The following is a 57671-nucleotide window of genomic DNA, read 5'->3' on the forward strand; positions in this document are numbered from 1 at the left end:
CGCTCTATCCGAATGTTGCTAAATATTGCATCTGCCATTTACCTCCAACAGCTCCCCGCTCCATTTTGTGTCCTAATCGTAGCCCTAATTTAGGGAAGGTGCCCGGAGGGCGGAAGGGTTAATTCCACCAATAAGAAAATAAAATTCAGCCTGCGAGGAAAAACCAGCGAATAGAAAAGCCTGAATCAGAGAAGAAGTTTAGCTGCAAAAAGGGATAAAACTAAATATTTCTCTATACTTGCAATCTAAGCACCACTTCAACCACCATGCTAAAAGACTACAGAGCCAAAATATTCACCACGTTAGTTTTAACCCTAATATTCCTTGCTCCCGCGTTTAGCCAGGGCAAAGCCGAAAAGCAGGATTGGAAGCCTTTGTTTAACGGGAAAGACTTATCGGGATGGGATATAAAAATTGCCGGTCATAAGCTGAACGACAACTATAAAAACACGTTTCGCTACGAGGATGGAATGGTGCGGGTAAGCTACGACGAATACCAGAATTTCGATAATAAATACGGGCACATGTATTACAAAGAGCCCTACTCCCACTACATTTTACGCTTCGAATACCGCTTTACCGGTAACCAAACACCCGGCGGTGCTTCCTGGAACGTCCGGAATAGTGGCATAATGTTTCATTCGCAATCAGCGCAGAGCCTGACTTTTGAGCAGGAGTTTCCGGTATCGCTGGAAATACAATTCTTAGGAGGCTTGGGCAGTGGCGAGCGTCATACGGGTAATTTGTGTACGCCCGGTACCATCGTGCACATGAACGGCAAACTAAATCCCAGCCATTGCACCGACTCGAACTCTAAAACCTACCACGGCGACCGCTGGGTAAAGGGTGCCATTATTGTTTTAGGCGACTCTATTATAAAGCATGTTATAGAAGGCGACACGGTGCTTACTTACCAAAAATCACAAATTGGAGAAGTAGCGTGGGCCCAGGGTAAACAAGATGCTTACACCAAAGAATGGCTCAGTAAAAACGGCATGGCCTTAAAAGAAGGCTACATTGCCCTGCAGGCCGAAAGCCACCCGATTGATTTTCGGAATGTTGAAATACTCAACCTGAAAGGCTGCACCGACCCGAAAGCAAAAGGCTACAAATCTTATTACGTGGTATCGGATAATAAACCTTGCGAATACGGTTTTTGGGAGAAGTTGAAACGCGCGTTTAATTGAGGAGCCGGTTAAAACCTGCCCTTTAACTACTTACCTCATATGGCGCAAGTTTAGCGAAGCGTAACTTGTGTCTATTGATGAAAGGAAGTTTTCAACTTCCGTACGTCGAAGGCTTCTTTTCATTTTTACACACTAGTCAGAAATTGGTGCGAGCTAAAGCGGGCAAAATGGAGCCAGTAAATTATTTATGCTTGTGCCTGCGGCTCCAGGAATAAATCTAGCGTAATTTGGTCAGCGAGTAATTTGCCTTTATCGGTCAGGTACAATACTTCGTCCTGAATCCGGATATATTCTTTCTGCAATAACTCGTCTAAATATTCTTTTTGTTGCACGCGTAAATCCACACCAAACTGGCGGAGGCGGTTCAGGTCGCAACCCCAGATAGTGCGCAGGCTGGTGAGCAAATATTCGTTGGCCTGATCCACTACGGTTAGCTCTTCACGTTCAAAGGCCAGTTGGTTTTGCGTTAGCGCCGTCAGGTATTTAGCATTATTGGCGACATTGTATTGCCGGGAATGGCTGTTAAAAGAATGTGCGCTGGGTCCTAAGCCCAAATAATGCACGCCCCGCCAATAGTTACTGTTGTGTTTCGACTCAAAGCCGGGTAAGCAAAAATTAGATATTTCGTACTGCGTAAAACCATGCGCCTGCATCTGGGCTACCAATATTTCGAATTGCTCAGCTACAAATTCGTCTTCGCTGGGTTTAAAACTGCCTTTTTTGGTCCAGCGACCCAAAGCGGTTTTTTCCTCAATGGTAAGGGCATAGCACGATACATGCTGCACCTGCAGCGAGAATAATTTTGTTAAATCTGCCAGCCACAACTCGTGCGAAGGCGCCGGAATGCCATAAATTAAATCGGTAGTAATATTAGTAAAGCCGGCGTCCTGCGCATAAAGCACCGAATAATATGCTTCCTGGGCGTTGTGGGCTCGGTTCATGCGTCGCAAATGTTCCTCGTGAAACGACTGAATACCAATGCTGAGGCGGTTTACCGGTGAAGCTGCCAGCTCCTGCAGTTTAGCTTTCGTCAAGTCATCCGGATTGGCTTCCAGGGTAATTTCGGCATCCGGAGCAATATTAAAGCAGCGGTGCAGCGTACTAAATATTTGTAGTAACTCTTCTGAGCTAAGCAAAGAAGGTGTGCCGCCGCCAAAGTAAATTGTATTAATGGTTTGGTTGCCTAAATATTGCTGTTGCAAAGCAATTTCCTGGCAAATAGCCGTTACCACACTGCTTTTATGCCGCAGCGAAGTACTAAAGTGAAAATCGCAGTAATGACAGGCCTGCTTACAAAAAGGAATATGAATATAAATACCGGCCACCGTTATGCTTCTGCGCTGTTATGAAAAAGATTAGTAATATTTGTAGTAACTTCGTTCCGGGCAATAACCCGGTAAACGGTACAAAGTTAGAAACAAATACTAACCCGGATTCTGTTCATCTTTTTAAATATTAATTCTGATAAAGAATATTGCTGTAGGTATAAAAACAGCTTAACTGTACCACACTTACTTATAGTAATTGTATTGAACTATCAAATTTATTAAAAACTCCCCTCCTGTTTTAGGAGGGGCAGTAAACCAAGAGGTAAGGAATATTTATAAAATGCTTTGGGGTAGAGTTGTTTGGGGGTGCTTACTTTTACTGAGCCTAACGATACAGGTCTCGGGCCAAGCGCCCTCCAAACCAATACCCGCCCGGCCAGTACACCTGGTACTAAAAACCACCGCAACCGACCAAAACGTACTACAAAAATATAATTACAAAAAATCTGTCTCTGATTCGCTGGGAGTCCTCCAGGAATTAAAAGCCTTAACTTTACAGCTTCAAAACGATGCTTACCTAACTGCCTCGGCCGACAGCTTTTATTTTCGGCACGATACCCTGTATGTGCAATATTTTGTGGGCGAACGCTACCGATGGGCGCGGCTGCGCAACGGTAATCTCGGCGATGATTTGCTCCTGCGCGCCGGCTACAAAGAAAAATTATACCAAAACGTACCTTTTCTGCCGAAAGAATGGGCCCGGTTGCAGGAAGATGTACTCACCCTGGCCGAAACCAGCGGCTATCCGTTTGCCCGCATTTATTTAGATTCGGTGCAGATCCAAAACAACGAGATAGATGCCACAGTGGTGTTGGATAAAGGCCGGTTAATGGTTTTCGATACGCTGCAACTGGAAGGCAACACCCGCACTACCAAACGCTTTCTGTCTAAATATTTACAATTGTACCCGGGGCAGGCTTACAATCAGCAAAAAGTAGCGCGCGTGCAGCAGTTGTTACGACAATTACCCTATATAGAAATAATCCGGCCGGCCCAGGTGCACTTCTCCGAAAACAAGGCTACCCTGGTTCTGTTCCTGAACGACAAAAAAGCAAACCAACTGGATGGTATTGTTGGTTTTCTGCCCGACCCGAATAGCCAAAGCCGTAAATTTTTAATTAACGGCGAGATTACCCTTAACATCCGGAATATGCGGGGCAGCGGCAAACAATTAGGCTTGCAGTGGCGCAAAGTAGAGCGGGCCTCGCAGTTGCTGGACGCCAATTACGTGCACCCGAATATTCTGGGTTCGCCGTTTGAACTAAGTGGCCGCTTTAACCTGCACAAACAAGATTCCACTTTTATTACTTTGCGCCCCAGGCTAGAGCTTTCGTATTATACCCTGCACGGCAGCCGGGTTAGTTTTTTTACCCAAATGCGTAGTTCAAGGTTGTTGCTTTCGCCGGCCGGGGTGCGCAACTTAAAAGATACCCTGCAACTGGCCGATGTAAAATACAATGCCTACGGCATCAGCTACCAGCGCAACACCCTCGACGATATTTATTTTCCGCGCCAGGGCTACCAAACCGATGTGCAATTAGCCGTGGGTAATAAAAATATATTGCGTAACAATGCTTTCGAACAAAGTTATTACGATACCATTTCACTCCGCACTACGCAACTTACCGGCGCCTGGCGCGGCGAATATTACCACCAACTTACCAAAAACAGCGTGATCCTAACCCGGCTTCAGGGCGAAACGTTGTTTAACAAGCGCCTCTATTTAAACGATTTATTCCGGCTGGGTGGCCTCACCTCTATCCGGGGCTTCACCGATTTTTCTTTCTACGCCTCTACTTACGCCGTGGGCACCCTGGAATACCGCTTCTATACTGCCCCCGACTCGTATTTACTACTTTTCTACGACCAAGGCTATTACCGCCGCGATATACCCCAAAACAAAACCCAGCAATATCCTTTTGGTCTGGGCGGTGGCATTAGTTTTAGCACGGGTGCCGGTATTTTTCAATTTGTTTACTCGGTGGGCCGTTCCCGGGAATTAAAGCAGCCCATCAGCCTGAACTTTTCTAAAATTCATTTTGGTATTGTAAGCCGGTTTTAACCAACCTGTAAGCCGCAACCAAGCTAATTCAAAAATAAATCCACTAATCCTAAAGCACTTAGCTTTTATCCCAGAATATTTCGCAGGCAGTTTTTGTTTATTCCGAATACTTTCCTACTTTTGTATTACCAAACAGTGCGGGATGGAGCAGTTGGTAGCTCGTTGGGCTCATAACCCAAAGGTCACAGGTTCGAGTCCTGTTCCCGCTACCAAATAAAAGCCTTGTAAGTGAAAACTTGCAAGGCTTTTTTCGTTTTAGGGATTATCCAAAATGCTGGTATTTATAAAATATTAAAATTTCTGAACACAAATTAGAGAAGTACTGAATATTTGAAATACGCTTTGCTAGTTTTAAGATTAAGGCAATAAATATTAAACACAGTTTCCAATCACCTTCCCTTCGGGTAAATCCGTCATTTTTGCCGAAATTTACACCATGAAACAGGTTTTAGTTCTGCTGTTACTTTTAGGCAGTTTTGTTAGCCAGGCCCAGGCACTGCGGAAACGGACGGTAAAGTTGATGGGCAGCCGGTTCGATATAACCATTGTGGCGGCAGATTCTTTAGCGGCAGAAAAAAATATTGATGCGGTTATTGCCGAAGTTACCCGGATTGAAAACTTAATCTCAGATTGGCGGGATTATACCCAGATTTCGCAGGTAAATAAAAACGCCGGTATTGCGCCGGTTAAAGTAGACCCGGAAGTTTTTGCTTTAACCGAACGGGCGCTTCGTTTCTCTAAAATTACCAAAGGTGCTTTTGATATTAGTTTTGCCGCCATGGACCGCATCTGGAAGTTTGATGGTTCCATGACCCAAATGCCCAGTCCGGAAGTTATTAAACAATCGATTGCCAAAGTAGGCTATAAAAATATTGTATTAGACCGGGAGCATTCTACTATTTTCTTAAAAAAGAGAGGCATGAAGATTGGCTTTGGGGCCTTAGGCGAAGGGTATGCGGCTGACCGGTGCCGCGAGATGATGCTGGCTAAAGGAATAAAAGCGGGTATTGTAAACGGCTCCGGCGATATGAGTACCTGGGGCAAGCAACCTAACGGCAGCGACTGGGCCATTGGCATCACCAACCCCATGCAACGCGATACAATATTTGCCGTCATTCCCTTGCGGCAAGGCGCTGTAGTAACCTCAGGCAGTTACGAAAAATATGTGGAGTTTAACGGCAAGCGCTATGCCCATATTATAAACCCGGCTACCGGCTACCCCGCTACCGGCTTAACCAGCGTAACCGTATTTGGCCCTAGCGCCGAAACCGCCAATGGCTTTAGTACTTCTATGATGGTATTGGGCAAAAAGAAAGGGCTGAAATTATTGAAAAAATATCCCGAATACAGCGCTATCCTAATTACCGACAATGGGGAAGTTCTTTCTTCGCCTAATTTAAATATTGCGGATTATAAGCTGAAGTAAAATATCCTGAAGATAGCACCTACCCTTGGTCCGTCCTCTGACAGACCAACAATATTTAGCCTATTCTTCTGACCTGTGCCCTCACAGGCCAAGAACATGGGGTACAGGCCAGGGAAATAACTTCATTTGCTATCGCGAGCGTCCTCGCTCGTGACGACTATTATCCGGCCTCTGGCCGCCGTAAACAGTTATTTAAACTTCTATCAACGAGATACTATACAGGCCAGAGGCCTGAGTCATAAAAAAATCACGGGCGTGGACGCTCGCGATAGCATTTTAGAATATTATAATAACAAATATTCTTATCACAGTCCAACAAGTTTCATCCTGAATAATAGTAGTAACCGGATAGCAAATTAAAATATTGAAATTCTTCCCCACCCTTGGTCTGTCCCCTGACAGACCAATTTCAAGAAATAAATAATAAAATTTACCCAGCGATATTCAAGCTATTCTTCTGGCCTGTGAGGCACAGGCCAGAAGAATGTCTAGTGTCTGATATCTAACTACTAAAGTCTGGTTTCTCCCTAATAACAATCCGTTAGTAATTGGCTCCGCGACTGGTAGTAACTAATATTTTGGTTTAGCTTAGTCTGGCAGATATTTTCCAGGATGGCGGTAACATCTTTTTGCATAGCCAAGGAGCCACAAATCATGATTACACCGCCGGTAGCTAATAAATTTGCCACCAGATCGGCATCCCGGCTAATTAAATCGCTCACATATTGCTTCTCGCCTTCTCTTGATAAAGCAAGGTGCAGTTGGGTTAGCCTTTGGGCCGTTTTATTCTCCTCTAAAAAAGGTTTATATAAATTACAAGATTCCCTGTCGCGGAAGCCGCCGTATAAATGAATGGGGGTTTGCTGGCTGTTCTGACAAATCATGCCCAGGAATGGCCCAATACCGGTGCCGTTGGCAATCATAAGTACGCCAGTTGCTTTCTTCGGGAAGTGGAAGTGGTCGTTTTTAATAATACGGGCCGGAATGGTATCGCCGGGTTTTAAGCGGTGCAGAAAGCCGGAGCCTAAGCCATCCGGTAAAAGCCGGACACTTACCTGTAATTCCTGCTGCACCAGGCCAATGGAATAAAGCCGTTCCCGGTGGTCGTTGGCCGGATAGATCGCCAATAAATCGCCGGAGGTAAATTTAATTTTTCTTTTTGGCTGGAAACGGATTAAAAAGGTGCCTTCGGTATTTTCGCAACAGGTATTAGCGGCCACCGTAAGCGTTTCGAAGCGCTTGGTTTGGGTTTTCCTGAGTTCGGGTAAAACGGCCAGCGCAATACCAGCTTGCTGCGACCAGGCTTCGGCCCATAAACTAAATTCTTCCGGCGACCGGTCGTTCACGGTATGCATATCCAGCAACGGCGTAGCCCAGGCCTGATGCGAAAGCATTTGGTTTACCTCAAAGGCAAACTTGCAAAAATCGGCGTACTTATGCGAGCCAAAACCAATGACCGAATACCGGACTGGTTGCGCCTGGGGCGTAGTTTGCAGGAGTTTTACAAAACGTTTGGCATTGGTGGGCGGGTCGCCGAGGCCGTAAGTAGCCGTTAATATTATAAGATGTTCGGCCTGCGGATAAAGGGTATAATTATTTAATTCCGTTAAAAAAGGTTTCTGGCCGTGCTTGATTAATTGCTGCTGAATGGCGCGCGCAAAACGGAACGTATTGCCGTTTTCGGAACCAACCAAAATAATAAACCGGCTTTCGTCTAAAGTATATTTATTTTTTATACTTTTTGCCCGACGTCTAAAGGATATTTTAAATCCGGAATAAATAAAAAACAAAATATTGCCCGACGCTACGGCTAAAATAATCGCCCAAATAATATTGGTTCGGCCGGTGTGTAAATCAAGGCTTAATTCCGTTAGCAGTTGGGCGGTAGGGTATTTTGCTTCGCTTAAAATTTCGCCGGTTAATTGGTTTACGGCTACTTCGCGGTCTTTTAGTTTAAGTGTATAATAATCTTCGGGGTCATCGGAAAAAGGGAATTCTACGCTTTGTACTTCGCTGAGGAGTGTGTTTTTAAAAATAGCAAAACTAGCCGGTTCTTGCCTGGGTTCTTCTTTAATGGCATCAAAATCAACTTCGGTGGCTACTTTTTCGGGGGGAATTATCTCAAACCGAACCAAGGAAAGATAGGTGCCGGTGCCGGCAATTAGGATAATGGGAATTAACGATAATCGGCCTAACACTACGTGGTAATATTGGGCAGCATTTTCTTTTACAATGCGAGTAAAAAAACGCTTTATACCGCGTTGCCGCTGAATTATGAGCATGGTGCCCGAAACTGCAATCAGCAATAATAAAAAGGCGGTGAGGCCAATAATAAAACGGCCGGTTTCGTGAATAAAAAGCGAGCGGTGCAAATCGGTTACCCACAAAAAAAATTCGCTTTGCTTTTCGGGTGTGCCCAATATTTTACCGGTTTGGGGGTCGATGTAGGCTTCCAGGTTTTCGCCTTTGTTATCGCTGCCTTTTATAATAACAAACTGGTGGTGGTTTACCGTGAGCTCGCTAATGCCGGGGTATTTGCTGCGGAGCAGGGGCAGCGTTTGCGCCAATGAAGCCTGCTCAAACCCTGCGGTATGGTAAGGTTGTATTTTTTGCGCAACCGGTTCAAAGGCCAGGATAACCCCGGTAACGGATGCTAACAGCAATAAAAGAAAAGAAGATACAGCCAGGGCTAAATGGCTGTATCTCCAGATGGAAATCGTCATAAATTAAACTAAACTAGTTAGCGCTGAAACGGACGTAACGGATAAAGCCGGTACCATCGTTTTTGGCCGAAAGGCTGGCGGTAGTAAGCGGAATTTCCAGGTCTTTCACGTAATATTCTTTGTCTTCTACTGCCGTTTCGAAACGTAATTTATAATTGGCGTTAATTTTAGCGTTTTCAATTTCAAAAACGGTAACGCTGCGGTCGCCGCCGGCCACCGAGGCCCCGGTAATGGCGCTAATATTAGCCGGCTTTTTTGAATAAAACTTATGCCATTCTTTTATAGTCTTGTACCACTTTTTATCGGGCCCCATTACGTAAAGGGTTTTCTCGTATTCGCCTTTCGGATTTATCAGCGATACCACAATATAGGCTTCTTCGCCTACGTAATTAGACATTTGCAGCAAGCACTTGTACTTAGTAGTTTGGGCCGAAGCGTTGAACGTAAACAGACTAAAAACCAAACCTACTAAGCACAACTTATAAATAAACTTCATTTTATTACTTTAAAAAATCGAGGGAAACATTCTTTTTGGTTAGCAGCTCATTTTCTTTGGCCAAAGAGTAAGCCGTTTCGTCGAAGCCGGTTGTCAGATCTTTTTTCGCCCCGACCGATAATAAATATTTTAAAACGGCATCGTCTTTCGATAACATAGCTGCCTTGTGCAAGGCCGTTACACCTTCTTTATTTTTAGCATTTACGTCAATATTCAGGGGCTCTAAACGCTTTAATAAACCTACATTATTTTTGGTAACAGCCACGTGGTACAAGGTGCTGCCATCTTTCTGCGGAGCGGCCAGGTTTAAACCTTTTTCCTGCAATAATTTTATTTTTGCGCCAAATTCATCGGGTTGGGCATTGCCCGCCCCGCCGGCTATAGAAGCGGTTGGTCCGCCCGGACCGCGGCCGGCTTGCGGGTTGTAAGCCTGCACCAAATAATAAGCCACGTTGTTGCCATCTTTGTCTTTAATATTTACATCGGCCCCGTTTTTCAACAATAACGAAACTACTTCCGGCGTGCTGGTTTTTACGGCAGCGGTCAGCGCCGATTCGCCTTTGGTGTTTACCGCGTTAATATTTTTTACTTTCGGCAACAATAACTCCAGTAAAGCGGCATCTTTACCCGCAGCGGCATACATAAAAGCATTGTTGCCTTCGGTATTGGCTTTGTTTACATCTACGCCTTTAGCCAGGAAATATTTTACCGTTTCGGATTGGTTAGGCCGGCGGGCCAGCGCGTGCAAGACATTTTCCCCGTTTTTGTCGGCAACCGTTGGTTTTAACTTCAGCTCGTCTGCCAAGTACTGAAACACATCGAGGGTATTGGCGCCACGGCGACTGCCCTGGGCCGCAAACAACAAAGCATTATCGTTATATTTTACGCCTTTTTGTATTAGCGCTTTTAGCTGCGCCACTGTAGCCGATTTAGCCGCATAATTAAAAGCCGTGTTGCCTTTGCTATCAACATCTTTCAGGGATAAACCTTTCGAAATAAAATAATTAGTAAGCTTTAAGTCTTTGTCGTTCGCAATGGCTAACAGCAACAGATTAGCGCCATCGGCATATTTTTTCTTAATATCCAGGCCCGCTTTAATAAAGGCATCGTAAATGGCGGTATTGGCCTGGCCGGCGTTGGCGGCAAACACCACCGGCGTGCTGCCGTGCGAATCTTCCAGGGTTATATCCGAACCTTTTGCCAATAAATATTGCACCAATTCCAGGTTGCCCCGGCTGGCGGCCCAATGCAGGTAAATGCGCCCGTCGTGGGTTAATTTTTTTACGCTGTTACCCGGCTGCTCTATTAAATATTTAATTGTGGCATTAGGCGCATCGTTGTTAATAGCCAAAACGGCCGCGTCAAAAGTAGCGGGGTTAAACTGGGTAGGGCTGTTACCTTTGGCTATTTCGGTTTTAACTGTTGCTACATCCGGCGTGGTTTTCCAGAAATCCGGCGTTAACAGCGTATTGCTTTGTTGCGCCTTCACCATAAAAGCTGCCAGCAGCATGGGTATTAAGAGTATTTTTTTCATAACCGTGTAGTTATATCTATTATAAGTTGCTGTTTATTATTTTCAATTTCCGTTGTTATTACCCTTGGTAAGGCACCTGGCTAATTATTTTATACTAATTTTAATTGGTTCGTGCCCTTACGCTTACATTATTGTAGTCCTGTTGCCCTTGTGTAGTCCTATTCAACTGGTCGAAACATATAGTAATTACTTTACAATGCTGTTATAGATTCTTCGACCAGTTCAATAGAACCAAAACTTACCATTAGCGCAATTCCTATTTAGTAGTAATATCAAAGAGCCTGCTGCCAGGCAACTTCTTTTATTTAGACTAATTTTAAATAACATGCAAATATAGTAGGCCAACCAATACCACAATAGCCTCACCGAAAAATTTTACGCCTCCTAAAAAATATTTTTTGAATAAATAGGCCTGCCGGTGGTAACAGAAATTTACTCGGTAAGTATTGCTGCATAAACGATACAGTTATTTATGGGCGAATCCGGTACTTTATAGTAGCTATTTACCGCTAACCCAGGTAATATTATCCGGAGAAGCTTGTTATAGCTACCCAATTAAAAGGCTTGTAATAAAAAACTTGTCAGGCTTTTAAGTTTTAGGGCAACCAACCCGGTACAAAAGCAGTAGATAGGCAATTGTATCTTAATTATTGCCGAATGCCTTTCCGCCAATTTTTCCCGATTTATTTACTGCTTGCCACTGGTAAAGCATTTATTGCCCCGCCTACCTTAACTGCAGCTGCTTCTTCCCGGTTTAATGGGGCACCGGCCAGCCTTTATTAAAGTACTTAGTTAAAACAACACCAAAACAAATTGTAGGCTTACCAGTTTAAAGGGGAAAAATTGTGGACAAAATAGAATTAAGAAAGGCTAACGGCGATATTTTTCTGGTAGCCGAACGCCTGCCCGATAACGCATACATCCTGGCCCACTGGGTTGGTCTGCAAACCCTGGAAACTGTTAGGCAAGGCGGCACTTTTTACATCGAAATGCTGAAAAAGCAACCTTGCGCCAAACTCCTGAACAGCCACGAAGAATTAATTGGTCCCTGGAATATTGCCAACGACTGGATTGTGCAGGAATGGACGCCCAAAGTACAAGCTCTGGGATTACACTACATGGCCCAGGTGCTGGCCCCCGGCGTGTACGGCCAAATGTCATTTCACCAGTTGCACCAGCGCATCAGCGATAAATGGGAAATCAAGATGTTTGAAAATGAGGTTTCCGCCCGCGAGTGGCTGCTTTCCCTGCCAAAGTCTGCCTAATAAATTCGATGAAATTATTGTCACTTTAAGTGAATACAGCGTCTATCTTTTGAAAGATTTCATCTTTCAAGGCGGCGGTGCTAACTAAATATACAAGCCTAAGTTGCCTCCCGGCCGGTGGGCCCCGTTTGGCCACTCGGGCTGTCTAAGCCTGTTTTCCTCCTCCGTCGGAATGCTGCGCACCACAACCTTAGAAGGCCCTCGCTGTCCAAACTGCTGTCAAGTGCCTGTAGCTACTACCTTTCCGCCAGAAACGAAGATGGTTGCTGAGCATATTTTTTATATAAATTGAAACAGCTACTGCGAAGTCCCCCTTTGGAGGGGGCAGGGGGAGGATTACACGGGTAGCATAACCAGCTTGCTATGGGAAATACTTACAGAATAGCGCTTTAAGAACCCATATAAAACCATCAACATAATAAGCCCCCTACCCCTCCGAAGAGGGACTTTCCTGGTTACCCTAATAAGGTAGCAACTTAAGTTTCTAGTGGACGCAGCCGGAGGTTAAACGCACGCGCGTAAACCGGCAAAGAAATCTGGTTTCGAAGCGGATGGTATTGCTTTATACTAATAATTCCTCCCGGCCGCTGACCGTAATTATTAAAAAACATACGTTTTATTTATAGCAGCCAGCGATTAGGCGCAAGGGGCATAGGCAAACCCACGACAAGCACCAGGCCGACACCGCAAGAGGTAAGTTTTAGAAGTTGCCGGCTAAAATTATTAATGAACAGTAGGTCAAAGCTGATATTTCACCCCACCCGCCAATACCAGGAATCCGAAATATTTTTAAATTAACAACCAGCAGCCCTGCCCGGTTACCCGCTATTGTAAATTAAAGTACCCGTACTAAAATATCCCATGCCCCACCCCAACCCGCATTCTATCATATTTCCGGCCGAGCACCTGCGCCAGTTTACCACCCGGGTGTTCGAGCATTTTAAAGTACCGCCAGCCGAGGCAGCCCTGGCTGCCGATGTGCTGGCCTACAGCGACGAACACGGCATCGACTCCCACGGCATTGCCCGTTTAAAAACCTACGCCGATTTGTTAAAGGCCGGCCGGATAAACCCGCAGCCGGAAATTAAAATAATCCGCGGCAAGGGCAGCGTGGCCACCGTAGACGGCGATAACGGCCTGGGCCTGGTGGTGGGCCCCCAATGCATGGAACTGGCGATGCAAAAAGCCCAGGAATTTGGTTCGGGCTGGGTGAGCGTACAAAATACCAACCACTACGGCGCGGCGGGTTACTACCCCATTATGGCCCTGCAAAAAGATTTAATTGGCCTTTCCATGACCAATACCACCAAAGGCGTAGCGCCTTTTAACGGGGCCGAAAAAATGCTGGGCACCACCCCCCTAGCCATTGCTTTCCCGGCCCTAACCGAGCCACCGGTGGTGATTGATTTTGCTTCCAGCGCGGTGGCCTACGGCAAAGTAGAAATTGCCCGGCGCAAAGGCGAAAAAGTACCCCTGGGCTGGTGCCTCGATAAAGAAGGTTACCCTACCCACGAGCCGGCCGACATGATGGAAGGCGGCGCCCTGTTGCCCCTGGGCAGCGACGTCAACGGCAGCGGCCACAAAGGTTATTGCCTGGCGGCCATGGTCGATATTTTAACGGCGGTGCTGAGTGGGGCCAACTGGGGGCCTTTTGCCGTACCTTTTGCTATCCACGTCGCGCCATCGGGCCAGCAGGTGGGCAAAGGCATTGGCCACTTTTTTGGCGCCCTCGATATTGAAGGCTTCCGCGATAAAACCGAGTTTAAGCAAAGCCTGGACGATTGGATACACACCATGCGCAGCACCAAACCCTTACCCAACAGCCCCGGCGTTATCATCCCCGGCGACCCCGAACGCCAGGCTTACGCAGAGCGGATGAAACAAGGCATTCCGTTGCATCCGGAAGTAGTAGCCTCGCTGGAAGTTATCTCGGATTATACTGGGGTAGCCTTAGCAAAACCGGTTTAAGAACCTAATACCCTTGGACACTTATTAGTGGTAGTAACTACCAAAAGCTTTCTTTCTAAAGCTTGGCTCAAAATTATGCTTTTGTTTGTATATAGCATACTGCGCTCTCAAGCGGTATTCAAATATTCCTACTAGTACCTACTTTTAGGTATTTTTAGGATTTATCCTTTTCCTGACATATAATTTTACTATATTGAGACCTTCGGATATTTAAATGTTAGATGACGCCTACCCAACCGCATTCCATTAAACAAAGCATGAGCAAAGCTTACCGCCTGATAATACCCACATGCACCGGCATGGAGGCGTTTAAAAATAACCTAATCCATTTACTCGCGGGTATCGACGAGAAGGAAAGCGAAGAGAACATGAAAATTCAGCTCATGGATTTTCTCAAAATACCTTTTACCACTCCGATTACTTGGTAGCTACCAAGGGCAAAATCGATTTAGTCATCCACACGGGTAAAGAAGCCAAAACCTCGGAGGACGTCTTGTTTGAAGTAAAGCGGTCCACGGGCAAAGCGAATATGGCAAGCAAGGCCACCCTGATATTATTTTTAATTTATACCACCATAAAGACATTCCTTCATGATTAAAACTTTACTAGAGCAGAAATACGGTCAATTTATTACAAACGAATTTTTAACTGATAAAAACGAGGTTATAAAGGAGAACTGGAATAAAGATGGAGTTGAAGAACAGAAAAATGTAGTTCAGACTTTGAAAAGCCTTAAGGATTTAAATGGTAATAATTTAGTCCCAGATAATTTTTGGAGCCAACCGGTAGAATGGGGCTTTGACTTCTCCAGTTGGGTAGGTAACTACGACAATAAGGAGTTTTTTATTATTGGCGTGGAGCCTCATATTTATAAAAACTACCAGTTAGTTTACGATTTTGGCAACCTTAAAGATAAAACGTTACATGAATCGGCGAATGAACATTATGCGGATAAAAATGATATATGGCATTACCTAACGAACATATTTGTAGATAAACCTACCCCCGATAGTATCACCGAATTTCTAAATAAGTGCTACATCACCGACCTCTGCCATGTAGTGCCCAAAGGCTGCGGTCAGGTAAACACTATTTGTGAGAAGCTTTCAATTCAACCAGGCGAGTGGCATAAATTCAGGACGGCGGTGGCTAAACGGTTTCTGTTGGAAGAAATAAAAGCAGTTAATCCAAAGGTGGTGATTCTACATGGTAATGCTTCCCGCGAATTCTTTCAATATGAGCTTGGGGTAACCTATACGCAGGTATACCCAATCGACAATTCAAAATATACTATAAAAGTAGGCGTGTTAGAAAACTATAAAATTGTTTCCATTCCACATTTAAAAGGTGATATGAAAAACAAATTGTGGAAATGCAAAAAATACCCTGAACGGCCGCTGAGTGCTAAAAAGATTTTAAACCAAATTGTAAACCAGGCTTAAAATAAAACTATGCTTCTTACGCCGGATAAAAAAACTGTTAAATCTGATACGGATATTAGAAGTTGGGTAGATAATGCCTTCCAAAAGTTGAGCAAGGCCACCAGCATTGTAGAGGTTGAATTAATACCAGATACCTTAAAAATACTACCTCAAAACAAGTTAAGTACAGAGAGCTACCCCGAAATTAAATATAGCCTAACTTTGGAAGAAATTCAGGATTTAAAAAGATCGGGCTTATTAGAAGAGAATAACACCTTTTCAACTGATCTGTCGGCTGCTGACTTAGACCCGGTTGCTAAATTATTGTATGCTATTGCCTGGAAGAACGGCGATTTACAAAAGGTTAAACATATTGTAGCAGGAGTTCTGAATTGCAAAGATGCAGATACCCACGACCGGGAAGAAGGCATTGTATTTTACCAGTTTGGCCGCTATTTAACTAAAACCCCTGGTGAACCTATCATAGACCAGCATGTATTGCGCGCCTTTGGTATCTCTCAGACAGATGACTTATCAGAGATTAAAAGGCTTAGAAAGCTTTCTGTTTTCACAAAAAAAGAAAACAAACTTATTAAAGCTTATAAAGATTGGTTACAGGCAGGCAAAGGCTTGCAGGAGAGTTTACGGCAAGAAGAAGGCTATACCTACCACCTGGATAAGCTGTTATTTGCAATTGGCAAAACTATAAAACTAAATAAACCATGACTAGAGCAGAATTAAACACATTAGTTGCCGGTGCTTATAACTTTCAGGAAGGGTTACAGCCAATATTTGATGGTGTAATTTGCGAGGAAGAATACGCTAAAAGTAAGTACAAAATATTATGGATATTGAAAGAGCCTTATGATCATTATGGTGAAGGAAAAGGAGGTTGGGATGGCTGCGCAGATATATTGCAGAATCTTGAAGGGTACTTCACAATTCCAACTTTGCGAAAAATGGCTATAACCTCTTATGGCATTCTAAATAATATGGATTATGCCGAAGTCAGAAATCAACCTGATGTACCACAGATTCTTAAATCAATCGCTTCCATAAATGTAAGTAAATATCCGGCCAATACTACCAGCCCTAACCGTTGGAAATACTTGGAGGAGACGTATAAGAAAACACAAAATGTGCTTGCGGAACAAATTGAGTATTGTAACCCTGATATAATTATTTGTGGCAGTGTAGCTTACTTGTTTTTAAAAGATTTTGGATTAGAGCAAAACGACGCATTGGCTATGCCATTTATGGGGAGGTCCTATTTTAAAACAGATAACAGGATAATTTTTGATGCCAAGCACCCAGCCGCCATTATGAATCAGGAGGAATATTGTAACGAGATAATAAGCCTCACCCGCAACTGGTTAAGTGAAATGGGCAAGTAAACTTGAAACAGGAATGGATATACTTTACAAACCCAAACCAGAAGAAAAATTAAAAGCAGACTTTTTAAGAAGAAGGCAAAAAGGTCTGTCTAGTTTTGTAGACTTAGAGGAATTCAAAAATTGGTATAAGGTTAAAGAGAAGGTTTGCCATTATTGCGGACTAAAAGAAGAAGAATGCCAGAAAATTATAATGACGGGAATTCTAACATCTAATAGATTTCCTAAAGATGGCGTTCTAGGTAGAGGCCGAAGCCGAGGTATGTGGTTAGAAGTTGATCGGCTTCTACCAAAAGAAAATTATTCACTTGAGAATTGTGTTCTTGCTTGTTACTTCTGCAACAACGACAAAAGTGATGTTTTTCACGGACTTGATTATAAAGAGTTTCAGAATAACCGTGTTGGTTTTCTCCGCCAATTATTAACACCAAAAGATTAGCCACTCTAATCCTCTATGTGCTTGTTGCTGAACTAAGCATTTATCCTCCCGGTCTGTTCCCTAAAAAATCGAAATATTTCCGGTACAAATAAGGTTTGCTTTAGCTAAGATTGCTCTGTATGTGCCCTCACAGATAGAGGAACGTAATAATAAGTCGATGTAGAACTGGTAAAGTAAATTACAAATATTTACAATGTGTTTTAAAGAATGGATATTAGTAAATACGCTTTAGAATGAGTGAAAAAGATATAAGATATTACTGGAATCTGAAAGGGTTTAAACCAAATCCAAAACAAGAAAAAGCTATTTTGCATGTAAAGGGCCCCTTGTTTCTTACAGCAGGACCAGGTTCAGGAAAGACAAGAGTAATTCTATGGAGAACCGTTAATCTAATTGTTTTCCACCAAGTAGATCCAAAAAAGATTTTTCTCGCAACATTTACCGATAAAGCTGCTCATCAGCTTAAAGAGGGCCTAAGGAGCTTGCTCGGCTTAATTACAAATGAAACGGGACAACCTTATGATATTTCAAGGATGGCAATCGGTACTGTTCATTCCATTTGTCAGGATATTTTGGTTGACAGAAATCGGGTATTCTCTCCAGATGGTGTACGAAGTAAGGCACCTGTTTTATTAGATTCTTTAGGTCAATACTTCAAAATTTATAGACGATCATTTTGGCGGGAGCTTTTGAATGCAGGCGGTTATCTTTATTCTGATAATATAGAGGATGATGAAGAAGCTGCACAAAGGGAAATTAATATGTATTTCAGCGGGAGTGATTTTTATTCCAGACATGAGGCAGCAACAAACATCATTTCAATTTTTAATCGCTTTTCAGAGGAGAATTTAAACCCAAGTGCACACCAACCAGATGATGAAATATTAAGACGGATCTTAAAAATGTATGCTTTCTACTGTAATAGCCACATAGGTGAAAAGATTGACACGGTAGATTTTTCTTTGCTACAACAAAGGGCATTTAATAAAATTAAAAGTTTCAACGGCTCGAAAGACGCCTATGACTACATTATTATTGATGAATACCAGGATACCAACTCCATTCAAGAACAAATCTACTTTGAAATAGCTAGGAAGTGTAAGAACATTTGTGTGGTAGGTGATGACGACCAAGCGCTTTACCGTTTTCGTGGTGCTACAGTAGAAAATTTGGTAGAATTTGAGGAGCGTAGCAAAAAGTATCTGAATGAAATTCCTACAAGAATTGATTTAGATACTAATTACCGGTCTAAGAAGAAGATTGTAAATTTTTATACGGATTTTATTGAGCAAACTAATTGGGCAAAAAGGGACGGAAAAGGTTCTTATAGAGTAGCAGACAAAGATATTCAACCTTTTAATCAGGAGGACTTTTCTGCCATTGTAACTACCATAAAAATTGAAAAAATTAATGTTTTTGAAAAAGTAGCACAATTCGTCTTCGACTTAAAAGCGAATGGCAAAATTGAGGATTATAACCAGGTCGCATTTCTCTTCCCTTCTCTTAGTTATAGAGGCCTGAAAAATGGAGCGGTGGCAGAATTCGAAACGGCTTTAAATAATAAAGGTATTCAAATATTTGCACCTAGGGCAGGACGGTTTTTAGAAATACCTGAAGCAATTGAAATTTTTGGCCTCTTATTTCATATTCTCGAAAGACCAAGCCACCAAGGGCCTGCTAGCGGTGGTTTAAAAGATTATCGCCAATGGCAACTGAATGCTATGTATAGGGCAGAGCAGTTGATGGCACATGATAGTTTATTAAAGGAATATGTAAGCGATAGACAAGAGGAAATCAAAATGGTTAAAGCGGATTATGAAGCTTTGATGAAAGTAATTGACAAAAAGAAATGGAAGCTTGAGAATGCCCTTAATCTTGATATGATTAGGGATTTAGCAAGTGCCAGTGGATTATCGCAAACCGCAAAAGCAACGCTTCAGAAAAGAGCTTTCTTAGAATTGTTAAAAAAGAAGCAACAGGCGAAACAACCAGTTTCACTGAATTATGTTGTAAACAGAGTAACATCTGTGGACTGGAGTATTTTGGATTTGTTTTATCAATTGTGTGGATTTAAGCACTTCCAAAAGATGTATGAACTGGCGGAGGAAGGAATTGACGAAGGACCAGTTTGTAATTTAGGTTTAATTACGCAATACCTCGCTCGCTTCATGGAGGAATATACGCCCATCATCACGGCATCTTTCCTCTCAGATAAAAAATTTGCTAATACCTTCGTTGGCTCCTATCTCTATGCTATTTACCGTTTGGGAGAATCTGAATACGAAGATGCCGATGACCCTTTCCCAAAAGGGCGGGTACCTTTCTTAACGATTCACCAGTCGAAAGGGCTTGAATTTCCTTATGTAGTGCTCGGGAATTTAAATAAAATCGATCGACCTGCGGATAAAAAAGAAATCATTATCAGAGAATTGCTGCAAAAAGAAGGAGAGCCACTCGACCGTATTTCTCACTTCGACAATATGCGGATGTTCTACGTGGCACTATCAAGGGCGCAGCAGATGACAATTCTACCACAATGGAAGGGACAACAAAGAAGTCAGGCTTTTAAAAATATGTTCGCACAAAATGTGTATCCCGTCATAGAATCCCTAAATGTTGCTGAATTGCCACCCTCCAAGCTGGACAATGATGACTTGGGGAAAAGCTACTCCTATACTGCCGATTATTTAAGTTATCAGCAATGTCCGAGAAAGTACATGACTTTCAATAAATACGGGTTCATCCCGTCACGTTCGCAAACCATGTTCTTCGGAAGTTTAGTACACCAAACCATTGAAGATCTGCACCATTTACTCATCTCGGAAAAGAAGAAAAAACAAGAAGCCTGATGCAAGATTACGAAATAATCGAAAAAATACGGGAATACTTCGAAGACAACTATGAGCTGATGCGTTTAGAGGGTGGTCATGCTATCACTGAAGATATTAAACAACTCGCCCTTACGCAGGTACTCTACTACTTCACAAAATTAAAAGATGTTGCCACAAAAGTTACAGATACAGAAGTAAAACTCACCCTTCCGGACCAAAAAACACCAAAGGGAAGGAATTTCACCATAGAGGGAGTCGTGGATATCGTGCGGGATGATGATGAAACGTGGATGTACGATATAAAAACACACGATACTGCCTACATCGAATCTAACAAGGCATTGTATGAAAGGCAACTGAATGTTTATGCGCATATCTGGCAAAACCTGCGCGGACAGGCCCTGGATAAAACGGCCATCATTTCAACAGCTTACCCCGAAAGCTTAAAACAAGCCCATCTACTCAACGATCAGTTCCGGATTCAATACGAGCTTTCGAAGTGGAATCCACTTATCGAGCTGGATTTCGACCAAGAGAAAGTAAAAGAGGTGGTGGACCATTTTGCAGAAATTGTAGATTGCATCGAGGAAAAGATGTTTAAACCGGCCCCTGTAGAAGTACTCAGGTCGACCATGGAAGGAACAAATGCATTGTTCGGCACAAGGGTTTGCCGAAATTGTGATGTTCGATATTCCTGTTCATCCTACCGTGACTATGCCACCAGTAAAGGAAAAGGCGAACGAGGAAGCTTCAGAAAGTACTTTGATGACTTCGGTTCTGATGCCGATAAAGAAGAATGGGTAAATGCAAATTTAGCAGCAAAAAATCCTGATGATATTAACCCCGCTGAAATACAGTAAAAAGAAATTTATAATACATGGCTCACGAAAGAATTAAACCGGAATTCCTCTTTGACGAAGAAAAGATCAAACAGCTCAAGCAAATTGCACCAGAGTGCTTTGAAGATGGCAAAATCAATTTTGAAACCTTACGCCAGAATTTAGGTGACTGGTTAGATGATGAAGTTAGTGATATAGAACATTTCGGACTCATTTGGCCAGGTAAGAAAGATGCCCGTAGATTAGCATCACTGCCTCCCGAAGGAACTTTGGAACCTGTTTATGGTGAAGGTCTTAAAGCAGATGGAACACCAGATATGGATGGAGTTAATGATTCTAAAAATATCTTCATCGAAGGGGAAAACCTAGAAGTACTCAAAATCCTTCAGAAAAGCTATGCCAATAAGATCAAGATGATCTATATCGATCCGCCTTACAATACTGGTAACGACTTTGTATATGATGATGATTTTACTGAGCCTCTACAAGAATATTTGAGAAGAACAGGTCAGATTGACGAAGAAGGAAAGCCACTTACAACAAACAAAAAATCCGATGGGCGATTTCACTCTAAGTGGCTTAGCATGATGTATCCACGGATACGATTAGCGAGAAATCTGTTGAAAGAGGATGGGGTAATTTTCGTAAGTATTGATGATAATGAGCTAGCAAACCTGAAACTTATAATGAATGAGGTTTTTGGGGAAGAAAATTTTTTAGGGGTTTTTGTTATTAATTCTTCACCAAGTGCCATCGACTATGGTCATATGGGAAAAATGCATGAATATGCACTTTTCTATGGTAAAAATGCAGAGGAAACAGTGACTTACCAGTTGCCGGAAGAAGAAAAAATATTCAAATATTCAGATGAAATTGGTCCTTTTAATATATATCCACTCTATAATGGTAATGTAGTATTTAATCCAAAAACGCGACCCAATCTTCATTATCCATTCTACTTGAACCCAAGTAAAGAACTTGATAATGGATTTTTTGAAATTGACACTGAAAAACATGATAAATGGATTGAAGTTTGGCCAGTTATCTCTGAAAAAGATGGTATATCACGAGTTTGGCGCTGGGGAAAACCAAAATCGAAAGAAAATTTAAATAAAGAAATCGTCGGGTATGTTACAAATTCAGGTGAGTATAGGATAGTACAAAAGTATCGGCACTCTGGCAAAGTGATAAGATCTCTACAATTAGATACTGATATTTCAAGTAGAAGAGGAACAAGTGATCTTGAAAAGATATTTGGTTCAAAGGTTTTTACTTTTCCAAAAGCAATTGAACTTTTAAAAAGGTTCGTACAAGTGGGGAGTGGAGAGAACGATATAGTATTAGACTTCTTCGCCGGATCTGGGTCTTTGGCACAAGCAGTATTAGAATTAAACTTAGGAAATAATGTTCAGAGAAGTTTTATATGTGTTCAAATGCATGAGAAGTGTGATAAATCTAGCATAGCTGAAAATAAAAACTATGATCGAATATCTCAAATTACAAGAGACAGGATATGTAAAGTAATAAACAAAATAAAATCTAATTCAGGTGTAAAAGTATTTGAATACAAAGGTTCCAATTATAAAAAGTGGTATAATTTTAAAGGTGAAAATATTTCGCAGCTCGAAAATACCTTGAATTTATTTAATAATTCTCCGCTGAGAGATGATTGGAACAAAAATAGATTAGTGACAGAATTGATGTTGATAGAAGGTTTTCCGCTAGATGCAGCTCAATCCATAAAAAAGATTGGTTCAAATGAAATCGTAAAAGTGGTGAGTGAGATGGTACCCAATTCCTTGCTGATCTGTTTGGATGAGAAAATTGAAGAGGGCTTAATAGCTGAATTAGAATTGGATCGCGCTACTACCTTCATCTGTTTAGATAGTGCCATCAGCAACCAGAATAAATTGCGATTGAGTGATAGAGGGCTCATCAAAACAATCTAAGAAAGAAGGAAGATGACCAAACTGAAGATACACTTTGAGAGTGATCAGGAGCACCAAATAAGAGCCATCGATAGTGCTATCAAGCTCTTCAACGGCTATACCAAGCGGATAATCCCATTTCAGCTCGGTGACGACACCATAGCCAATATAGACCAATATGAAATGTTGGATGAAGAATGGCTGTTTGATAATCTGTTGGAAGTGCAAAAGGAGAATAGATTGGTGCAGGATATGTTCCTCAATTTCGATGATGGATTTGAATTGATGGGAGTTGATTCGTGGCGTTACCCCTACTATACCTGCGAAATGGAAACGGGTACAGGTAAAACCTATGTGTACCTGCGCACTATCCACGAATTGCGCAAGAATTACGGCTGGGGTAAATTCATCATTATCGTTCCGAGTGTGGCCATTTATGAAGGTGTGGTTAAAACCTTCAGCATCACCAAAGACCATTTCGCATCTTTATACGACAACGAAACGATCAATCTTACACAATATTCTGGACAGAAGATTAGCAAGTTGAGAGGCTTCGCATCGTCATCAGCCGTTGAAGTGCTGGTGATGACGATAGACTCCTTCAATAAAGAAACAAACGTCATTTACAAACCAACCGAAAAATTACAGGGTGAAAAATTGCCCTATCAGTACATACAGGAAACGAGACCAATCATCTTGCTCGATGAGTCCCAGAACTATGGGAGCCCAAAATCGCTGCAAGCACTCAGGACCTTGCATCCGCTCTTCGCTATTAAATACTCAGCAACACCAAAAGAGAATGGAAGAACAGCCGAAGAGAACCGTGAATTGATGAATCGATTCTACAATCTAACACCAGTAGATGCCTTTAAGCAGAACCTGGTGAAGAAGATTGAGGTCTTGGGCGTAACTGAGCAGAATAACTACAACAACAATCAAATCTCCTTGATGTTGAAAGAAGGAAGAGCCGGATATGGCTTAGGCGTGGAAGCAAGATTGAACGTGGTGAAGAACGGTGAAATGCGAACTGAGACCATTAACTTGAAGAAAGGGGACAATCTTTTTGACAAAACAGGTAATGAGAATTTTCGGGGGCTTGAGATTGAAGAAATCAATAAGAAAGACGGGGTAGTCGTCTTCACTAACGGAACAGAGCACAAATTTGCTGAAGGCGGAGCCGTAACTCTTTCGAAAGAAGAAATATTCAGGGTACAGATCGAGGAAACGATTAAAACCCACATGCAAAAACAAAAGCAGGTGTTGGGCAAAGGGGTAAAAGTACTCTCGCTCTTCTTCATCGATAAAGTGGCAAACTACGTTGAGAATGATGGCATCATCAGGAAAATTTTCGATGAGGCTTTTGAAAGGCTGAAGGTCCGCTATCCATTTTATGCAGGATATTCGGCAAGTGACGTACGAGAAGGCTATTTTGCAAAAAAGACAACTAAGGGTAAACCTGATCAATTTGTTGATACCGCTATCGAAAATAAGTCAAATGCGGATAAGGAACTTGAGCAAGCTGCCTATAACCTGATAATGAAGGATAAGGAGAAGTTGTTAAGTTTTGATGAAAAGACTTGCTTCATTTTCGCACATTCTGCACTGAAGGAAGGTTGGGACAATCCGAATGTTTTTCAAATTTGCACCCTCAACAATGCGACTTCGGAACGGAGAAAACGCCAGGAAATTGGGCGAGGGTTGCGTATTTCCGTTGATCAGGATGGAAAACGAGTTACAGATGAAGGTGTAAACGTGTTGACCGTAATTGCTAACGAAAGTTATGAGAGCTATTGCGAACAACTTCAGAGCGATTACCTCGAAAACGGTGATACTCCACCACCAAGACCCTCCAATGCATCAAAAGCTGCTGCTATAAGAAATGATAAAATCTACAATTCACAAGGATTCAAAGATTTTTGGAAGAAATTATGCAAGAAGACAACCTATGAAATTAATGTTGACTCTGAAGAGTTGGTTAAAACCTGCATTGCAAAACTGAGTATTCAGAAGTTTCCGGAGCCGAATATTGTAGTGGTGAAAGGAAAATTCGTGATGACCCAGTTTGAAATTAAACTAATAGGGGTAGTTAACGAAACAGTTAAGCTAGAAATCAGGAAAACAGATTCTAACGGCAACGAAGACTTGTTTAAACGTAATTTCAGGAGAGGAGATGATCTCGCTAAGATTGCCAAAGACGATAGATTAAAAGGTTTCAAGGTTGTAGGCATAACTGAAGAAGAGGAATATTCAGAAATTACTTTTTCAGATAAAGGTATCTTAAGAGTTGGGGAGACAATAAAGTTTACAAGTGAAAAGGGCCAGAAGGGCGATCCACAATACCGGCAGGAGGCTCAATCGACATATCCAGTTTTTAATTTCATTAAAAGAGCAGAAGAAGCAACGCATCTGAAGAAGAATACACTTGTTGAAATCTTTAAAGGGCTTCCTGAAGAAGTGAAAAGTAGGATTTTTAAAAACCCCGAAGGTTTTACCTCTGTATTCATCGAAACTATTAAGAACACCTTAGCCGATCATATTGCAGACAAAATAGAATATACTTTGACAGAAGAAGGATTAATGAGTTATTCTGCGGAAGATTTTTTTCCCGAAAGCAGGAAATACCCTCAGAAAGAATTAATAGAAGGTTCAGATTGGTCCTTATACGACAAGGTTCAAATTGACTCAGATATTGAGCGCAGGTTTGTGGAATACAAACTCAATGATGATGATCAAATTGTTTGCTTCTTCAAATTTCCAAATCAGTTTAAAATTTCTCTTCCAAAAATAATTGGAAATTACAATCCAGATTGGGGCATTATCAGGTGGGATGAAAACAAGAAGTTTAAGCTTGAGTTAGTCCGTGAAACGAAAGGGAATGTTAACCCTAATTTATTACAGTTCCCCAATGAAAAACGGAAAATTGATTGTGCAACCAAACACTTCAGTTTAACAGAAGTGGATTATAAACAGATTACAGGTGAAGAAGCTAATTGGTGGTAGAGTTAACTGAGATATTCAAATCTTTGAAACGTTCCTGAACCAATTTTAAATCCAGGAGGATAGAAATTTAAAGAATACGTTAATCCGCAAGGTAAAAGAGAAAGATGGCAGTCATTTATCCCAATTATGATGTTATAAGAAATTTGAAAGTTCTTCCAACTGAAGGAGAACTTAAAATGATTGATTTTCTCCTCGAGAACCTTGATGATGAATATGAAATTTATTTCCAGCCATTCTTAAATGGTGACTGCCCAGATATTATTCTAATGAAAGAGGGCGGTGGAGTATTGATTATTGAAGTAAAGGATTGGAAGCTTGGCAGTTATCACCTTGATTACAGAAAAAGATGGTTTGTTTCTCATAATAATGTACTTATCAAATCACCAATTTCGCAAGTTCTTAAATACAAGGAGAATATGTATGACTTACATATTCAAAACTTGTTAGAATTTAAACTAAGAGATTATAGATATTGGTACGTGGTAAATTGTTCTGTTTTCTTTTATAAGGAAAATAAAAATACCATAAAAGAATTTTTATTAAAGCCTTTTGAAGAGAAGAGACAATCTTTGGTTAGTAAGAATGCTTCTAAGGAGTCATTTGATCAATTAAGAAAGTCAGAGGATGGTTATTTAACTTTCTTAAATAAAAATATTGAGTTAATTGGTAAGGATAATCTTAATTCTAAAGATTTAAAGGAACTTTTGGAAAGAAGATGGATAAGTAAGAAATCCTCCTATTTCACTCATGATCTTTACGAGAGTTTTAAAAGGTATTTAAAACCATCATTTCATTCACTTGATGATGGGAGAAATTTCAAATACACAAAAAAGCAATTAGACCTTTCAACTAGTAAGCCAGGCGAACAGAAAATAAAAGGTATAGTTGGTTCTGGAAAAACTTTAGTCCTTGCAAAAAGGGCTGTGAATGCTCATTTAAGAACTAGTGAAAAGGTATTAATCCTTACCTATAACATTTCCTTAAAGAATTATATTCATGACAAAGTAAGTAATGTTAGAGAAGACTTTTATTGGAAGAATTTTCATATTGTAAATTATCATGATTTCTTTAATTCAGTAATGAATAACTTAGGAATTGAGTTTGATATTCCAGAGGATTTTGATGATTGGGATAAATGGCAGAAAGAGCAGTTCTTCCATAATAAATATTATGGTAATTTTGACCTTTTCAAGGAGTTTCAAGAAAATATAGAAAAATATTCTGCAATTCTGATCGATGAAGTACAAGATTATAATACTATATGGCTCAGGATTATAAAGAAATATTTCTTGATTGATAATGGTGAATTTGTTGTTTTCGGAGATAGTAAGCAAGATATTTATGACCGGGTATCTTTAGTAAACAACAAAAAAGAATTAATCATACCAGAAAGCCCAGGAAGATGGTCTGAATTAAACCAATCATTTCGCTTAACACCTACGATAACTGCTTTTGCTTCTTCTTTCCAAAAGACATTCTTAGCTGACAAACACTCACCAGATGAATTTGAAAATGTTGACTTTCAATCTGCCTTATTTGATAAAGTTTATTATAAATATTTTAGTACTTTAAATTTTGGAGAGATAACTCAATTCATTAAATTATTTTCAACACAATTAGGGAGCCATCCAAATGATGTTTGTGTTCTTTCACTATCAATAGAAGTTATTAGAGAGATAGATTATTGTTTTAGAAAAATTACAAAGGAAAAGACATATATAATGTCAGAAACTAAAGAGTTTTATGATCATTTGAAAGAGGCCAACGGTCTAACTGTTAAGTTTAATAAAGAAATTGAAAAAATAAGGAAAAATAAAAAGCTTCATTTTTGGATGAACTCTGGATTAACCAAATTTTCAACAGTTCATAGTTATAAAGGTTGGGAAATTAAAACTCTATTCTTAATCGTTCATAAGGACACACGTGAAGCAACATACAAAGAATTAATTTATACAGGTTTTACTAGGTGTATGAATAATTTGATAATAATTGATATAGACGACCATGAACTTTCAAAATTTATGGATGGTTTGGAGTATGTTCAACTAATATAAGCAACTCTAACAAACAATGAATAACTCTCCATTAAACGAGTAATATCGATAGGTGTTATCACTAAAAAGGCGCAGAAGAAGCTTTTCAATTTTTCATGGTGGCGCTTCTTACTTGTAGGGGTTCCAGAAGGGGCGCTACACCGTTTACTAGGATACTTTCAGATGCCAGTTGTTTGGCCCACGACCGCACAATGCTGGTGGCAATCACTAATACCGCGGGTCCTTCTGAAAAGGCAGCTTGGCGAGTTTCTCTACCTCCATGCTCGGAAAGCCGAATTCTTCTACAATTTTGCCGTACAGCAAATACACCCCGTTGCCTTTAAAGGGCCAGTGTTTTAACGATTGCGGGAAATGCACCGTATCGAAAAAATCGCCGGCTACATCCAGGAAAGTACCAAACTGCATGATTTCGCCTTTAACCGTGCGCACGTATTTGGTAGTTACCAGTATGCCCATCATCCGTACTTTCTGGCCCAGGTACTGCAGCATTTCTTTTGTTTTTACATCGCCGCGGGCGTTAGTCAGGAGTAAATCGAAGTAAGAACTTGTAACCGGGAAGCCCAGCAGTTCCATTTCGTCGTAGGCATCTTCTACGGCGGTGTGGCACAGGGTGGGCAGGGTAAATTGTTTGGCGGGTTCCCGGAACAAAGCCGGTGCCCCGTGGGTATTTACTTTGTGGCCCAGCAAAAAATGCGCTTCCCAGAGCAGCGTTTTTTTGTCGTGGCCGGTAAAGCGCAGCGCCTGTACCCTTATTAAAATTAAGAGCGGTTCTAAGGTGAGCTGGGTGCGTTGGATAAAATTTTCGAGGCTGGTGTACAGGCCGTTTTGTTCGCGCTCCGTTACAATAATATGGGCCAGCTTTTGCTCCAGGTTTTGCAGGTGAATAAAGCCCAGGTAAATATCCTGGCCGTAAATAGTGGTGGTCAGATAGCTGTGGTTGAGGCAGGGCAAATGAATAGCGGCACCCGCTTTTTGCGCCTGCTGCACGTAAATCCAGGTTTTGTAAAAGCCGCCAAAGTTGTTGATTACGGCTACCATAAACTCCAGCGGATAGTACGTTTTAAGGTACAAACTTTGGTAACTTTCTACGGCAAAAGAGGCCGAGTGCGCTTTGGAGAAAGAGTAACCCCCAAATGATTCTACCTGCCGCCAAACTTCTTTCGTGAGGGTTTCGGGGTAACCTTTGGCCCGGCAATTCTCGAAAAATTTATCTACCAGCTTCTGAAATTCTTTCTTCGAGCGGTACTTGCCGCTCATGGCCCGGCGCAGCACGTCGGCATCCGATAAATCCAGGCCGGCAAAGTGGTGGCACACTTTAATTACGTCTTCCTGGTACACCATTACGCCGTAGGTTTCTTTTAGCTGCTCTTCCATAACCGGGTGCAGGTATTCTATTTTATCGGGCTGGTGAAACCGCTGAATGTACGCCCGCATCATACCCGATTGCGCCACCCCCGGCCGGATAATAGAACTGGCTGCCACCAGGCTCAAATAATTATCGCAATGCAACTTTTTGAGCAAACCCCGCATGGCCGGGCTCTCGATGTAAAAACAGCCAATGGTGTCGCCGGATTTGAGTTGTTCTTTTACTTTTTCGTCTTTTTTAAACCGCTCTACCTCGTGGGCATCTACTTTTATTTTCTGGCTATGCCATACCAGGTGCACTGTTTCTTTTATGTGCCCAATGCCGCGCTGGCTCAGGATATCCAGCTTCTCGAAACCAATATTTTCGGCGGTATACATGTCCCATTGGCTCGTGGGGAAACCTTTGGGCGGCATATCCAGGGCGGTATAGTTCGTAATGGGTTCCTCCGAAATTAATACCCCGCCGGCGTGAATGGAACGCACATTCGGGAAATCGGTCAGCATCTGGCTGTAGTGTAATATTTGCTTTGTGAGGTGGTCGGAGTGGCTGGCGGTATGCGGGTTGGTGACCAGCGCATCCAGCTCGGTTTTGGGCAGGCCGTACACTTTGCCCAGTTCGCGCAAAATAGAGTTTTGCTGAAAAGTGCTCATGGCGCCCAGCAGGGCGGTATAATTTCTGCCGTAGCGTTTAAAAATATAATCCAGCACCTCGTCGCGCTCGTCCCAGCTAAAGTCAATGTCAAAATCGGGCGGACTGGTGCGTTTGGGGTTCAGAAACCGCTCGAAATACAAGTCCAGCTCAATCGGGTCAACGTCGGTTAAACCCAGGCAATAGGCCACCACGCTGTTGGCCCCGCTGCCCCGGCCCACGTGGTAAAAATTGCGTTTGCGCGCGTAACTGATTACGTCCTCGGTAATGAGAAAATACGACGCAAAACCTAATTTATCGATTATGGCTAATTCTTTTTCTACCCGTTGCTGGGCTACTTTATTCGGCAGGCCGTAGCGTTTTTGTAAGCCGTCGCGGGCTAATTTTTCGAGTAATAATTTATCGTCGTAAGCGGTATTGGTAAAGTTTATTTTGTTTTTGCGGGTGGTAAAATCAAAAGTAAAAGCGGCCCGCGCTACTAATTTTTCGCTGTTGCGGATGAGTTCGGGAAACCGGGCGTATTGCGCCAGCAGTTGCGCCGCGGGTATAAAACAAGTGCTTTCGGTGAGGCCGTGTTCGGGGGTTAGCTGGCTGAGCAAAATATTATTATCGATGGCGCGCAAATGCCGGTGCAGCGCGTAGCCTTCTTCGTTTTTGCAGGTAAACAATGGGTGCATCAAAAGCTTTTCGCCCTGCTGCCGCAAATCCGAAAATACTAATTTATTCAGGTCGGAGGGGGCGACGCCAATAAATTCGTTTTCGCGCAGCTTTAAAATATGGCCGGCGGCAAACGGGTAGATAATTAGCGCGTGGGCAAAAGCCGGTGGCACATCGGGTAAAGGTTTATGGGTTAGTAAATATTCGCTTAAAAAAGCGTTCAGCTCCTGGAAGCCTTTTTGGTTTTGGGCCAGGCCAGTATACAGCAACTGGTTATCGCGCCGGAATTCTATGCCCACCAAGGGCTGAATCTGTTGCTCTAAACACGCTTTGATAAAAGGAAACACCCCGGAGGTATTGTTAATATCGGTTAAGGCTAGGGCTTGGTAACCCTGCGCCATTGCTTCCGCCGCCAAATCTTCTACCGAGAGCGTCCCGAACCGCAAACTATAGTACGAGTGTCCAAAGGCCAGCATATTTTTTAAGCTAAGCCCGACTTTAAACCCACGGCCCTTTTCACGGCATCTTCGCCGTAACGGTGCCGGATTTTATCCATGGCCTGGTAGAGGTTGGCCATTTCGGTGGTGTCTTCAAACAAATCTATCTGCTGAAAACCTTGCACCAGGTTACTCAGGCGTACGCCCAGCATCCGGATGAGCATGCGGCGGTTGTATAATTTCCCGAACAGCTCTTTTGCTTTCCGGATTAAAATATGGTCGGCGGCATTGTACGGAATAGAGAGTTGCTGGGTATGCGTATCGAAGTTGGCATAGCGGATTTTTACCGTAATGCAGCCCGTGAGTTTGCCTTGTTTGCGCAGCTCAAACGCTAAGCCTTCGGTCATGGACACAAGCAGGTTGTTGAGCCTGATAATATCAGTCGTATCGGTGTGAAAGGTTTGCTCGGTGCTGATGGATTTCTGCTCGGAATACGGAATCACGGGCGTGCTATCGATGCCATTAGCTTTTTCCCAGATGTGCACGCCTTCTTTGCCCAGTACCTTTTGCATCATTTCCACCGGAATCATGGTTAAGACCTCGATGGTCGGGATGCCCATGTTGCGCAACAGCTGGTAATTTTTCTGCCCCACGCCCGGTATTTTCCGGATAGACAAAGGCGCTAAAAATGGCTTTACTTCGGCCTGACACACCTGTATTTCGCCGTTCGGTTTGGCTTGCCCCGTCGCAATTTTAGAAACCGTTTTGTTTACCGATAAGCCAAACGACACGGGCAAGCCGGTCTCCCGGATAATGTTTTGGCGTAATTCTTTGGTCCATTGCCAGGTGCCAAAGAATTTATCCATCCCGCTCACATCCAGGTAATGCTCATCAATCGAAGCTTTTTCGTAAACCGGCGCGTGGGCCGCAATTACCGCCGTTACGTCCCGCGAATATTTACTGTAAGCCTCCATGTCGCCGCGCAGTACCAAGGCTTCGCTGCAAAGCTGGCGGGCCATACGCATGGGCATGCCGGCGTGTACGCCGTAGAAGCGGGTTTCGTAACTGCAACTGGCTACTACCCCCCTATCGGAGCTGCCCCCAATAATAATGGGTTTACCCTGGAGCTGGGAATTACGCAGGCGCTCTACCGAAACAAAAAACGTGTCTAAATCCAGATGAGCAATGGTACGGTTTTCTGTAAGCAGCATAATTATCCGTTTTAGCTAATTATTTTAGCAAATACGGATTTTTAATATTTAATAGCTAAATATATTAGATTTAAATATTAACATTTATTAACATTTATCAACATTGAGTGTTCAATTACCAGTAATATTAGTTTTATCTAGGTTGATATTCAGGTTAGTTAGCATAATCACTGCCAAGTGAACTGCATTTAGAATAGAGTTACAGAGAAGTTGCTGCCAAAAAATGCTAGATTTTACCTGGCTTTATAGCAATACCGGTAAACGCTACAACCAGGTTAAAAAAACAAGCACTTTAACCTAAGTAGTATAAAATACGTATGCGGTATAGATAAATACTTAAAGCCTAGAACTATGAATACTTACAATAATAAGCTGGATAATGATCGCCGCGACGATTTATTTGATGGCACCGAATTACGGGCCCGCGGTAACTGGACCGAACTGAAAGGCAAGGCCCGTCAGCAATACGGTAACCTAACCGACGATGATTTTGAATATGCCGAAGGCAAACAGGAAGAATGGCTGGGTAGCCTCTCTGCTAAAATTGGCCGTTCGATAGACGATGTAAAATCTTGGTTCAGAAGCTTATAAACAGGCAAGTTTCTGAAATATTTAAAACCCGTTTAGCTAAAACCTAAACGGGTTTTTTATTTAGCTGTTGTCATCGGTCTCTTCTGACCTTTTATAGCGCAAGGGATGCCTTTGCATTTTAATATTGCAACAGCGCACGATTGTGTTAGCATGAGAATTCCCTTGCCTGGTAGTGGTTTTAGGCGCTCCTACTTTCCCCAGTTAACACTCTTTTCAGGTTTCTACCATACCTGGGCTGTACCACCAGAAAAGTTTAAATGCTTATTATCTGATTTTGTAGATTTGTTCTATAATGGCTGATAGCGGAATGTTTCAAACATTCCGGAACCAATTTAAACCCAGGAGGATAGAAATTTAATGATTCCCCAAAAATTCAGGTTCGCTTTGCTGCTCGTACTTTCCCTCATGCTGCATCTTACGGCCTTGGCCAAAGATGTTTTTCCAGATGGAACGCCCATTCCGGACTGGTTCCGGCAAAACAAACCAACCGACGTAACCAAATTAGGCAAGCCCTATCGCATTACCGACTATAACGTTGCCAACGATAGTACCCGCCTCCAGACCCAACTTATTCAGGCGGTTATAGACAAAGCCGCAGCCGACGGGGGCGGCGTGGTGATTATTCCCAAAGGGACATTTTTGAGTGGCTCGCTCTTTTTTAAAAAGAACACCCACCTGCACCTGGAAGAAGGTGGCAAGCTAAAAGGCAGCGACGACATCAGCAATTTCCCGCTGGTTCAGACCCGCATGGAAGGGCAAACCTTGAAATATTTTGCGGCGCTGGTGAATGCCGACGGCCTGGACGGCTTTACCTTATCGGGTAAAGGCACGATAGATGGCAACGGGCTGCGTTACTGGAAATCGTTCTGGCTCCGGCGGGCCTTTAACCCCAACACCACCAACATGGATGAAATGCGGCCGCGACTGGTGTACATCTCCAACTGCAAAAACGTGCAGCTCTCCGGTGTGAAATTAATCAACTCGCCGTTCTGGACGACGCACTTGTATAAAAGCGAAAACGTTAAGCTGCTCGACCTGTACATCTACTCGCCGGAAAAGCCGGTAAAAGCGCCGAGCACCGATGCGGTGGATATAGACGCCTGTAAAAACGTGCTTATCAAAAACTGCTACATGTCGGTGAACGACGATGCCGTTGCGCTGAAGGGCGGCAAAGGGCCGCGGGCCGATAAAGACCCGAACAACGGCGGCAACTATAACATCATCATCGAAGACTGCACTTACGGGTTCTGCCACGGGGCCTTAACCTTCGGCAGCGAGTCGGTGCACGACCGCAATATTATTTTGCGCCGGATTAAGATAAACCACGCCGAGCGGTTACTTTGGTTTAAAATGCGCCCCGATACCCCGCAGCTTTACGAATACGTGCTGGTAGAAGACATCGAGGGCCACGACATCGGCAACTTCCTCTACATCCGCCCCTGGACCCAGTTCTTCGACCTGAAAGGCGAACCGGTATCGGGCACGTCTAACGTCCGGCACATAACCATGCGCAACATTAAGCTGGATTGTACTAACTTTTTTAACGTGGGCGCGGCCAAAGAAATTAAGCCGGCACAAGGCTTCGGTTATCAGTTATCAGACTTCCGGTTCGAAAATATTCAGGTAACGGCTAAAAATTTCCTGGAGATAGACCCTGCTGTTATCCAGAATTTTAAAGGGAAGAACGTAACCGTTAACAGGAAGAAGCTTTATTAGAAACTAATTGTTCCTGAAGATGCGCCGGCTGAAAGAATGATACGTTCTGCTTAGCCGGCGCGGGCTGGTAGTTCGGGCTTACCTTATTTAAAAAATGTAGCCGGTTTGCCTGCACCAGCAGCGGGATGCAGAATATTCAAGACCACTCCTACGCAGGAAACTACCCTTAAAAAAGAGCTGGTTATTTAATGGGATTACCACCGCAAAAACCCGGAAGTTTACCAGTTTATTTAAAATACCAATAACTCCAACAGCCAGGTTATAAATTAAGTATTTCAACCTAAGTGGTATAAAATACGTATGCCTTATAGATTAATACTTAAAGCATAAAACTATGAATACTTACAATAATAATCTGGATAATGATCGCCGCGACGATTTGTTCGATGGCACCGAATTACGGGCTCGTGGTAACTGGACCGAACTGAAAGGTAAAGCCCGTCAGCAATATGGTAACCTAACCGACGATGATTTTGAATATGCCGAAGGCAAACAAGAAGAATGGCTGGGTAGCCTTTCTGCCAAAATTGGCCGTTCGATAGACGATGTAAAATCCTGGTTCAGAAGCTTATAAACAAGTAAGTTTCTGAAATATTTGAAACCCGTTTAGTTAAAACCTAAACGGGTTTTTTATTTATCTGGCCTTAGTAGCCTTGCCTCCTGTTTTTATAACCAGATAAGTTCTTGCAAGGCAGGTAGTAAATACCTTTCTCTTCTGAATGCATAACCAGCTTTTATCACAGTTGTGATTAGAGAAATATTCATATCGGACGGCTACATAAAAAAGGAGCGGAAATTACTTCCGCTCCTAAGTATATCTACCTAATAATTTCTAGAATTTCTAGCAAAATTATTTCAACCAGGATATTAGTTACGGCAAACCGCCGCCACCCATGGCACCATAAACCTGACCGGTGGTATAACTGGCATCGGGGGCCGCTAATTGCACGTAAATAGAAGCCAATTCTGCCGGTTGTCCGGGCCGTTCCAGGGGCGTATCGCCGCCGAAACTTTTGAGTTTTTCCATGGTAACGCCGCCGCTTACCTGCAGCGGGGTCCAGATGGGGCCGGGCGCTACGCCGTTTACCAAAATGCCTTTGGGGGCCAGTTGCTTGGCCAGCGACCGCACAAAGCTGGTGGTAGCGGCTTTGGTTTGGGCATAATCGTACAACTCCGCCGAGGGCGTGGTGGCTTGCTCGGAGGTAGTAGCAATAATGGCAGCGCCTGGGGGCAAATGCGGCAGAGCGGCTTTTATAATCCAGAAAGGCGCGTAAATATTGGTTTTAATGGTGCGGTCAAAATCTTCGGAAGAAATATCCAGGATAGATTCGTGGGTTTGCTGGTAGGCCGCATTGCTCACCAGAATATCCAGCCCGCCCAGTTCGCGCACGGCATCCGCTACCAGTTGCTGGCAAAACGCTTCGTCGGTAATATCGCCCGGCAGGGCCACGGCTTTCCGGCCTTCGGCTTGAATGAGCGCGATTACTTCCTGCGCGTCGGGTTCTTCGGAGGGGTAATAATTAATGGCTACGTCGGCACCCTCGCGGGCATACGCAATGGCGGCCGCTCGCCCCATACCTGAGTCGCCACCGGTTATTAAGGCTTTACGGCCGGTTAAACGCCCGCTGCCTTTGTAACTTTCTTCGCCGTGGTCGGGCCGGGGTTCCATTTGCCCTGCTAAGCCGGGCCAGGGTTGCTTTTGTTCTTTAAAGGGCGGTTTTGGATATTTCTCCAGCGGGTTTTCCAGCTTTGCTTTGTTTTCGTCTTTCATACTTCGTTCAGGCTTTATTTAATTTTGTATTAAACCCATAAGCCTGCGGAAAGGTTATTCGGCACCAAGACAAGTTAATGGCCCAATTAACCATACTGGAATAGCCTTTTTCGCTGAAATCCGTTCTGGGCTGTCAGGCCGGCGTCCAGTAAATTCGTTTATTCTTAACGGTCTTTTTTAAGCCAAGCGCGGGCAATTTATTTTGGGTGGTGCCGAGGTAAGTAAAATGGGGTAAATCCGAAATAACGGTTTGAAACCAACCGTGGCGGGCCAGAATAGCGCGGACTGCGGCCTGGTGGTTTTCGTTTATATCCAGAGCGAGCATAGAGATATGCTGCGACGCGCCGGGTGCCGTACCCGAGTAAAGAATGGATTTAGAAAAATTTTTACTAAAATAGAGGCCCTGGGCTTCGAGCCGCAATATTTCTTTTACTTGTCGGGCGGGCGCCAACTCCTGAATCCGGGCGGCCTCCCGGGCACTTAGTTTTCCGCGCCGCCGCCAGAAAGCAAGCCCCGGCACCACCCGGCGGCTCCATATTTTTTCTGTATCGCGGTAGCTGCGCCGGGCCGCCCAGGTACCGCGTGGCGTAATCCGCAAATTTTTCCGGACAGCTTCTTCACGCGCCGCGAGCAAAGCATTCATGGCTTCCGTTTGCAACTCAATGTAAATGCCGCCAATATTCTCGCGCCTAATATTCAGGCGCGATTGCCAGGTAATGCAGTCGGTGGGGTTGGTAAAAATAATGGCCGGCGGACGAACCACGTTGCCCTGCGCCACAAAAATAGCCCCGTACTCTTTTAAAAGCCGTTGGGCCACCCAGTCGTTTACAGCCGGCACCGGCAACCGCGGGGTTAAATTCTGCTCCCGTAAGGATTGGTGCGGGGCCATCTTAGCCGTATTGGCAGTTACTTTTGGCGCGCGAACAACGCGGGCGTTAGAATGCGATAAAGTTGAGGCAAATTCTTTTTTAGGATCAGAAAAATCAGGCAAAAATAAACCGCCGCTTATAATAAATATATAAACGGTCAGGAGTGGTTTGTTTCTATAAAATTTATTCGACGGCGGCATTTCTAAACCAATACGTTTAAATTACCTGAACAACTTTACAAAAGTTAATTAACCAATATTTCGTCCAAAAAGCCAGGCAAAAATATCCCCCTCACCCAACTTATTTCGGCACCCAAGCATTCCGGAATAAGAGCATGTTTAAATTTTGAAGCACCCACTTATAAAGGTTATTCTGAAAGAATGTTCTGAGTAGGTAACGCAAAAGATTCTTTCAGAATGACGGAGATGGAGGGTAATAATTAAAATTTTTGATAGTTACAGCAAATATTATCTTTAAATAGAATTTCCCTATTAGTGGATTTTAAACTTGCTCTCAGCTGTTTAACTCTCTGTAAATAAGTTTACTTTAAATTTATTTGAATTTTATTTCATAACAGCGGTTTCCAAAGAGAGAGCGCTAAAGCTATGCGGCTGCGTTTTTCTCAAACACTTTTACCTAGTTCTTTTATTTCCGCGACTTACAAGTAATTCCTGTTTCAAACCTTTAAAAATTTATTTTACTTTAGCAGAATAGCTCAAGCCCCTACCCCATGCAAAGATTCTTAGTTGTCCTTTTAATTTGTTTCTTATCGAGCGCCTTCTCCCCTGCTGCTTATACCTGGGTGGCCATCGGCGATTCTATTACTTACCTAAACGACCACCAGGAACAAACCGGAAACCGCGTAACCAAGGGTTACCTGACTCTGGTAACCGAAGAATTGCCGGGAGTAAAATATATTAACCAGGGGCATAATGGCTGGACGGCCGGCGGCATTGCGAATAAAATAGAAGACTTGGGTTTGGTTAAAGCCGATGTGTATTCGGTTTTTCTGGGCACGAACGACTGGTGGCAGGGCCGCCCCATTGGCACGCTCACCGATTACCAAAACAACACCGGCAACAACACTTTTTACGGCTCTTACCGCATTATTATAGATAAAATACGCAGTCTGAACCCCAAAGCGCCGATATTATTAATGACGCCCATGCAGCGGGTAGATTTTGTGTATATCAGCAACTATAAAAATAATGCTTACGGTTCTTATAAAGATAAAAACGGCCAATCGCTGGCAGCTTTTGCTGAGGCGATTAAAGCTGTAGGCAAGCACGAAAAATTACTGGTGGTGGATTTATACCATAAAAGCGGCATGACGCTGAAGAACCTGGTGAAGTTTAAGCGCTTAAAAGACCCGGCCACCGGTGCGTACAAAAATTATCCTTACCCGCAGTTTATTGATATTCCGTTTAACCCCGAAACCGATGAATACCCGTACCCACCCGCAGCTATAGACATGACCTACGATGGCCTCCACCCTTCGGATAAAGGTTATGCAATTATTTCGCGCATGGTAGCCGGTGTCATGAAAAAAGAATTAAAACTGAAGAAGACCAAAGCACAATAATTATTCCGGCATCATAACTCCGAAATTTGTAGTGCTGCATTGCAACTTCAGGCTAACAACCGTTCTTGTGTACTATCGGCAGCGTTTCGCTGTTGATTATTTTATTGGCCGCGGTAGTAACACAAACCATATTTATTGCCTTCGTATATAGGCCGGTAGCAGAAAATATTAGTCCGGGCAGAACGCCCACGCCAGCAAAAGAGCAGAAGCACTGTAAATATGCTGGTTTAAGCTTTTTCTGAAATCAGACACCGGAATATGGTAAGGTTTAAAGCGTATGAAACGATTACTTATTATTTTTTTAATTTGCTGCGGACTGGTTATTACCACTTTTCTGTTGTTCGAAGAGGTGGAACATTGGATTACCGCCCATGTTCATTCGGGTCAATCCAAAGCCACTTACACCTTGCTCAGCTTTTCTTTTATGGCCCTGGACACTTTGTTGCCGGTACCTTCGAGTTTACTCATGATTTTGAACGGGAAAATATTAGGCCCATTTTTTGGCACCTTGCTTTCTTTGGTTTCGAGCCTTTTAGCTTCTGTGTTTGGGTTTTACCTGGGCCGCAGCGCCAACCCTTACTTCGATAAGTTTTTTGCCGCCCAGGACAAAGCCTATAGCAATAATCTTTTTCAGAAATTCGGAAATCTGACCATTACAATTTCCAAAGCCTTACCGGTTCTTTCGGAAGCTATCTCGTTTGTAGCCGGCACCACGGCTATGCCCTTTAAAACATTTCTGTTGTATTCGGCCATTGGCCATTTTGTAGTAGCGGTGGGTTATGCTTACCTGGGTAGTTTTTCTAATGAGATTAATTCGGGTTTGGTAACGGTTATTGTAATTGTAGTGGCGGTGTTGTTTAGCTACGGAGTGCAGTTAATTTTAAAGAACAAACATCAAAAAACAACCTAACGCAGACTTATATTTTTCCTCCTATCCGTTCAGTTCATAGAAAATTTATAACAATACCAAATGGTTAAAGTGCTTAAAGTTTGGCGGTCCTATTGAACTTGCCAAAACAGGTAATAATTACTTCACAATGCTGTTATAAGGCCTCAAATAAACCCAGAGTAGCTAAAACTTACTTTAATATTTAAGGGTGGCATTACTATATTATAACGGCTACTTTCTGCTTAAATCAACGGGCTCGAAAGAAGTAAAAGCCGTTTCGGGTACTTGCTCCAGCACTTGAATATTGGTTAACTTGGCCTGGCCGCGGTCGCCGGATAGTTTAATATTACCGTAAGTCTGGTAATCGAGCCAAGGCATTACAAAAGCCGGAATAGAATCCTGCGCGTTTTTATAGTAAGCCCATTGGGCTACCAAGTGGTTCTTTTTATCGACGTAAACTTTGTATTTGTTTTCGGGGGTAACGCCTACGTTTTGATAAGTAAGCTGCAGCACATCCGTATCGGGGCCAGTAGCCAGTTTTTCTTCGCCCAAATATTTAAGGGTTACGCCCGAGTCTTTCAGTTTAAAGGGCATTACCAGCCAGTAAGAATCGTTAATCCAGGCCTCTTTGCCTTTTTGCAGGTATTTGGCCAGCGAATCAGGTTGCGTTACCTCGGCCCCGTTTCTAAATACTTTGCCTTTGCCCGTATTAATATTTACGAGCGTTTTGGTATCGTCCTTCAGGTTTTCTATTCGTACGTCGCCGGTATATTTATCCCAAAGTAGCTTCCGGGCATCCAAAAATTGCCACGCAATATAATGGGTAGCATCCCAATTTTTCCGGCCACCCTGCGCCGCCATCACCGAATCGGCTAGCTCAATCGCTTTAACATCAGAACCCTCCGCATTAAAGCCTTCCATTGGTGGGTTTCCCGCGGTTTCGTTTTCTTTGGGGGTACACTGCTGAAAGAACAATAAAAATAAAAACAAGCCTGGCGTTAATATTCTGAAAACAGCTTTCATGTGGCAAAAGTTAGGAGGTGCGTTGGGAAAGCTAAATATATAGCTTAAATATTTCAACTACAACATAAGTAAATATTACAATCCTTCCGTTTTAAATTTCATTGCCTTACAGCCTGCCTTTAACCAACCCAAACGAGCCGCTTAAGACCGCTTAATGCTTGCAAAGCCCAGAATTAGATTAATATTACCTTAACTGCCAGGCAGGAAAACAAAATTAAATTCACTGCCCCGATCTTGCAGCTTGCATAGTTAAGCTGTGAAGCTGTTTAGTATTTCGGTTTTAAACAGAATAAGCTGCCATTGGTGGTGTTATCACTGCCAATTCTAAAGCTTCCGACAGACTACTTGCTGGTGAAAACACACAGCAAGGGCAGCGGTTTTCTCCAATTATCCAATATTCAAATGCTAAACAGCTTCTGTTTTCAAAAAAATTAAATAAAAACAATAATTTTTCTTCTACTAAAAATAATTATATAAAAACCCTTTACCCTTTTGCAACTCCGCCAATCAAACAAACACTTTAATACTTTAATACTAATAGTGTTTGCATAAAATATATTATTAAGAAGAGGTTAGCTACCAAATTTTATAAAAATTCCAGAATCGCCGATTTGGACTTATCCAACAGCAATAACCAATTTAAATCCAATTATTTAGCTTATACCATCCAATTTAGTTGTATGTAATCAAGACAATACAAAGAATTTATAAGTATTTACCAGTCTGCCCTAAATCCAGTTGTTAAAATCACTTCGTAGGTCTCCTCAATAAAAATTAATTACCCAGTTTAATATTTCTTCAACCTTAAACATTTAAAATCTTATGGGAGTTTTTACAAGAACAGGACCAAAGCTCTTGCTGACGGGCCTGGCGATAGCAGGGCTATCGGCAATTGGGTTAAAGTACAATAACCTCGAATCGTCCAGTCACCGGGAAGCCCCGATGATTATGAACGACCCGCTGGCGGATAACACCGATGTGTATGCTTTCCGCAACCCGGCCAACCCGAACAATATGATTATTATTGCTAATTATATTCCGGTACAGGCGCCCCACGGCGGCCCCTATTATTACAATTTCGGGGAAAATATTGCCTACGATATTCACATTAAAAACAATGCCACCACCGCTTATGACGATATTATTTACCGGTTTGAATTTGTGTTAAAAAATGAAGATCCGACTACTTTCTTCAAATACCGGCTGGGCAAAGAAAATGTAAAAGCCAATTATTTCTGCAGCAAAAGCTTAGATGGCGGTAAAACCTGGTCGCGGATTGTGTACCTAGGTAAAGTAGCGCCGCCCGATGCCGGTCCGCGTTCTATTGAAAGTGCCGTTGGCTTAAACACGCCTTACGATGCTTTATTTAATGCGGCTATTGAAACCTCTGGTCAGCGGGAAAAAATATTCGTTGGTCAAGTAGATGATCCGTTTTTCGTAGACATTGGCGGTATTTCTGATTTAGGTAATATTCGTCCGGGCAATGCTCCCGATGGTTTAGCCAAATTAAACGTGCATACCATTGCCATGGATATCCCGATTGAAAACCTGCAGAAAGATAAAAAATATGCCAGCCAGGCCAAAAATATTCTCGACCCGGACTATGTAATTGGTGTTTGGGCTTCGGCCAGCCGCCGGCAAATGACCGTGCGCAATGCGGATGGCACCAAAACTGAGAGCGGCCCTTATGTGCAGGTATCGCGTTTGGGCATGCCCCTTACCAACGAAGCAATTATTCCGGTGGGCCGCAAAGACGAATGGAATGCTACGCCATCTTCTAAGGATAACCCTAAGTACGATAAATACTTTACCAACCCCGAACTGGCGCTTTACATGGATGATTCTAAATTTGGTACTGCCGTTCCGGGCTTAGCTAAATTACGGATTCAAACCAAATCTTTAGGGCAGTTCGATTTCCGGAATGGGGCTAACGGGTTAGCTGGGTTAAAAGGCAACCCGGCCTTAGCTGGTACAGCCTTAGACGATAAGCTTTTTGGTAATTATTTGCTGCGTCCGGGCCAACCCCGCTCCGTGGATCTTTTACCAATATTTATGACCGGGGTGCCTAACCTGCGGCCTTACCAGTTAGCTACCGGTAAAAATGGCAATCCTTTGGCAGCCGGCAAACCCCTTATCCATAACTTTCTGCCTACTTTCGGCGATATGCTGCGGGTAAACATGGCTACCCCGGTTACACCCCGCAACTCCGCCGATTTTAGCAGCGAAGGTTTAATAGCCGCTGCCGCCCTGGGTTTAACCGATGCCCGGTTTAATACCACTACCGATTTACAATTTATTCCGAACATGGATGGCTTCCCGAACGGCCGTCGGTTAGAAGATGATGTAACCCGGATTGAGTTACAAGCGGTAGGCGGCGCGGTACTGGCGGCTATTGGCCTTTGGTACGATGATTTTATCCCCGGAAGCAGTACCTCTCCGGTTACCCAGGATTTGGTAGATGTTTTAACCTTTACCACCGGCGTAGAGAAAAACGACAAACCTTTTATGGCGAGTTTCCCTTTCCTGGCTAAGCCCTGGGACGGCTTCGAGGATGGTCATATTCAGATTAACTGCGATATAAACGGCAACCCCATCTCTACGGTATCGGCTATGCAACCTGGCGCAAAAGTACCGGGCACCATGAACCTGGCTACACCCGAAATAATGCTGAAAAAGGTAGAAGCTTATCCGAATCCGTCCCGGAATACCACCACTTTCCGGTACCACCTGGCCGAGCCGACGAATGTTTCTTTACAGATTTTTGATTTGGCGGGCCGGTTAGTTGCCAGCCCGGTTGTAAACCAGAATATTAAGGCTGGTACCCACGAAGTACCGGTAAATGTAAGCAAGCTGGATAGAGGCACTTACATTGCCCGCATCCAAAATGGCAACAACGTTTTACAATCGCTGAAATTTACAGTAGATAAATAACCTGATAAAGCCGGGTACTAAGTACCCGGCTTTTATTAACCTTTCTTTTATCTTTTAAATATTCTTTAGCAGCAACAATATCATGAAAAAAAGCTACATCCTTAACGCGGTTCTGATAGTAATAATAGTAGCGGCAGCTGGCCTTTTTTACCAATACCGGAATGTACAAGTTCCCATTCCGCCCCTGAAAGAAAGAACTGGCCCCATTTCGGTTACCAGCGAATGGCTGAATACCAAAGCGGCTATTCAGGGCCTGCAACGGAAACTACGCGAAAAGCCCAATGATCTGCAAAGTAAATTATTACTGGCCTTTGCTTTTATGCAAGAGGCGCGCATTACCGGCGAACACCCTTACTACTACCCGGCCGCCCTTAATTTAATAAACGATATCCTGGACCAGGAACCAGAGAATCCGATTTTAATGTACGAGGCCACGGTTGCGAAGGCCTCCATTCAGCTTTCGCTGCACCAGTTTAACGAAGCCCTGGCAACGGGCAAAAAAGCCTTAGCCATTAATCCCAATATTGCTTCGGTTTATGGTGTGTTGTGCGATGCCAACGTAGAACTGGGCAATTACGAAGAAGCTATTAATATGGCCGACCGGATGACTGCCATCCGCCCCGACCTGAAATCGTACTCCCGGATTTCGTATTTGCGGGAGATTCACGGCGATTTACCCGGCGCCATTGAGGCCATGGAACATGCGGCCGCAGCGGGTTACCCCGGCCTGGAGCAAACCGCCTGGACCCGCTTTACCTTGGGCAGCTTATACGAAAAAACCGGTGATTTACAGAAAGCGGCCGCCGTGTACGAGCGCGCCATGGCCGAATACCCGAAATATGCCTTTGCTATTGGCGGTTTAGCGCGTCTGGCCGAAAAAAAGAATAACCCCCAAGCTGCTATCCGGTTGTATACCGAAGCTGCTAACGTTTTACCGGAATTTTCTTTTCAGGAAGAATTGGTACGCCTTTACCAACGGCAAGGCGAAACCAGAACAGCCGCTAATTTAATGGAAGAATTGATTGAAGGCCTGCAAGAAGACCAGAAATCCGGGCACCTGATGGATTTGGAATTAGCTAATATTTACCTCCATCTGAAAAACGACCCTAAAGCTGCCATGACTTACGCTATAAAAGAATTTAAAAGAAGGCCCAATAATATAGATGTTTGCAAAACGCTGGCGGCTATTTATTACAAGCAGCAGCAATACCAGCAAGCCGATTTTTTCTTACAAAAAGCAACCCGCACCAACAGCCAGGACCCGACGCTTCTGTGTTTAAATGGCTTAGTTAAATACCGCTTAGGCGACCGGGTTGCCGGGGAAACCCTCATCCGGAAATCTTTGGCCACCGATCCGTTTCAGAATACAGCTTACAGCACCGAGGGCAAAAGTTTGTTGAGTAATTCCATATCCAAACTGTAGCCCGGGAATATTTAGGCTAACTGTTGGTAACCAGCTTTTTTCTGTTCTAAAAGCTAACCTAGTCAGTGGCTCGGCACAAATATTTGTTCCGGGCCGACTGTTGCGATAGCTGGTGCCAGTACAAGCCTATGGCAATATTTTCTTTGGCTATTAAAATCCAGAATACCTGTTTTCACCCTTCCAACCCAAACAAACCTAAGCCTGTGAAAATACTTTACTTTATTCTGCTAATCTGGCTTACGGCGACCACCGGTGCTTTTGCGCATAAGCTCTCCATAAAAGGAGTTGTTTACAGCAAAAGCACCAATACCCCGCTCGCCGGCGCTACTGTAACGATTCCGGCCGTAGATAAAATTTCTACCACTGACCGCTTCGGCGTTTATACTTTCCATGATTTAGCCGCCGGCAATTACGAAATAAAAATAACTTACTTAGGGTTTGAGCAGGAAAGCAAAATAGTAGAAGTTAATCCGCTGGCCCCATCGGTGCTGGCCACTTCTTATTTGGCCAGTGGCAGCTTACAATTAGCCGAAATAGCCATATCGGCCAGTCAGGCAGAACCAGCCAATATTATTAGTGCCGTAGACGTACAACTACGACCCATTCAAAATTCCCAGGAAATATTGCGCCTGGTACCAGGATTATTTATTGCCCAGCATGCCGGCGGCGGCAAAGCCGAACAAATATTCCTGCGGGGTTTCGACATAGACCACGGCACCGATATTAACTTAACCGCCGACGGCATGCCGGTAAACATGGTATCGCACGCCCACGGCCAAGGCTATTCCGATTTGCACTTTCTAATTCCCGAAACCATTCAAAACGTAGATTTTGGCAAAGGACCTTACCGGGCCGATAAAGGCAACTTTGGTACCGCCGGTTACGCCGATTTCCGGACGCGCAGTGCTTTGGATAAAAACAGCATTAAGCTGGAAGCGGGGCGTTTTAATAATTACCGGGCAGTAGGTATGTTTAATTTATTAGGCGCAACGGCGCGGCAAAAAGGGCAAAACGCTTACCTGGCCACCGAATATTTATTCAGCAATGGCTACTTTCAATCGCCGCAGGGCTTAAACCGGTTAAATTTATTTAGCCGCTACCAGGGCGTATTCCAAAACAATACCATCCTGAGTGGCTCCTTATCGGCTTTCCGGAGTAACTGGGATGCCTCCGGCCAGATTCCGGAACGGGCAGTAACCGATGGCACCATTACCCGCTTCGGCGCGATTGATGATACCGAAGGCGGCCAAACGGCCCGCTACAATGCTAACCTGAGTTTAGATAAAACTTTTACAGATGGCAGCTACCTGAAAAACCAGGTATATTTTATTAAATATGATTTTGAGCTGTATTCTAACTTTACCTTTTTCCTGAACGACCCCGAAAACGGCGACCAAATCCGGCAAAAAGAGAAAAGGCAAATTTACGGTTACCAGGGTACTTACCAGAAAGAAGCGACTTTCCTGGGCCGCCCGCTCCGGCACGAAGTAGGTATTGGCTTGCGTTACGACGATATTAATGGTTCTGAATTATCCCGAACCCGCAACCGAAAAACAACTTTATCGGAAGTACAAAAAGGCAACACGCAGGAGCTAAATACTTTTGCCTATTTAAACCAAACCTGGGAAGTTTCTCCCCGCTTTTCCGTGAATGCTGCCTTGCGGTTTGACCGCTTATTTTTTGATTACACCAGTTTGTTAGAAGCAGATGCCAATCAGACGACTCAAAGAAGCGCCGAGAGCCGGGTTAGTCCTAAACTTAATTTTACCTACGCGGTAACGCCAGCTTTACAGTTGTATTTAAGTTCCGGCATGGGTTACCATTCCAACGACTCGCGGGTTTCGGTTTTAGCGGCCAGAAAAGAAGCCTTGCCGGCCGCCCGGGGCGCTGATTTAGGGTTGAAGTTTAAACCAGTAGAGCAGCTTTATGTAACCGCCGCCTTTTGGTTATTAGACCTGGACCAGGAATTTGTATACGTCGGCGACGAAGGCATTGTGGAACCATCGGGCAGAACCCGCCGCTACGGGTTGGATCTTTCGGCTCGCTACCAGGTTAATAAACATTTATTCCTAGATACGGATTTGAACCTGGCCCGGCCGCGGGCACGCGACGAAGCAAAAGGCAATAATTATATTCCGTTAGCACCCGCCATTACCAGCACCGGCGGGCTTAGTTACCAAACCTCCCACGGTTTTAAAGCCAACCTGCGTTACCGCTACCTGGGCCATCGCCCCGCCAACGAAGACAACAGCCTGACCGCCGAAGGTTATTTCCTGGCCGATGCGGTAGTTAGCTATACTTTAAAAAACCTGGAATTCAGATTAAGCGGTGAGAATTTATTCAACAGCAACTGGGAAGAAGCCCAATTCGAAACAGAGTCGCGGTTAAGAAATGAACCCGAGCCCGTATCAGAGATTCATTTCACCCCCGGAACGCCCTTCGCCGTAAAGGCCGGTGTTACGTTTTCTTTTTAAATATCTCTAATAATTTTACTCTGCTTAAATAAACAACCATCACTAACGCCAGCGTCCTCGCTGGGGTTGTCTTCTTCCGGCCTCTGGCCGTTATACATAGTCGTTAATGAAATATTGATTTATTCAGCGGCCAGAGGCCGGATAAAATAGACACGGGCGAGACGCCCGCGCCATACTTGCCAAAACAAACGCCGAGCCATGTAGCTGTTAGTACTGATCTAATAATTTATCTTCAGTATTTTATCTTTGCCTGATGGCCATTGAATATTATTTTGCCTGAGATAAGCGCCGGTAAGCGGCTTCATCTACCAACCATATTGCTTCGTTTTGTGGTTGAATGAGTTGGGAGGGGTATTGTTCCGGATTTCTTCTGCCTTCCAGCACCTCGTATAAAGCATCGGCTTTCTTTTCGCCGTAGGTAATAAAAACAACTTTTTTAGCCTGGTTGATTAAGGGTGCCGTTAAGGTTATCCGGTATATTTGTTTGGGCTCTAAATAATAAGCTACTACCCATTTTTCTTTTTCCTGCAACACCGCAGTACCCGGAAACAACGAGGCCGTATGCCCATCGTCGCCCATGCCTAATAAGATTAAGTCAAAACTTGGTTCTGTTTGGCCTAAGTGTTGGCGGAGCGTTTCTTCGTACTGTTGCGCAAATATTTCGGGTTCCTGTTTTCCCCACATCGGGAATATTTGGTTCTTAGGAATTGGCACGTGGTTCAGTAGCGTTTCGAGGGCCATTTTGGCGTTACTCTGCTCGTCGGTTAAAGGCACCCAGCGTTCATCTCCCCAAAATATATACGTTTGCTCCCAAGGCACCTGCTCGCGGTAAGGCGATTGCGCGAGGAACTGGTGCATTTGTATGGGCGAAGAACCACCCGTTAAAGCTACGGTAAAGCGGCCTTTTTCCTGCACGGCTTCGTTGGCAGCCTGCACAAATAAATCGGCGGCCGCCTGGCTCAGTTGCTGGGTATCTTTAAATATCTGGATCACTTGTTATGCTTGTTTGTTGCTAAATTTAAATACTTCGGGGCGTAGTAACCGACCAGGTGTGACCTTCCCGGGCAATTAAGGCTTCGGCATTTTCCGGTCCCCACATACCCGCCGGATAATTCGGAAATTCTAAAGAGGGCCGGGCTTCCCAGGTTTCCAGGATAGGCGTAATTACATCCCAGGCTACCTCTATCTGGTCGGCCCGCATAAATAAGGTAGCATCGCCTTGCATGGCATCCAGCAAAAGGGTTTCGTAAGCTTCCGGCGAATTCTTGGCGTAGGCTTTAAAATCAAACACCATTTCGGCCGGGGTAAGCGCCATTTCCAGGCCGGGCCGTTTGGCCGTGAACCGCAGGCGAATATCCATTTGCGGCTGAATATCGATGGTCAACCGGTTGGGCAGCATGTTTTCGGCTAACGACGACGGAAAAGTTTTGTGGGGCACCGGCCGAAACTGTACCGTAATGGATGAAGTTTTGTTTTGCAGACGCTTACCGGTACGCAGGTAAAAAGGTACGCCCTGCCAACGCCAGTTATCGAGGTAAAACTTAATGGCTGCGTAGGTCTCGGTATTGGAATTGGGTTTAACGCCTTCCTCTTCGCGGTAGCCCGCTACTTTTTCGCCTTCTATCCACCCGGGTCCGTATTGCCCGCGTACAGCATATTGGTTTACTTCTTCGTAGGCGAGGCGCCGGATAGCCCGCAGCACATCAACCTTCCGGTTCCGGATTTCTTCGGCCTGAAACATTACCGGCGGCTCCATGGCCACCATGCACAAAAGCTGCAGTAAGTGGTTCTGAATCATGTCGCGCAGGGCGCCGGCGCCTTCGTAATAACCGCCTCTATCTTCTACCCCCACCTGCTCGGCCACGGTTATCTGCACATAATCAATATAATTACGGTTCCAGAGGGGCTCGAATAAAGCATTGGCAAACCGGAAAGCCAGAATATTCTGCACGGTTTCTTTGCCTAAATAATGGTCTATCCGGTAAATCTGTTTTTCCTGAAAAGTTTGCGTGAGCAATTGGTTCAGGCTGCGGGCGGTAGCTAAATCTTTGCCAAAAGGCTTTTCCACTATAATGCGGTCGCAGTCTACGTTACCCGCTACATTAGCTTGCGCCAGGTTAAGGGTAACCGCCTCAATAAATTGCGGAGCTACCGATAAATAAAATAACCGGTTTGCCCGCTGCCCCCAGGCGGCATCAAACGCATTAAGCCGCTCGGCCAACTGCTGATAAGAATCGGGATTATTTATTTCGGACTGTAAATAGGTTATATTGTTTTCAAAAGCAGCCCATTTTTCGTCGGTTGGTTGGCCACTCCGCGAAAATTGCGTTAACCCATCGAACAAATGACTACGATAATCCGGATCATTAAACTTAGAGCGGCCCAGGCCAATTACCGCAAAATTATCCGGCAGCCAGTTTTCCAGAAACAAATTATAAAAAGCCGGTAATAATTTTCTTTTGGCTAAATCGCCGGTACCGCCAAAAATAACAACAACCGTGGGTACGGCTACTCTCGCTGAACTCATTGGTTTTAAATTAAAGTCTCTTTAGAAGTAGACTTAAGGTAAAAGAACTTTATAAAGGTCCGGCATTGGGGCTTTATTATCCCAATGCCGGATTAAATTACACTATTAGGAAACCGGTGGAACTGCCGGGGTCCAATCGGTATGAAAAATACCTTCCTGGTCTATCCGCTCGTAAGTATGCGCACCAAAATAATCGCGCTGCGCCTGAATTAAGTTAGTAGGCAATATTTCGCTGCGGTACGCATCAAAATAAGCCAGCGCCGACATAAGCGCCGGTACCGGAATGCCTTTGTCTACGGCTAATTTTATAGTGGTACGGGTATCGTCCTGGCGCGTTAACAAATCCTGACCAATTTGCGAATCGAGTAAGAGGCTGGGCAACGCTGGATTTTTAGCGTAAGCTTGCCGGAAATCTTCGAGGCAGGCCGCCCGGATAATACAGCCGCCGCGCCAGATTTTAGCTACTTCTTCCAGTTCCAGTTCATAATTATATTCCTGGGAAGCTATCCGGAGTTGAACCAGGCCCTGGGCATACGTAATAAGTATGGCAAAATAAAGGGTATTGCGCACTTGATCTACCCGATTCTGCTGCTCCTGCTGCTGTTTATTGGCAACACTATTACCGGCGAGTAACTGCGCGGCCTGCACCCGTTCTGCTTTATATTTAGACATATCGCGCATTACCACGGCCATATCAATGGTGGGGATAGGTACTTGCAAATCCATGGCGTTCTGCGAAGTCCACTTGCCAGTGCCTTTGGATCGGGCTTGGTCCGAAATAACATTTACCAATCGTTTACCGGTAATTTCGTCGGTTTTCTGCAGGATTTCGCCGGTTATTTGTACCAGGTAAGATTGTAATTCGGTATTGTTCCAGTCCTGGAATATTTGTTGCAGTTGATCGTCGTTCAAACCTAAACCGCGCTTCAATAAGTCATAGGTTTCGGCAATAAGCTGCATAATGCCGTACTCTATGCCGTTGTGCACCATTTTCACGTAATTACCCGCCGAGCCATTGCCCAGAAAAGCTACGCAGGGTTCGCCGTTTACCTTAGCCGCTACGGCTTCAAACACGGGCCGCAATCTTTCGTAAGCCTGCCGGTTGCCACCGGGCATCATGCTGGGGCCAAACCGGGCTCCTTTTTCGCCACCCGAAATACCCATTCCAAAAAAGTGAATGCCGGCAGCAGCCAGGGTACCTACCCGGCGGTCGGTATCGGCGAAGTAAGAATTACCGCCATCAATTACAATATCGCCGGGTTCTAGCAGGGGCAATAAACTGGCAATAACAGCATCTACGGGTTTGCCGGCCGGTACCAGCAGCATCAAAGCCCGCGGCGTGCGCAAAGCACCAATAAATTCTTCCGCCGAAGTTGTTCCTTTAACCGTCCGGCCCTGGTCGTTTTCTTTTTCCAAGGCAGCGGCTTTTACCGGGTCCAGGTCCAGGCCAATCACCGCAAAATCGTGGTCGGCCATGTTTAACAGCAGGTTGCGGCCCATTACGCCCAAACCAACTATGCCAAAATCGTATTGTGTATCGTTCATAAAATGCGCTTGCATTTGGTTTATTTATTCAAAAACTTTTGCCCGCATCAGCAGGCGGCAATTTAGTACTACTGCGTTACTGGCTTTTTTGCTCCAGGGCAATTACTTTATCTAACCGCCTTTGAAACCGTTCTTCGCCGTTATATCGCGCTGCTAAAAAAGTTTGCACCAACTCCCACTGCAGCATTGGCCCTATTACCCGGCCGCCTAAACAAAGCAAATTCATACTGTCGTGCTCTACGCCCTGGTGCGCCGAGTACGTTTCGGTAATCAGGGCAGCCCGAACACCCGCTATTTTATTAGCCGCAATAGATACCCCAACCCCACTTCCGCACACGGCAATACCGCGTTGTACCTCATTACTGGCTATTGCCCGGGCCAAAGGTAAAATAATATCCGGATAATCATCGTGGGCATCGTACTGGTAGGCGCCATAATCTTCTATTGCGTAACCGGCTTGCCGGAGCTGCTTTAGTAATTCCTGCTTTTGCTCGAACCCGGCGTGGTCGGCGGCTATTCCTATTTTCATGAGTAATAATTTATGGCTTGGATTTTTGTTAGCCTCTCCCAAAATTAAACCTTAATATTTATTATTTTATTCAGGTTTGGCTCTTAAGCCTTTTGTTTGCGGCTACCAGATTTATTGCTTTTAACGTAACGCAGACTTTCCGGCCAAAGTTAAATTATTGAAGGTACGCTTTTTAGCTGATGAAAGAAGTTAGTATAAACTTGTTTCGTTATTTCCGGGCTTTCTCGAATTAGTTTTTAAACCTGGTAAAGCTTGCCCCTTCCGCAAGAGGACTTTTGATAGTTTTGCGAGAGTTCTATATTTAATAAATAGGGGGAAGATATGTTCCTACAACCCAACACAATTTTCAAAAAAAATCAGCAGCTAAAACCCTAATGGCTTTAACTGCTGATTAGCATTTATTACGGTGATGGCAGATAACCCAAAAGGTTACCCACCATTCCACCGTTATTATCTTTCGTTTACAGGTTCTTTATTCAGCGTTTAGCTGGCTCCTAAAGCAGCGGCTAAATATTAATTAAATTAAAGCTGCTTCAGGCGCATGTTGCGATACTCTACTTTCATAGGCGGACCTACGTGTACTTGCACGCCCAACATGCCCGACATTTTGCGGTTAGCGGCATCGTTGTCGGTTACATCGCTCATTAATACGCCGTTTACGTAGTGTTGCAAGCGGTTGCCTTTTACCACCAGGTGAATTTCGTTCCAGTCTTCGCTTTTAATCTTACTCTGCAATTCTTCGGCGGCACCCAGGGTGCTGGTTACATCGGTTTTGGTCCAGGCATTACTTTTAATGCTGGCTTGCAAGGGTCCTGGTGCATCGGCGCTGTTTACCACTACTTTCTGGCCGCGGTAGGCTAACGTGGTGCGGCCCCGCTCTTCGTAATTTTGCCCGGTATAACGGTTCCGGCCATCAATATCGGCCTGGTAACCTCTCAGGGCATAGGGCACATCGGGTAAACGTTCGCTCCGGTAATTAATGCCGCTGTTGCCGGCGGCCGTAATCCGGCAATCTACTTTCAGTTCAAAATCGGCGGGCTGACCACCTTGCCAGACAATAAATGAATTTGTTTTTAAAAGCGTACTTGGGGTTATTTCGCCCACTAAATTACCATCTTCAATTCGCCAGTAGGTAGGGTCGCCTTCCCAGCCTTTCAGGGTTTTTCCGTCGAATAATTTTACAAAACCTTCTTTGTCTTTTTTCTGGTTCTGCGCTGTTACTGCGCAACTGCTAATAAAAAAAAGGACCAGCATCATGGCGGCCTGGATTGCTTTAAACTTCATTTTGTCTGTCATTATTATTTTTAGCGTAAAATTGCGGTAAATAAAACCTCGGCCTAATAAACTAAGGTTAATGAGGCTTTTAATTTATTAACCTTACTACCTGTTATCTGGCAAGGCACCTATTTGCTAATATATTATTTTAAATAGCTTTGCCTATCCTGTTGTATCCTGTTCCGGGAAAATATTGCGCAATATTCCACCAGGTGCCAGTTATCCTAATTTGCTTTTACCAGGTGTGTTAAATACTTAAATAAAGTTATTTAATGCTTTGCCCGTTGCTTTAAGATTAGGCTTGTTTACCCTGGCAGCTAACTTCAACTTGACTTCCCAACTGCCTACCCCCCAAACTTACTGTTTTCGCCACGGGTAATTTCTGCCATAACGGCTAACTAATTGAATGCCACAAATATTTGCTTAAACAAAAACTTGTTTTTAAATTTTGTAAATATTTTTTCAAAATTTATTTACCTGCAAGCTTAGTATTTGAATATTTTATAACCAATTAATAATTACAAAATATTACCGCTATTAAGCAGGATAGAACAGGATGCAAAGTATTAAACAGCTAGCTATTTTAGGAAATATTTTACAAATTAACCAAACACTACGCCTATGTAAATACTGCCTGCCAATAAGTTTATAGTCTTCAATAATTACCGCGGAAATTACCCACTTATATATATCCACCTTTAATTAAAATCCAACAAACTTTATGAAGAACAAACTACTCCAAAAGACGAGGTATTGGTACATACTTCCTCTAGTTCTATTACTCCTGGCAACGGGCGCCCACGCCCAAAACGGCAACATTAAGGGCAAAGTAACCGATGAGCAAGGCGCTGGCTTACCCGGTGTAACCGTGCTATTAAAAGGTACTACCAATGGTACTGCCACCGATGGTACCGGTAATTATTCCTTAAATGTACCCGGTGGCTCCGGTACTTTAGTTGTTTCTTTTATTGGTTACCAAACCAAAGAAGTAGCCATTAACAACCAATCTACTATTAATATTACCCTGGCACCGGATGCTAAAGCCTTAGAAGAAGTAGTAGTGGTGGGTTACGGAAGTCAGCTTAAAAAAGAAGTAACCGGGGCGGTGCAAACTGTAAGCGCCAAAGAAATAAAAGACATTCCGGTATCGCAGATTACGCAAAAATTGCAAGGCCGGGTAGCCGGCGTACAAATTAACCAAGCTACCGGTAAACCTGGCCAAGGCATGTCGGTGCGTATCCGGGGGCAGTTATCGGTTAGTGGCGGCAGCGATCCCTTGTATGTGGTTGATGGCTTCCCGATTACCGGTGGTATTGGCGCCCTTAACCCCGACGAGATAGAAGATATTTCTATTCTGAAAGATGCGGCCTCTACGGCTTTGTACGGTTCCAGAGCAGCCAACGGGGTAGTTTTAATTACCACCAAAAGAGGCAAAATGGGCCAGACCAACGTTAGTGTTAGTGCCTTTGGTGGTGTACAGCAAGTACCCGAAAAAGGCCGTATCGACATGCTGGATGCGGTGGAATTTGCCACGTTTAAAAAAGAATATTACGAAGCAGAAGGCAAACCTGTACCCGAAGTTTTCCAGAACCCCGCGCAGTACGAAGGCAAAAACAACGACTGGTACGATGCTTTGTTAAGAACAGCCCCTATTCAGAGCTATAACTTAACGGTTACCTCTAACAAAGACCGGGTAAACACCGCTTTGGTATTGGGTGTTTTCGAGCAGCAAGGCGTGGTGCTGAATAATAAATACCAACGGTTTTCGGGCCGTTTAAATACTGATTATACCGTATCGGATAAAGTAAAAGTAGGATTAAATATTGCGCCTTCTTATATTTTTGATAATACGCCCCGCACCGACGGCGACCGTGGTACCGGTATTTTATTTAATGCCCTGCATACCTGGCCTATTATGCCTATTTACGACGCCAACGGCGAGTTAACCAAGTCTAATACCCTGCCAGCTAATACCGGTAATATTTACACCTACCCTAACTGGGTACGGGCTGCCGAAGAGCTGGTAAACGAAAACAAAATAACCAACCTGCTTTCCAACGCTTATTTAGAATACCGGCCTATTAAAGATTTGGTACTCAAATCAACTATTAATATTGAGCTGTATAATAATAAGTTTTTCTTCTTTAACCCGTCTACGGCTACCAGCAGCATTAACGTAACCATTCCTACTACAGCGGTATCTATCCGGGAAAATTTCTCTAACACTACCTGGCTGAACGAAAACCTAGCTACCTATTCCAAGACCTTCAACGAAGACCATAATTTTGAATTGCTGGGTGGTTTTACCAACCAACGGTTCCGGACAGACCGCACCCGTATTCAGGCCGATACCTACGCCGACGACCGGCTACCAACCGTACAAGGCGGACTTAACATAAACCGGGGCGGTACTAACAGCGGCGTAGATGAATGGGCACTAACCTCGCTTTTATCGCGGCTTACTTATAACTACAAAGGCAAATATTTATTTACCGCCTCTATCCGGAGCGATGGTTCTTCCCGCTTTGGTTCCAATAACCGTTGGGGTACTTTCCCGTCGGCTTCGGTGGGCTGGGTAGTTTCCGACGAAAACTTTATGCAGAATTTCAGCAAGTTAAATTTTGCTAAACTGCGGGCCAGCTACGGGGTAACCGGTAACAACAATATTGGTAACTATACCCAATATGCTTTGGTTAACAATACCATAAATGCTGCTTTTGGAGGCAATGTAGTACCGGGCGCCGCCGTAACTTCTTTAGCCAACAGTAACTTAGGCTGGGAAACTACCAAGCAGTTCGACATAGGTATGGACTTAGGTTTGTTCGAAGACCGCGTTCAGTTTATGTATGATTATTACAACAAAACCACTACCAACCTGCTTTACAGCGTGCAGGTGCCGCAGGAAGCCGGCTTTGGTAACTTCAACGATAATATTGGCGAAATTAATTTCTGGGGCCACGAATTTGCTGTAACCAGCCGCAACACCGAGGGCAAACTAAAATGGACCACCAATGCCAATATTTCTTTTAACCGGAACAAAGTAGTAGCCCTGGCCGAAGGCATTAACCGGGTTTACGGCACTTACCATATAACCAGAGTAGGTGAGCCGTTTGGCCAATTTTATGGCCTGATTAAAGAAGGTCTTTACATGAACGAAGAAGACCTCAGAACCTCTCCGCAAGTGCCGGGCCGGTCTACGGTAGGTAGTATAAAACTGCGCGATGTAAACGGCGATGGCATTATTACCAACGGTGGCGACCAAGACGACCGGACCATTATTGGTAACCCGTTTCCGGATTTCACTTACGGCATTACCAACAACCTGAGCTACGGTAAGTTCGATTTTAGCATTGTGGGCTCCGGTGCTCATGGCAATGAGCTTTTGGTACGCCACTTATACAGCACCGCAAACTTAGATGGGGTATTTAACATGGTAGATGCCGTAAAATACCGCTTCCGTTCACCTGAAAACCCAGGCAAAGGCAAGTTTGGTACTACTGTAGGCGGTGGTAACGTAACTGGTATTGAGCGCGACTGGATGAGCACGCACTTTTTAGAAGATGCCTCTTACTTTACCATTAAAAATATTACTCTGGGTTACACCTTTGGCGCCGTTAACCGGTTCTTTAAATCGGCCCGTATTTATGGCTCGGTACAGCAGGCTTATGTATTTACCAAATATACCGGCGGTCCTAACCCCGAAACCAGTGGTAACACCGCCGGTAACGGCGATGGCGGTAACCTGAGCCAAGGCATCGACCTTTCGAACTACCCCGTTCCGCGCACCTTTACTTTGGGTGTAAACGTGAATTTTTAAGCAGGTAGTAGGTAATTAAAATATATCATTAAATTCTTGTTAAGATATAAAATGAAAAAATCATATATAATAACCCTTCTTTTAAGCTGTGGCCTGTTAGGGAGTTGTGGCGACGACTTTTTATCTATCGTGCCGGAAACCCAGTTAAGCTCGGCCACCTTTTTCACCAAAGAAGCCGATTTTCAGCAAGCTGTTAATGCTGCGTATGTACCTTTAAGAACCATTACCAACAACAGTGGTACGGCGGGGGGCGCCTGGATTTTAGGTGAACAGCACTCCGACAATACTTATTACGTACGTAATCCGCTTTTTGGCGCAACCGAGCAGGAAGAAGACGTGGCTGATTTTGCGTTGCCCGAAGCCAATGGGGTTACCTCTAATGAGCACGTGCGCGAGCAATACCGGCAAGATTATTTAATTATTGCCCGTACTAACCAGATTTTAGATTTAATAGATAAGGTAGAATTTGGCGCCGACTCCAAGAACAATATTAAAGGA

At 43.9% G+C, this 57671-nt stretch carries 39 protein-coding genes, 1 tRNA gene and 1 pseudogene (1 of these 41 running past the window's edge); 26 read left to right on the forward strand and 15 right to left on the reverse strand.

Annotation, left to right across the window (positions count from 1 at the left end; translation table 11 throughout):
- The first annotated feature begins 266 nt into the window (after positions 1 to 266).
- On the forward strand, positions 267 to 1187 hold the full coding sequence (locus tag F0145_RS18990; RefSeq protein ID WP_150090890.1) for a 3-keto-disaccharide hydrolase: 921 nt from the start codon (positions 267 to 269) through the stop codon (positions 1185 to 1187).
- A gap of 185 nt (positions 1188 to 1372) precedes the next feature.
- Here the strand turns inward: F0145_RS18990 and hemW are convergent, their stop codons facing one another.
- Entirely contained in the window at positions 1373 to 2512 is a 1140-nt protein-coding gene (hemW, locus tag F0145_RS18995; RefSeq protein ID WP_150090892.1) for a radical SAM family heme chaperone HemW, read from the reverse strand.
- Between the two features lie 283 nt (positions 2513 to 2795).
- Here hemW and F0145_RS19000 point away from each other — a divergent pair, with 283 nt between their 5' ends.
- From F0145_RS19000 to F0145_RS19010, 3 genes are all read left to right on the forward strand, one after another.
- Complete coding sequence (locus F0145_RS19000; protein WP_150090894.1) at positions 2796 to 4577, forward strand: BamA/OMP85 family outer membrane protein; 1782 nt, start codon at positions 2796 to 2798, stop codon at positions 4575 to 4577.
- Between the two features lie 136 nt (positions 4578 to 4713).
- Positions 4714 to 4789 (forward strand) — tRNA-Met (locus F0145_RS19005).
- 224 nt (positions 4790 to 5013) lie between these two features.
- Positions 5014 to 6003: an FAD:protein FMN transferase gene (locus F0145_RS19010; RefSeq protein WP_150090896.1), complete on the forward strand. Its 990-nt coding sequence runs from the start codon at positions 5014 to 5016 to the stop codon at positions 6001 to 6003.
- 527 nt (positions 6004 to 6530) lie between these two features.
- Here F0145_RS19010 and F0145_RS19015 read toward each other — a convergent pair.
- From F0145_RS19015 to F0145_RS19025, 3 genes are read right to left on the reverse strand one after another with little or no spacing between them, the layout of a single operon-like run.
- Positions 6531 to 8726, reverse strand: a complete 2196-nt coding sequence (locus tag F0145_RS19015; protein ID WP_150090898.1) for a PepSY domain-containing protein — start codon at positions 8724 to 8726, stop codon at positions 6531 to 6533.
- A gap of 13 nt (positions 8727 to 8739) precedes the next feature.
- Positions 8740 to 9222 (reverse strand): DUF2271 domain-containing protein, encoded by a 483-nt coding sequence (locus F0145_RS19020; protein WP_150090900.1) that lies wholly within the window; start codon positions 9220 to 9222, stop codon positions 8740 to 8742.
- A 4-nt stretch (positions 9223 to 9226) separates the two neighbouring features.
- Positions 9227 to 10756, reverse strand: coding sequence for an ankyrin repeat domain-containing protein (locus F0145_RS19025; RefSeq protein WP_150090902.1), 1530 nt, complete (start codon positions 10754 to 10756; stop codon positions 9227 to 9229).
- An 845-nt stretch (positions 10757 to 11601) separates the two neighbouring features.
- Here F0145_RS19025 and F0145_RS19030 point away from each other — a divergent pair.
- The 12 genes and pseudogenes from F0145_RS19030 to F0145_RS19085 all read left to right on the forward strand — a co-directional run bounded on the left by F0145_RS19030 (position 11602) and on the right by F0145_RS19085 (position 27892).
- Positions 11602 to 12021, forward strand: a complete 420-nt coding sequence (locus F0145_RS19030; protein WP_150090904.1) for a hypothetical protein — start codon at positions 11602 to 11604, stop codon at positions 12019 to 12021.
- Positions 12022 to 12882: 861 nt separating this feature from the next.
- The gene (locus F0145_RS19035) at positions 12883 to 13989 is read left to right on the forward strand and encodes an Ldh family oxidoreductase (protein ID WP_150090906.1); all 1107 of its coding nucleotides are present in this window, start codon (positions 12883 to 12885) and stop codon (positions 13987 to 13989) included.
- Between the two features lie 299 nt (positions 13990 to 14288).
- A pseudogene (locus tag F0145_RS27105) lies at positions 14289 to 14587 on the forward strand (DUF7149 domain-containing protein).
- Positions 14580 to 15431: a uracil-DNA glycosylase family protein gene (locus tag F0145_RS19045; protein ID WP_150090910.1), complete on the forward strand. Its 852-nt coding sequence runs from the start codon at positions 14580 to 14582 to the stop codon at positions 15429 to 15431. The pseudogene F0145_RS27105 and the gene F0145_RS19045 overlap by 8 nt, the downstream one beginning before the upstream one ends.
- 9 nt (positions 15432 to 15440) lie before the next feature.
- Positions 15441 to 16136 carry a hypothetical protein gene (locus tag F0145_RS19050; protein WP_150090912.1) on the forward strand — a complete coding sequence of 232 codons (696 nt, stop codon included), beginning with the start codon at positions 15441 to 15443 and terminating at the stop codon, positions 16134 to 16136.
- A complete protein-coding gene (locus F0145_RS19055) occupies positions 16133 to 16804 on the forward strand; it encodes a hypothetical protein (protein ID WP_150090914.1) in 672 nt (223 codons plus the stop codon). Before F0145_RS19050 ends, F0145_RS19055 begins: the two co-directional genes overlap by 4 nt.
- 13 nt (positions 16805 to 16817) lie before the next feature.
- Entirely contained in the window at positions 16818 to 17240 is a 423-nt protein-coding gene (locus tag F0145_RS19060) for a hypothetical protein (RefSeq protein WP_150090916.1), read from the forward strand.
- A gap of 233 nt (positions 17241 to 17473) precedes the next feature.
- Positions 17474 to 20089 (forward strand): UvrD-helicase domain-containing protein, encoded by a 2616-nt coding sequence (locus F0145_RS19065; protein WP_150090918.1) that lies wholly within the window; start codon positions 17474 to 17476, stop codon positions 20087 to 20089.
- Entirely contained in the window at positions 20089 to 20931 is an 843-nt protein-coding gene (locus F0145_RS19070; RefSeq protein WP_150090920.1) for a PD-(D/E)XK nuclease family protein, read from the forward strand. The genes F0145_RS19065 and F0145_RS19070 overlap by 1 nt, the downstream gene beginning before the upstream one ends.
- A gap of 17 nt (positions 20932 to 20948) precedes the next feature.
- The gene (locus tag F0145_RS19075) at positions 20949 to 22859 is read left to right on the forward strand and encodes a site-specific DNA-methyltransferase (protein ID WP_150090922.1); all 1911 of its coding nucleotides are present in this window, start codon (positions 20949 to 20951) and stop codon (positions 22857 to 22859) included.
- Between the two features lie 12 nt (positions 22860 to 22871).
- Positions 22872 to 25838, forward strand: coding sequence for a restriction endonuclease (locus F0145_RS19080; protein ID WP_150090924.1), 2967 nt, complete (start codon positions 22872 to 22874; stop codon positions 25836 to 25838).
- A gap of 104 nt (positions 25839 to 25942) precedes the next feature.
- Complete coding sequence (locus F0145_RS19085) at positions 25943 to 27892, forward strand: NERD domain-containing protein/DEAD/DEAH box helicase (RefSeq protein ID WP_150090926.1); 1950 nt, start codon at positions 25943 to 25945, stop codon at positions 27890 to 27892.
- Positions 27893 to 27977: 85 nt separating this feature from the next.
- Here the strand turns inward: F0145_RS19085 and F0145_RS26870 are convergent, their stop codons facing one another.
- Genes F0145_RS26870 through dinB form a run of 3 tightly spaced genes read right to left on the reverse strand, consistent with a single transcriptional unit; the run spans position 27978 to position 32211 of the window.
- Complete coding sequence (locus tag F0145_RS26870; RefSeq protein WP_262719847.1) at positions 27978 to 28100, reverse strand: hypothetical protein; 123 nt, start codon at positions 28098 to 28100, stop codon at positions 27978 to 27980.
- Positions 28100 to 31039, reverse strand: coding sequence for a DNA polymerase III subunit alpha (locus tag F0145_RS19090; protein WP_150090929.1), 2940 nt, complete (start codon positions 31037 to 31039; stop codon positions 28100 to 28102). The genes F0145_RS26870 and F0145_RS19090 overlap by 1 nt, the downstream gene beginning before the upstream one ends.
- 5 nt (positions 31040 to 31044) lie before the next feature.
- Complete coding sequence (dinB, locus tag F0145_RS19095; protein WP_150090931.1) at positions 31045 to 32211, reverse strand: DNA polymerase IV; 1167 nt, start codon at positions 32209 to 32211, stop codon at positions 31045 to 31047.
- A gap of 351 nt (positions 32212 to 32562) precedes the next feature.
- Here dinB and F0145_RS19100 point away from each other — a divergent pair, with 351 nt between their 5' ends.
- From F0145_RS19100 to F0145_RS19110, 3 genes are all read left to right on the forward strand, one after another.
- A complete protein-coding gene (locus F0145_RS19100; RefSeq protein WP_150090933.1) occupies positions 32563 to 32802 on the forward strand; it encodes a CsbD family protein in 240 nt (79 codons plus the stop codon).
- Positions 32803 to 33159: 357 nt separating this feature from the next.
- Positions 33160 to 34518, forward strand: coding sequence for a rhamnogalacturonidase (locus tag F0145_RS19105; RefSeq protein WP_150090936.1), 1359 nt, complete (start codon positions 33160 to 33162; stop codon positions 34516 to 34518).
- 334 nt (positions 34519 to 34852) lie between these two features.
- Positions 34853 to 35092, forward strand: a complete 240-nt coding sequence (locus tag F0145_RS19110) for a CsbD family protein (RefSeq protein ID WP_150090938.1) — start codon at positions 34853 to 34855, stop codon at positions 35090 to 35092.
- Between the two features lie 297 nt (positions 35093 to 35389).
- Here F0145_RS19110 and F0145_RS19115 read toward each other — a convergent pair whose 3' ends face one another.
- Together F0145_RS19115 and F0145_RS19120 are read right to left on the reverse strand one after the other, a co-directional pair.
- On the reverse strand, positions 35390 to 36289 hold the full coding sequence (locus tag F0145_RS19115) for an SDR family oxidoreductase (protein ID WP_150090940.1): 900 nt from the start codon (positions 36287 to 36289) through the stop codon (positions 35390 to 35392).
- Positions 36290 to 36422: 133 nt separating this feature from the next.
- The gene (locus F0145_RS19120; RefSeq protein WP_150090942.1) at positions 36423 to 37280 is read right to left on the reverse strand and encodes a hypothetical protein; all 858 of its coding nucleotides are present in this window, start codon (positions 37278 to 37280) and stop codon (positions 36423 to 36425) included.
- Between the two features lie 608 nt (positions 37281 to 37888).
- On the opposite strand from F0145_RS19120, the gene F0145_RS19125 reads away from it, so the two are divergent.
- Together F0145_RS19125 and F0145_RS19130 are read left to right on the forward strand one after the other, a co-directional pair.
- Entirely contained in the window at positions 37889 to 38740 is an 852-nt protein-coding gene (locus tag F0145_RS19125) for an SGNH/GDSL hydrolase family protein (RefSeq protein ID WP_150090944.1), read from the forward strand.
- Positions 38741 to 39017: 277 nt separating this feature from the next.
- A complete protein-coding gene (locus F0145_RS19130; RefSeq protein ID WP_150090946.1) occupies positions 39018 to 39650 on the forward strand; it encodes a TVP38/TMEM64 family protein in 633 nt (210 codons plus the stop codon).
- Between the two features lie 210 nt (positions 39651 to 39860).
- On the opposite strand, the gene F0145_RS19135 is transcribed toward F0145_RS19130, so the two are convergent.
- Complete coding sequence (locus F0145_RS19135; protein WP_223816153.1) at positions 39861 to 40652, reverse strand: hypothetical protein; 792 nt, start codon at positions 40650 to 40652, stop codon at positions 39861 to 39863.
- Between the two features lie 822 nt (positions 40653 to 41474).
- Between F0145_RS19135 and F0145_RS19140 the strand changes: the two genes are divergently transcribed.
- From F0145_RS19140 to F0145_RS19150, 3 genes are all read left to right on the forward strand, one after another.
- Positions 41475 to 43583, forward strand: coding sequence for a DUF4331 family protein (locus tag F0145_RS19140; RefSeq protein ID WP_150090948.1), 2109 nt, complete (start codon positions 41475 to 41477; stop codon positions 43581 to 43583).
- A gap of 82 nt (positions 43584 to 43665) precedes the next feature.
- Entirely contained in the window at positions 43666 to 45006 is a 1341-nt protein-coding gene (locus tag F0145_RS19145) for a tetratricopeptide repeat protein (protein WP_150090950.1), read from the forward strand.
- 203 nt (positions 45007 to 45209) lie between these two features.
- A complete protein-coding gene (locus F0145_RS19150; RefSeq protein ID WP_223816154.1) occupies positions 45210 to 47480 on the forward strand; it encodes a TonB-dependent receptor in 2271 nt (756 codons plus the stop codon).
- 267 nt (positions 47481 to 47747) lie between these two features.
- Here F0145_RS19150 and pgl read toward each other — a convergent pair whose 3' ends face one another.
- The 5 genes from pgl to F0145_RS19175 all read right to left on the reverse strand — a co-directional run bounded on the left by pgl (position 47748) and on the right by F0145_RS19175 (position 53377).
- Complete coding sequence (gene pgl, locus F0145_RS19155; RefSeq protein ID WP_150090952.1) at positions 47748 to 48473, reverse strand: 6-phosphogluconolactonase; 726 nt, start codon at positions 48471 to 48473, stop codon at positions 47748 to 47750.
- Positions 48474 to 48498: 25 nt separating this feature from the next.
- Positions 48499 to 50007: a glucose-6-phosphate dehydrogenase gene (zwf, locus tag F0145_RS19160; protein ID WP_150090954.1), complete on the reverse strand. Its 1509-nt coding sequence runs from the start codon at positions 50005 to 50007 to the stop codon at positions 48499 to 48501.
- 105 nt (positions 50008 to 50112) lie between these two features.
- Positions 50113 to 51552: an NADP-dependent phosphogluconate dehydrogenase gene (gene gndA / locus F0145_RS19165; RefSeq protein WP_150090956.1), complete on the reverse strand. Its 1440-nt coding sequence runs from the start codon at positions 51550 to 51552 to the stop codon at positions 50113 to 50115.
- 76 nt (positions 51553 to 51628) lie between these two features.
- Positions 51629 to 52081 (reverse strand): RpiB/LacA/LacB family sugar-phosphate isomerase, encoded by a 453-nt coding sequence (locus tag F0145_RS19170; protein ID WP_150090958.1) that lies wholly within the window; start codon positions 52079 to 52081, stop codon positions 51629 to 51631.
- 522 nt (positions 52082 to 52603) lie between these two features.
- Positions 52604 to 53377, reverse strand: a complete 774-nt coding sequence (locus tag F0145_RS19175; protein ID WP_394349596.1) for a 3-keto-disaccharide hydrolase — start codon at positions 53375 to 53377, stop codon at positions 52604 to 52606.
- Positions 53378 to 54077: 700 nt separating this feature from the next.
- On the opposite strand from F0145_RS19175, the gene F0145_RS19180 reads away from it, so the two are divergent.
- Together F0145_RS19180 and F0145_RS19185 are read left to right on the forward strand one after the other, a co-directional pair.
- A complete protein-coding gene (locus F0145_RS19180; protein ID WP_150090960.1) occupies positions 54078 to 57173 on the forward strand; it encodes a SusC/RagA family TonB-linked outer membrane protein in 3096 nt (1031 codons plus the stop codon).
- Between the two features lie 51 nt (positions 57174 to 57224).
- Positions 57225 to 57671 carry the beginning of a RagB/SusD family nutrient uptake outer membrane protein gene (locus F0145_RS19185; protein ID WP_150090962.1) on the forward strand. Its footprint extends 1068 nt past the window's final position, so the window shows 447 of its 1515 coding nt (coding positions 1-447); its start codon is at positions 57225 to 57227; its stop codon lies off the right edge, out of view.

Origin of the sequence: Adhaeribacter rhizoryzae (assembly GCF_008629685.1) — a bacterium.
GTDB lineage: Bacteria > Bacteroidota > Bacteroidia > Cytophagales > Hymenobacteraceae > Adhaeribacter > Adhaeribacter rhizoryzae.

Bases quoted from the DNA above. Each gene is read 5' to 3' on its own strand.
- F0145_RS18990 (WP_150090890.1), top strand. From the start codon at position 267: ATGCTAAAAGACTACAGAGCCAAAATATTCACCACGTTAGTTTTAACC.
- F0145_RS19000 (WP_150090894.1), top strand. From the start codon at position 2,796: ATGCTTTGGGGTAGAGTTGTTTGGGGGTGCTTACTTTTACTGAGCCTA.
- F0145_RS19010 (WP_150090896.1), top strand. From the start codon at position 5,014: ATGAAACAGGTTTTAGTTCTGCTGTTACTTTTAGGCAGTTTTGTTAGC.
- F0145_RS19015 (WP_150090898.1), bottom strand. From the start codon at position 8,726: ATGACGATTTCCATCTGGAGATACAGCCATTTAGCCCTGGCTGTATCT.
- F0145_RS19020 (WP_150090900.1), bottom strand. From the start codon at position 9,222: ATGAAGTTTATTTATAAGTTGTGCTTAGTAGGTTTGGTTTTTAGTCTG.
- F0145_RS19025 (WP_150090902.1), bottom strand. From the start codon at position 10,756: ATGAAAAAAATACTCTTAATACCCATGCTGCTGGCAGCTTTTATGGTG.
- F0145_RS19035 (WP_150090906.1), top strand. From the start codon at position 12,883: ATGCCCCACCCCAACCCGCATTCTATCATATTTCCGGCCGAGCACCTG.
- F0145_RS19045 (WP_150090910.1), top strand. From the start codon at position 14,580: ATGATTAAAACTTTACTAGAGCAGAAATACGGTCAATTTATTACAAAC.
- F0145_RS19050 (WP_150090912.1), top strand. From the start codon at position 15,441: ATGCTTCTTACGCCGGATAAAAAAACTGTTAAATCTGATACGGATATT.
- F0145_RS19055 (WP_150090914.1), top strand. From the start codon at position 16,133: ATGACTAGAGCAGAATTAAACACATTAGTTGCCGGTGCTTATAACTTT.
- F0145_RS19060 (WP_150090916.1), top strand. From the start codon at position 16,818: ATGGATATACTTTACAAACCCAAACCAGAAGAAAAATTAAAAGCAGAC.
- F0145_RS19065 (WP_150090918.1), top strand. From the start codon at position 17,474: ATGAGTGAAAAAGATATAAGATATTACTGGAATCTGAAAGGGTTTAAA.
- F0145_RS19070 (WP_150090920.1), top strand. From the start codon at position 20,089: ATGCAAGATTACGAAATAATCGAAAAAATACGGGAATACTTCGAAGAC.
- F0145_RS19075 (WP_150090922.1), top strand. From the start codon at position 20,949: ATGGCTCACGAAAGAATTAAACCGGAATTCCTCTTTGACGAAGAAAAG.
- F0145_RS19080 (WP_150090924.1), top strand. From the start codon at position 22,872: ATGACCAAACTGAAGATACACTTTGAGAGTGATCAGGAGCACCAAATA.
- F0145_RS19085 (WP_150090926.1), top strand. From the start codon at position 25,943: ATGGCAGTCATTTATCCCAATTATGATGTTATAAGAAATTTGAAAGTT.
- F0145_RS19090 (WP_150090929.1), bottom strand. From the start codon at position 31,039: ATGCTGGCCTTTGGACACTCGTACTATAGTTTGCGGTTCGGGACGCTC.
- dinB (WP_150090931.1), bottom strand. From the start codon at position 32,211: ATGCTGCTTACAGAAAACCGTACCATTGCTCATCTGGATTTAGACACG.
- F0145_RS19100 (WP_150090933.1), top strand. From the start codon at position 32,563: ATGAATACTTACAATAATAAGCTGGATAATGATCGCCGCGACGATTTA.
- F0145_RS19105 (WP_150090936.1), top strand. From the start codon at position 33,160: ATGATTCCCCAAAAATTCAGGTTCGCTTTGCTGCTCGTACTTTCCCTC.
- F0145_RS19110 (WP_150090938.1), top strand. From the start codon at position 34,853: ATGAATACTTACAATAATAATCTGGATAATGATCGCCGCGACGATTTG.
- F0145_RS19115 (WP_150090940.1), bottom strand. From the start codon at position 36,289: ATGAAAGACGAAAACAAAGCAAAGCTGGAAAACCCGCTGGAGAAATAT.
- F0145_RS19125 (WP_150090944.1), top strand. From the start codon at position 37,889: ATGCAAAGATTCTTAGTTGTCCTTTTAATTTGTTTCTTATCGAGCGCC.
- F0145_RS19130 (WP_150090946.1), top strand. From the start codon at position 39,018: ATGAAACGATTACTTATTATTTTTTTAATTTGCTGCGGACTGGTTATT.
- F0145_RS19135 (WP_223816153.1), bottom strand. From the start codon at position 40,652: ATGAAAGCTGTTTTCAGAATATTAACGCCAGGCTTGTTTTTATTTTTA.
- F0145_RS19140 (WP_150090948.1), top strand. From the start codon at position 41,475: ATGGGAGTTTTTACAAGAACAGGACCAAAGCTCTTGCTGACGGGCCTG.
- F0145_RS19145 (WP_150090950.1), top strand. From the start codon at position 43,666: ATGAAAAAAAGCTACATCCTTAACGCGGTTCTGATAGTAATAATAGTA.
- zwf (WP_150090954.1), bottom strand. From the start codon at position 50,007: ATGAGTTCAGCGAGAGTAGCCGTACCCACGGTTGTTGTTATTTTTGGC.
- gndA (WP_150090956.1), bottom strand. From the start codon at position 51,552: ATGAACGATACACAATACGATTTTGGCATAGTTGGTTTGGGCGTAATG.
- F0145_RS19170 (WP_150090958.1), bottom strand. From the start codon at position 52,081: ATGAAAATAGGAATAGCCGCCGACCACGCCGGGTTCGAGCAAAAGCAG.
- F0145_RS19175 (WP_394349596.1), bottom strand. From the start codon at position 53,377: ATGACAGACAAAATGAAGTTTAAAGCAATCCAGGCCGCCATGATGCTG.
- F0145_RS19180 (WP_150090960.1), top strand. From the start codon at position 54,078: ATGAAGAACAAACTACTCCAAAAGACGAGGTATTGGTACATACTTCCT.